The 57,313-nt window shown below is 54.5% G+C and carries 59 protein-coding genes and 1 pseudogene (2 of these 60 only partly in view); 17 read left to right on the top strand and 43 right to left on the bottom strand.

Annotation, left to right across the window (positions count from 1 at the left end; all coding sequences use genetic code 11):
- A protein-coding gene (locus H6F58_RS11535) for a DUF1990 family protein (RefSeq protein WP_146275388.1) crosses the window boundary here: on the top strand, positions 1-465 show its 3' portion. Its footprint begins 24 nt before the window's first position; only the last 465 of its 489 coding nucleotides appear in the window; the start codon falls outside the window, past its left edge; the stop codon is at positions 463-465.
- 33 nt (positions 466-498) lie between these two features.
- On the opposite strand, the gene H6F58_RS11530 is transcribed toward H6F58_RS11535, so the two are convergent.
- Complete coding sequence (locus H6F58_RS11530) at positions 499-855, bottom strand: hypothetical protein (protein WP_171920393.1); 357 nt, start codon at positions 853-855, stop codon at positions 499-501.
- A 324-nt stretch (positions 856-1,179) separates the two neighbouring features.
- Between H6F58_RS11530 and H6F58_RS11525 the strand changes: the two genes are divergently transcribed.
- Positions 1,180-1,743, top strand: coding sequence for a hypothetical protein (locus tag H6F58_RS11525; protein WP_195181818.1), 564 nt, complete (start codon positions 1,180-1,182; stop codon positions 1,741-1,743).
- A gap of 1,076 nt (positions 1,744-2,819) precedes the next feature.
- Here the strand turns inward: H6F58_RS11525 and H6F58_RS11520 are convergent.
- Positions 2,820-3,002 carry a helix-turn-helix domain-containing protein gene (locus H6F58_RS11520; RefSeq protein WP_195181817.1) on the bottom strand — a complete coding sequence of 61 codons (183 nt, stop codon included), beginning with the start codon at positions 3,000-3,002 and terminating at the stop codon, positions 2,820-2,822.
- A gap of 319 nt (positions 3,003-3,321) precedes the next feature.
- Here H6F58_RS11520 and H6F58_RS11515 point away from each other — a divergent pair, with 319 nt between their 5' ends.
- The 4 genes from H6F58_RS11515 (at position 3,322) to H6F58_RS17980 (ending at position 5,279) form a co-directional block, all read left to right on the top strand.
- Positions 3,322-3,582: a GlsB/YeaQ/YmgE family stress response membrane protein gene (locus H6F58_RS11515; RefSeq protein ID WP_195181816.1), complete on the top strand. Its 261-nt coding sequence runs from the start codon at positions 3,322-3,324 to the stop codon at positions 3,580-3,582.
- A 469-nt stretch (positions 3,583-4,051) separates the two neighbouring features.
- Positions 4,052-4,516, top strand: a complete 465-nt coding sequence (locus H6F58_RS11510; protein ID WP_195181815.1) for a hypothetical protein — start codon at positions 4,052-4,054, stop codon at positions 4,514-4,516.
- Between the two features lie 7 nt (positions 4,517-4,523).
- Positions 4,524-4,889: a hypothetical protein gene (locus H6F58_RS11505; RefSeq protein WP_195181814.1), complete on the top strand. Its 366-nt coding sequence runs from the start codon at positions 4,524-4,526 to the stop codon at positions 4,887-4,889.
- 210 nt (positions 4,890-5,099) lie between these two features.
- Positions 5,100-5,279: a hypothetical protein gene (locus tag H6F58_RS17980; protein ID WP_206693638.1), complete on the top strand. Its 180-nt coding sequence runs from the start codon at positions 5,100-5,102 to the stop codon at positions 5,277-5,279.
- Between the two features lie 481 nt (positions 5,280-5,760).
- Here H6F58_RS17980 and H6F58_RS11500 read toward each other — a convergent pair whose 3' ends face one another.
- The 5 genes from H6F58_RS11500 to H6F58_RS11480 all read right to left on the bottom strand — a co-directional run bounded on the left by H6F58_RS11500 (position 5,761) and on the right by H6F58_RS11480 (position 10,247).
- A complete protein-coding gene (locus tag H6F58_RS11500) occupies positions 5,761-6,621 on the bottom strand; it encodes a hypothetical protein (protein WP_195181813.1) in 861 nt (286 codons plus the stop codon).
- 173 nt (positions 6,622-6,794) lie between these two features.
- The gene (locus H6F58_RS11495) at positions 6,795-7,802 is read right to left on the bottom strand and encodes a hypothetical protein (RefSeq protein ID WP_195181812.1); all 1,008 of its coding nucleotides are present in this window, start codon (positions 7,800-7,802) and stop codon (positions 6,795-6,797) included.
- A gap of 10 nt (positions 7,803-7,812) precedes the next feature.
- A complete protein-coding gene (locus H6F58_RS11490; RefSeq protein ID WP_195181811.1) occupies positions 7,813-8,334 on the bottom strand; it encodes an ImmA/IrrE family metallo-endopeptidase in 522 nt (173 codons plus the stop codon).
- A 596-nt stretch (positions 8,335-8,930) separates the two neighbouring features.
- On the bottom strand, positions 8,931-9,230 hold the full coding sequence (locus H6F58_RS11485) for a hypothetical protein (protein WP_195181810.1): 300 nt from the start codon (positions 9,228-9,230) through the stop codon (positions 8,931-8,933).
- Entirely contained in the window at positions 9,231-10,247 is a 1,017-nt protein-coding gene (locus H6F58_RS11480; RefSeq protein ID WP_195181809.1) for a peptidoglycan recognition family protein, read from the bottom strand.
- A 118-nt stretch (positions 10,248-10,365) separates the two neighbouring features.
- Between H6F58_RS11480 and H6F58_RS11475 the strand changes: the two genes are divergently transcribed.
- The gene (locus H6F58_RS11475; RefSeq protein ID WP_195181808.1) at positions 10,366-10,968 is read left to right on the top strand and encodes a hypothetical protein; all 603 of its coding nucleotides are present in this window, start codon (positions 10,366-10,368) and stop codon (positions 10,966-10,968) included.
- Between the two features lie 226 nt (positions 10,969-11,194).
- On the opposite strand, the gene H6F58_RS11470 is transcribed toward H6F58_RS11475, so the two are convergent.
- Complete coding sequence (locus H6F58_RS11470) at positions 11,195-11,497, bottom strand: hypothetical protein (protein WP_195181807.1); 303 nt, start codon at positions 11,495-11,497, stop codon at positions 11,195-11,197.
- Between the two features lie 196 nt (positions 11,498-11,693).
- Positions 11,694-11,972, bottom strand: a complete 279-nt coding sequence (locus H6F58_RS11465; RefSeq protein WP_195181806.1) for a hypothetical protein — start codon at positions 11,970-11,972, stop codon at positions 11,694-11,696.
- A 172-nt stretch (positions 11,973-12,144) separates the two neighbouring features.
- Between H6F58_RS11465 and H6F58_RS11460 the strand changes: the two genes are divergently transcribed.
- Positions 12,145-12,900, top strand: a complete 756-nt coding sequence (locus H6F58_RS11460) for a hypothetical protein (protein ID WP_195181805.1) — start codon at positions 12,145-12,147, stop codon at positions 12,898-12,900.
- A 199-nt stretch (positions 12,901-13,099) separates the two neighbouring features.
- On the opposite strand, the gene H6F58_RS11455 is transcribed toward H6F58_RS11460, so the two are convergent.
- Genes H6F58_RS11455 through H6F58_RS11445 form a run of 3 tightly spaced genes read right to left on the bottom strand, consistent with a single transcriptional unit; the run spans position 13,100 to position 18,015 of the window.
- Positions 13,100-14,635, bottom strand: coding sequence for a pyocin knob domain-containing protein (locus H6F58_RS11455; protein ID WP_195181804.1), 1,536 nt, complete (start codon positions 14,633-14,635; stop codon positions 13,100-13,102).
- Complete coding sequence (locus H6F58_RS11450; RefSeq protein WP_206693637.1) at positions 14,632-17,466, bottom strand: hypothetical protein; 2,835 nt, start codon at positions 17,464-17,466, stop codon at positions 14,632-14,634. Before H6F58_RS11450 ends, H6F58_RS11455 begins: the two co-directional genes overlap by 4 nt.
- A 15-nt stretch (positions 17,467-17,481) precedes the next feature.
- Positions 17,482-18,015: a hypothetical protein gene (locus H6F58_RS11445; protein WP_195181802.1), complete on the bottom strand. Its 534-nt coding sequence runs from the start codon at positions 18,013-18,015 to the stop codon at positions 17,482-17,484.
- A gap of 298 nt (positions 18,016-18,313) precedes the next feature.
- Between H6F58_RS11445 and H6F58_RS11440 the strand changes: the two genes are divergently transcribed.
- Positions 18,314-18,565, top strand: a complete 252-nt coding sequence (locus H6F58_RS11440) for a hypothetical protein (protein ID WP_195181801.1) — start codon at positions 18,314-18,316, stop codon at positions 18,563-18,565.
- 13 nt (positions 18,566-18,578) lie between these two features.
- Here the strand turns inward: H6F58_RS11440 and H6F58_RS11435 are convergent, their stop codons facing one another.
- Positions 18,579-23,006, bottom strand: coding sequence for a phage tail tape measure protein (locus tag H6F58_RS11435; protein ID WP_195181800.1), 4,428 nt, complete (start codon positions 23,004-23,006; stop codon positions 18,579-18,581).
- Positions 23,007-23,052: 46 nt separating this feature from the next.
- On the opposite strand from H6F58_RS11435, the gene H6F58_RS11430 reads away from it, so the two are divergent.
- Positions 23,053-23,325 carry a hypothetical protein gene (locus H6F58_RS11430; RefSeq protein ID WP_195181799.1) on the top strand — a complete coding sequence of 91 codons (273 nt, stop codon included), beginning with the start codon at positions 23,053-23,055 and terminating at the stop codon, positions 23,323-23,325.
- Between the two features lie 295 nt (positions 23,326-23,620).
- On the opposite strand, the gene H6F58_RS11425 is transcribed toward H6F58_RS11430, so the two are convergent.
- From H6F58_RS11425 to H6F58_RS11320, 22 genes are all read right to left on the bottom strand, one after another.
- On the bottom strand, positions 23,621-24,175 hold the full coding sequence (locus H6F58_RS11425) for a hypothetical protein (RefSeq protein WP_195181798.1): 555 nt from the start codon (positions 24,173-24,175) through the stop codon (positions 23,621-23,623).
- A 92-nt stretch (positions 24,176-24,267) separates the two neighbouring features.
- Positions 24,268-24,780, bottom strand: a complete 513-nt coding sequence (locus H6F58_RS11420; protein WP_195181797.1) for a hypothetical protein — start codon at positions 24,778-24,780, stop codon at positions 24,268-24,270.
- Positions 24,781-24,981, bottom strand: coding sequence for a hypothetical protein (locus H6F58_RS11415; protein ID WP_195181796.1), 201 nt, complete (start codon positions 24,979-24,981; stop codon positions 24,781-24,783).
- Between the two features lie 75 nt (positions 24,982-25,056).
- Positions 25,057-25,461, bottom strand: coding sequence for a hypothetical protein (locus H6F58_RS11410; RefSeq protein WP_195181795.1), 405 nt, complete (start codon positions 25,459-25,461; stop codon positions 25,057-25,059).
- Positions 25,454-25,840, bottom strand: coding sequence for an HK97 gp10 family phage protein (locus H6F58_RS11405; RefSeq protein WP_195181794.1), 387 nt, complete (start codon positions 25,838-25,840; stop codon positions 25,454-25,456). Before H6F58_RS11405 ends, H6F58_RS11410 begins: the two co-directional genes overlap by 8 nt.
- On the bottom strand, positions 25,837-26,232 hold the full coding sequence (locus H6F58_RS11400; RefSeq protein ID WP_195181793.1) for a DUF6093 family protein: 396 nt from the start codon (positions 26,230-26,232) through the stop codon (positions 25,837-25,839). Before H6F58_RS11400 ends, H6F58_RS11405 begins: the two co-directional genes overlap by 4 nt.
- Complete coding sequence (locus H6F58_RS11395; protein ID WP_195181792.1) at positions 26,229-26,663, bottom strand: Gp19/Gp15/Gp42 family protein; 435 nt, start codon at positions 26,661-26,663, stop codon at positions 26,229-26,231. Before H6F58_RS11395 ends, H6F58_RS11400 begins: the two co-directional genes overlap by 4 nt.
- Positions 26,664-26,677: 14 nt before the next feature.
- Positions 26,678-26,830, bottom strand: a complete 153-nt coding sequence (locus tag H6F58_RS11390; protein ID WP_206693636.1) for a hypothetical protein — start codon at positions 26,828-26,830, stop codon at positions 26,678-26,680.
- Between the two features lie 8 nt (positions 26,831-26,838).
- Complete coding sequence (locus tag H6F58_RS11385; RefSeq protein ID WP_195181790.1) at positions 26,839-27,741, bottom strand: phage major capsid protein; 903 nt, start codon at positions 27,739-27,741, stop codon at positions 26,839-26,841.
- Positions 27,742-27,755: 14 nt separating this feature from the next.
- The gene (locus H6F58_RS11380; protein WP_195181789.1) at positions 27,756-28,262 is read right to left on the bottom strand and encodes a hypothetical protein; all 507 of its coding nucleotides are present in this window, start codon (positions 28,260-28,262) and stop codon (positions 27,756-27,758) included.
- An 80-nt stretch (positions 28,263-28,342) separates the two neighbouring features.
- Positions 28,343-29,578 (bottom strand): hypothetical protein, encoded by a 1,236-nt coding sequence (locus H6F58_RS11375; RefSeq protein ID WP_195181788.1) that lies wholly within the window; start codon positions 29,576-29,578, stop codon positions 28,343-28,345.
- The gene (locus tag H6F58_RS11370) at positions 29,578-30,918 is read right to left on the bottom strand and encodes a phage portal protein (protein WP_195181787.1); all 1,341 of its coding nucleotides are present in this window, start codon (positions 30,916-30,918) and stop codon (positions 29,578-29,580) included. The genes H6F58_RS11375 and H6F58_RS11370 overlap by 1 nt, the downstream gene beginning before the upstream one ends.
- 9 nt (positions 30,919-30,927) lie before the next feature.
- Positions 30,928-31,545: a terminase gene (locus H6F58_RS11365; protein ID WP_195181786.1), complete on the bottom strand. Its 618-nt coding sequence runs from the start codon at positions 31,543-31,545 to the stop codon at positions 30,928-30,930.
- Positions 31,505-32,572, bottom strand: a complete 1,068-nt coding sequence (locus H6F58_RS11360) for a terminase (RefSeq protein WP_195181785.1) — start codon at positions 32,570-32,572, stop codon at positions 31,505-31,507. The genes H6F58_RS11365 and H6F58_RS11360 overlap by 41 nt, the downstream gene beginning before the upstream one ends.
- A gap of 1,773 nt (positions 32,573-34,345) precedes the next feature.
- Positions 34,346-34,627: a DUF6221 family protein gene (locus H6F58_RS11355; protein WP_195181784.1), complete on the bottom strand. Its 282-nt coding sequence runs from the start codon at positions 34,625-34,627 to the stop codon at positions 34,346-34,348.
- Positions 34,624-35,214 carry a hypothetical protein gene (locus tag H6F58_RS11350; protein WP_195181783.1) on the bottom strand — a complete coding sequence of 197 codons (591 nt, stop codon included), beginning with the start codon at positions 35,212-35,214 and terminating at the stop codon, positions 34,624-34,626. Before H6F58_RS11350 ends, H6F58_RS11355 begins: the two co-directional genes overlap by 4 nt.
- Before the next feature lie 111 nt (positions 35,215-35,325).
- Positions 35,326-36,582 (bottom strand): DnaB-like helicase C-terminal domain-containing protein, encoded by a 1,257-nt coding sequence (locus H6F58_RS11345; RefSeq protein ID WP_195181782.1) that lies wholly within the window; start codon positions 36,580-36,582, stop codon positions 35,326-35,328.
- On the bottom strand, positions 36,579-36,986 hold the full coding sequence (locus tag H6F58_RS11340) for a hypothetical protein (RefSeq protein ID WP_195181781.1): 408 nt from the start codon (positions 36,984-36,986) through the stop codon (positions 36,579-36,581). Before H6F58_RS11340 ends, H6F58_RS11345 begins: the two co-directional genes overlap by 4 nt.
- On the bottom strand, positions 36,983-37,786 hold the full coding sequence (locus tag H6F58_RS11335) for a helix-turn-helix domain-containing protein (RefSeq protein WP_195181780.1): 804 nt from the start codon (positions 37,784-37,786) through the stop codon (positions 36,983-36,985). Before H6F58_RS11335 ends, H6F58_RS11340 begins: the two co-directional genes overlap by 4 nt.
- A gap of 300 nt (positions 37,787-38,086) precedes the next feature.
- Complete coding sequence (locus H6F58_RS11330) at positions 38,087-38,731, bottom strand: hypothetical protein (protein WP_195181779.1); 645 nt, start codon at positions 38,729-38,731, stop codon at positions 38,087-38,089.
- Positions 38,728-39,519 carry a phage antirepressor N-terminal domain-containing protein gene (locus tag H6F58_RS11325; RefSeq protein ID WP_195181778.1) on the bottom strand — a complete coding sequence of 264 codons (792 nt, stop codon included), beginning with the start codon at positions 39,517-39,519 and terminating at the stop codon, positions 38,728-38,730. Before H6F58_RS11325 ends, H6F58_RS11330 begins: the two co-directional genes overlap by 4 nt.
- Positions 39,520-39,887: 368 nt before the next feature.
- Entirely contained in the window at positions 39,888-40,085 is a 198-nt protein-coding gene (locus H6F58_RS11320) for a helix-turn-helix domain-containing protein (RefSeq protein WP_195181777.1), read from the bottom strand.
- 94 nt (positions 40,086-40,179) lie between these two features.
- Between H6F58_RS11320 and H6F58_RS11315 the strand changes: the two genes are divergently transcribed.
- Positions 40,180-40,728 carry a helix-turn-helix transcriptional regulator gene (locus H6F58_RS11315; RefSeq protein ID WP_206693635.1) on the top strand — a complete coding sequence of 183 codons (549 nt, stop codon included), beginning with the start codon at positions 40,180-40,182 and terminating at the stop codon, positions 40,726-40,728.
- A 9-nt stretch (positions 40,729-40,737) separates the two neighbouring features.
- Complete coding sequence (locus tag H6F58_RS11310; RefSeq protein WP_195181775.1) at positions 40,738-41,859, top strand: site-specific integrase; 1,122 nt, start codon at positions 40,738-40,740, stop codon at positions 41,857-41,859.
- Between the two features lie 14 nt (positions 41,860-41,873).
- Here H6F58_RS11310 and glnA read toward each other — a convergent pair whose 3' ends face one another.
- Positions 41,874-43,298 carry a type I glutamate--ammonia ligase gene (gene glnA, locus H6F58_RS11305; RefSeq protein ID WP_146275384.1) on the bottom strand — a complete coding sequence of 475 codons (1,425 nt, stop codon included), beginning with the start codon at positions 43,296-43,298 and terminating at the stop codon, positions 41,874-41,876.
- Positions 43,299-43,715: 417 nt separating this feature from the next.
- On the opposite strand from glnA, the gene H6F58_RS11300 reads away from it, so the two are divergent.
- Complete coding sequence (locus tag H6F58_RS11300) at positions 43,716-44,018, top strand: RDD family protein (protein ID WP_206693634.1); 303 nt, start codon at positions 43,716-43,718, stop codon at positions 44,016-44,018.
- A 71-nt stretch (positions 44,019-44,089) separates the two neighbouring features.
- Here H6F58_RS11300 and H6F58_RS11295 read toward each other — a convergent pair whose 3' ends face one another.
- The 3 genes and pseudogenes from H6F58_RS11295 to lipB form a co-directional block, all read right to left on the bottom strand.
- Positions 44,090-44,842 (bottom strand): DUF4191 domain-containing protein, encoded by a 753-nt coding sequence (locus H6F58_RS11295; RefSeq protein ID WP_146275382.1) that lies wholly within the window; start codon positions 44,840-44,842, stop codon positions 44,090-44,092.
- Positions 44,843-45,010: 168 nt separating this feature from the next.
- The gene (gene lipA, locus H6F58_RS11290; RefSeq protein WP_060701957.1) at positions 45,011-46,009 is read right to left on the bottom strand and encodes a lipoyl synthase; all 999 of its coding nucleotides are present in this window, start codon (positions 46,007-46,009) and stop codon (positions 45,011-45,013) included.
- Positions 46,010-46,041: 32 nt separating this feature from the next.
- A pseudogene (gene lipB, locus H6F58_RS11285) lies at positions 46,042-46,692 on the bottom strand (lipoyl(octanoyl) transferase LipB); the annotation flags it as partial.
- 225 nt (positions 46,693-46,917) lie between these two features.
- Here lipB and H6F58_RS11280 point away from each other — a divergent pair.
- Complete coding sequence (locus tag H6F58_RS11280) at positions 46,918-48,303, top strand: protein kinase (protein ID WP_171919864.1); 1,386 nt, start codon at positions 46,918-46,920, stop codon at positions 48,301-48,303.
- A 71-nt stretch (positions 48,304-48,374) separates the two neighbouring features.
- Here H6F58_RS11280 and H6F58_RS11275 read toward each other — a convergent pair whose 3' ends face one another.
- The 4 genes from H6F58_RS11275 to H6F58_RS11260 all read right to left on the bottom strand — a co-directional run bounded on the left by H6F58_RS11275 (position 48,375) and on the right by H6F58_RS11260 (position 53,846).
- Positions 48,375-48,725, bottom strand: coding sequence for a hypothetical protein (locus H6F58_RS11275; protein WP_060701954.1), 351 nt, complete (start codon positions 48,723-48,725; stop codon positions 48,375-48,377).
- A gap of 107 nt (positions 48,726-48,832) precedes the next feature.
- Complete coding sequence (gene sucB / locus H6F58_RS11270; protein ID WP_171919865.1) at positions 48,833-50,554, bottom strand: 2-oxoglutarate dehydrogenase, E2 component, dihydrolipoamide succinyltransferase; 1,722 nt, start codon at positions 50,552-50,554, stop codon at positions 48,833-48,835.
- A gap of 116 nt (positions 50,555-50,670) precedes the next feature.
- Positions 50,671-52,050 (bottom strand): dihydrolipoyl dehydrogenase, encoded by a 1,380-nt coding sequence (lpdA, locus tag H6F58_RS11265; RefSeq protein ID WP_060701952.1) that lies wholly within the window; start codon positions 52,048-52,050, stop codon positions 50,671-50,673.
- 284 nt (positions 52,051-52,334) lie between these two features.
- Positions 52,335-53,846 carry a leucyl aminopeptidase gene (locus H6F58_RS11260; protein ID WP_195181774.1) on the bottom strand — a complete coding sequence of 504 codons (1,512 nt, stop codon included), beginning with the start codon at positions 53,844-53,846 and terminating at the stop codon, positions 52,335-52,337.
- A gap of 278 nt (positions 53,847-54,124) precedes the next feature.
- Here H6F58_RS11260 and H6F58_RS11255 point away from each other — a divergent pair, with 278 nt between their 5' ends.
- The 3 genes from H6F58_RS11255 to H6F58_RS11245 all read left to right on the top strand — a co-directional run.
- Positions 54,125-55,069 carry a PAC2 family protein gene (locus H6F58_RS11255; protein WP_244652553.1) on the top strand — a complete coding sequence of 315 codons (945 nt, stop codon included), beginning with the start codon at positions 54,125-54,127 and terminating at the stop codon, positions 55,067-55,069.
- Positions 55,066-56,328 (top strand): MFS transporter, encoded by a 1,263-nt coding sequence (locus tag H6F58_RS11250; protein ID WP_146275377.1) that lies wholly within the window; start codon positions 55,066-55,068, stop codon positions 56,326-56,328. The genes H6F58_RS11255 and H6F58_RS11250 overlap by 4 nt, the downstream gene beginning before the upstream one ends.
- An 82-nt stretch (positions 56,329-56,410) precedes the next feature.
- A protein-coding gene (locus tag H6F58_RS11245; RefSeq protein ID WP_171920103.1) for a DUF4192 domain-containing protein crosses the window boundary here: on the top strand, positions 56,411-57,313 show its 5' portion. 201 nt of this gene lie beyond the right edge of the window; the window shows 903 of its 1,104 coding nt (coding positions 1-903); the start codon lies at positions 56,411-56,413; its stop codon lies beyond the right edge, outside the window.

The raw sequence follows: 57,313 nt of genomic DNA, 5'->3' as shown, positions 1-57,313 counted from the left end.
GAACATTGGGCCCCGACAACCACCACCCACCGGGTTTGGCAACGGCGGCACTACCTGGGCTCTGGTGACTTGGTGTGGAGCGAAGCTGCCGAGTCGCTCATGCGCTGGGAAATAAAAACCCGCAGCGGGTTCGTCGTGCAACCGCAAGAACCGGTGCGAATGGGCGCACGACCCCAGCTCCGTGCTGTGCTCGGGCCCATAGCCATCGACGAACCCATTGAAGTGGTGGATACAGTACACAGCGCTGATCGCGTGGGATTCGCCTATAGGACCCGCCCTGGGCACCCCGTCAGCGGCGAGGAAGCTTTTATTCTCACGCGTAGCGCTGCGCACGTCTTCCTGGAGATCCGTTCGTTGACCGCGCCTTCTGATCTTCTCGGGTGGCGGGTCGTATTTCCATTGCTATTGGTGGCGCAAAAATTCACGCGGTGGCGGTATGGCAGGGCGCTCACCCTCAAGCGTTGAAACGTGGCCGCCGAGTCATTCGTCGCTTGAATTTCATATTCTGGCGCGTGACGCAGCAGGTTTCAGCCGTTGCTGCACATCGAGTCCGTCCATGTGGATCCGCTCGGCTGGTTTCAGCGCCTTAGTGCGCAGCGCATTGGCCACAATGATCCCTTGGGTGGAAAGTTCTAGGATCGCCAGCTCGCTGGTTGCGTCGCCGAAGTCCCTGTTGAGCGTCCACAGCTGCATTAGCTCCTTGATTCCACGTTCTTGCAAGAGCCCGTCGCTGTCCGCATATTCGCGGTCATTGGAAATGGCGTGGCCTGGGACATTGCGGGGCAGGACCCTGCTGTAGTCCTCAGCCACTGGTTCAAGATAGCCGGCTATTTCTCCGTCGTCGCGTCGATCCACTGGGAAATGTCCATGGCCTACAGGCTAGCGAAAGCAAAAAGCTGGGCCCCACCAAAGGGTGGGGCCCAGCTTTTGACCAACTAATCCGCGACTAGCGCAGGATCGGAATTAGCAACCGTAGTACAGCTCGTTCTAAAACACCCTTTACGGTGGGTGTTGGCAAGTGGTGGTTTCCGCTGGATTTCGGGGCTTGTACGGTTGTAAATTAATAGCCGAATATGGGGTTGATTGAACCTTCTGCGGACTGTCTGCGGACTGAGCACTACTGAACGTCTGATTAAAAACCCTCGACGCGAAGTGCCATTCTGAGGTAGTTTCGAGCCTATGGAAATTTCGAACCATGCGGCCGATGACGTACTGGAATTGTTGAAGTCTCATACGAAGCATTGGGAAACAGATGATGAGCTGAATCTTAGGGAGACCATTTTTGGCAAGGCCGTCGGGCGTCTACAAGACGAAATAGGCCTCGAAGAAGCTCAGCTCGCAGTCGGGCTCGCGAATCACAACGTGGACGTCCCTGAAGACCCGGACGGTTTCAAGCAAGGCTCTGGGGATATCGGCGATGGCGCCATCAACATGTACTCAATTCTGATTGTGACGCCCCGTGTAATTATTGATGCCCACGGTCATATTCACAGAGATCCAAATGGTATTGAGCCGGAACCTACCGTGCTGTGGAAACGCAACCGGATCAGTCGGATAACCATGGACTTAGGAAAAGGCGACAGAAGAGCAACCGGAGCCGTTGCCAGCCACCCGGAACTAACATTGCACTTCGAAGACGGGCGCCACTTTCCGCTCCCCGGCTACGAGGACGAACTTAGTCTTAAAGGGATCGCGGCATTGGAAGATGTCATATTGGAAATCAAAAAAGAAGTGTTCAACTAACCAAGCGAAGTAGGAGATTTTCGTGTCGAGTTCCAGTGAGAGCTGTTGCCCTTGCCACGACCCAAAGAAGGCCTACACGATTCAGGAAGCGGCAGAGGCATACGGTGTCGGCGTAGACAGCCTTCGCGCTCATATCAAGCTCGGCAATCTTGTTGCTAGATATCCGAGCAGCCGGCCAGTGATCGCAGCTGAAGAACTGAGAGAAGGGTTCAATTTATTGCCTAAGGAACGAGGACAGTGTCAATGAGCGAAGAATTCTTTACGCCCCAAGAAGTAGCAGAACGTCTCAAGATTTCGAAAACAACAGTCTTGACCAACATTCGCAGTGGACGTTGGGAATGTCTCCAGATATCGGATCGAATCTACCGTTTTACAGAGGAACAGTTCGACCTAATTACGTCTACGCCCGCGGTCGATCAGCGGCCACGCAAGAGGCAAGGCGGGAGACGCAAATATGACTCTGACCTACACAGAGCCTTACGAAGAATTTCGTAAACACTGAAAATTAGTAGTCAGCGTAACCTTGGCGAGATTAGGGGGGGGAGAAGGTCGAACTATCGCAGCGGCCCTTTACCCTTGCATTTGCCATGACCAGAGGAACGGAGCTGAGCGATGCATCTTTGGGATAATTGTTCCGTCAGTTTTAACATTGAAACTAACATTCCGTGGAGCCACATTCGGTTCACCCCGACACCCAGAATCTAATCCTGTGGTTCAACGCGGACACTAATGAAAACCTGGGACGAATTAGATGAATCCGACTAAAGAGAATCGTGATCACCCTGGTGACGAACCAATACAAAAGTTGGCATACAACCTAACTGAAGCAGCGTTTCAAACGGGCTATAGCGTCCGCACTCTCCAACGCCACATTCAAGCAGGCAAATTGATCGCACGGTATGCCAACACTAAGTGCGTGATCCAACACCAGGATCTCGTCGCTTGGCTAGAAGGTCTGCCGACGGAGTCGCCAAGAGACTGAATGGCCGATCTTGGCACTAATGGTCAGGGCGCGGGCGGCGCTATAATCGTCCAAGCCGGTTGCACCTTTACGAAGCGTTGTTCATCGCAATTCGTCATGAAGGCTCAGACGGTAAGTTATCCACCCATTCTTCGAGTGCCTTGTGGCTGATGATTGGTTTACTGTTCGCGTAGCCGGCGATGAGGTCGCCGTTTTTGATTGCGTACCTTATGGTTCGTACGCTGTAGCCGACTTGTTCGGCTGCTTCTTCGAGGTTATAGGCAATTTTCCTACCCATCTGACAACCTTTCTATTTGAATAGGCAGGGACGACAAAATCTCCCTATCTATGCCACGAATATCACTTTAGACGGAAAGGCGCTGATCGGATTCGACAATCCTAGGCGTCCGGAGTGTTCCTGACTCAATTTCCGACCTGGATTCTAACCATCGATTTTAAGCAGGAGGAAAGTGGGATGTCTAAACACCTGTCGAGACCAGCCGCAGTCCCGCTGTGACTTGTGTGTACAGCAACCTACTCCTGAGTACTGTAGTGTTCACTAAGTGCATCTCAGTCCAGATGCTGAACGAAGTTACTCGATCCTTGAGGAGGAAGTTATGGGTTTCATTGGTTGGATTGTTTTAGGCCTTATTGCTGGCGCGATCGCCAAGGCGATCAAGCCTGGTGAGCAGGGAGGCGGCTGGCTCGCTACCCTCGTGCTCGGCGTTGTTGGTGCCATTGTTGGTGGCTGGCTTGGATCCGCGATCTTCGGAGTCGGAGTGAACGAGTTCTGGTCGCTTTCAACTTGGTTGCTGGCCATCGGTGGCTCGCTGGTGGTCCTCATTATCTGGGGACTGATCACACGCAAGAAGGCGTAGTTTGCGCAACGGGACGGGGTCTCACTCTTCGGGGTGAGGCCCCGTGCCTTATCCTTGCTCAAGTAACCAGCGCTTGACCACAAAACGATACGTCTGTGAATTAACCGGTAGATGGTTTCTTGATCAGCCTGATTCAACGGTTTAAGTCTATTGCGGTGGAGACGACTTCATCGTTCCAAAGTGGAAAACTTCTAGCCTCAGAAAGATCCACCGGACAGCGTCGACCGAATGCGATACGTTCGTCTAGTTACAGTCCAATACTTCTTTAGCATCTGTGTCATAGACCCTTCTCTTTCGACGCCCAAGCGCGGGCCTATACATATTATGACTAGCGATAGCATAAAACGCTGGCTATGAGGCATCTTCTATGCCTATATTTGCCTTTAGGTGGTTGAAATGTCGATAGCGGGAAATAACCGTAAGATCATAGACTGACCTGACAGCATAATTCGGATGGAAGGATTCGATAATGAAGCTAACGAAGTTTTTGGTGACAGTGTCGCTAGCGGCGGGATTGTTGATTCCGACAACTGCAAACGCATCCCCTACCGCTGTCGCAACAGATACGGTTGCAACAACCCAAACAGTTTCCAGAGACGTCGCCAATCCCGCAGTTAGCGGCAGGTTTTGCGCTCCCAACCATTTTGGTTTCTCCAATTGGAGTGGCCTGCAATCATGGTTGAACAAGAAGTACCCTTACCGAGCCAAAACTCAGGTATGGCAAGCACCGAATGACACCTCAGTATGGAACACCTACTGCGTGTTGACCTCCAGCAAAGCCTACACCGTGGACAATGCGGTCTACCCGAAAAGCATCACTCAAAAAGACGGAACCAGGATCAGTCTTCGACTCGGTAGTAAAAGCGGCGGGTATACGATTGACATCAAACGTCCTGGCGTTACCAAACTGTACAAAGTGCATGTAGCTAAGTAGGACATGAATGCCTAGAACACTGAGTGATGTTGAGCTGGAAATCATTGAAAACGGAGAAGACGATTGGGTTCTCCTTGCCCACGTCATGGGGATCGTTGCAGAAGCCAGTCAGCAGCCTCTGAATGACTCTGAGGCGTTGGAGAGTGCATCTTCCGTTTGCCTTGAACTATGCGCTTCAGGCTTCGCGCAATTGGGGCGGTACACGGACCAGGAGCATTTCGTCCCCTGGCCTGAACGTGGTGCGGAGCTACAGGAACGATTGGGAAACGAACTTAGAACTCCGCCACCGGGAATTGACATCGAACTGAATCGCATGCGAATCATGTTGGATATTCTTCCCGAGGGTCTAGCAGCATGGAAGCGTCAAACCTAATGTGCTGGTAAATGGGCTCCTTGATGGGGCAGTACTTCTTATAGGAGTGCTGCCCCTTGGTTTTTGCTCGGACTCACTATCGCTTGGTGGCACTAATTGTTGACCGGCCTCAGGCCACAAAGTAAATCAGCGCCTAAACTCAAAATCCGCTCTACCCTGTGTATAATACCGGTGCTATGATCCCGATACGTCACTTGCTTGGGAGAATAAATGAACGCGAAAAATGCAGGACTTGTCGGCCTAGCCTTGGTAGGCATACTAGTCACGATTATCGGTCTATATATCGGTTATTTATGGATTGGGTCTGGTTCTATTTTGATGTTATTGGGTGCTCTGGTCTTGCTCGTACTAGGCGTTACTATGACCGTTATTGGATTCAGCGCAGATTAGGTTGGAGACGCAGAAGACCTTCCTGCCCTCGCCTGTGTGGGACAGTTCTATTCATCGTCTATCTAGATCAAACTGGCAGCACGGGTCGCGGGGTCCCGGAGAGGCGCGACGGGGCTACCGCGTCACATTACGGAATACTAGTGTTGGCTTGAGGACCGGCCGGCATGGTGGTTTAGATCCACACCCGCACCTCAAGGAACTCATCAGGAGATGTAATGCTTTCGGACGTCTGGGTGTCCGAATATAACGACATGGGAAATATAACTCCCACTTCACGGCTAAACGACGCTCAAATTTTAGCATCTTCATTCGACGAAGTGGTCAAGCTTTTAACCCTCAATCCAGAAATAGGGCCATGGATTCAATGGAATAAAGAAATTGGTTTCTGAACCATGTGTGTATTGCGCCTCTTCCCAGACGAAGCATCAGCCAGAACTGTATTCGGGTACTGAACGCGATTTCAGTGCCCTAGAATCACGCTTCAAAGTGTCATCAGTTTCGATGAATTAGGAACTGGCGCCACAACTTTGTGAATATCAGCGCGTACTTGATGTTCATCAATGAGTGTGAAGGTCCCAAGACTCGCTTTATTGATCTGAAGGTATGCCTTCGCAACCTCGGGCCGAAAACACACGTTGTAGCCGGTACCACTCGGTGCGGCCACTGATCCGTATCCCCACGCCTGTGCGATTTCCACCGGCCAATCATAATAGCTTTTGACAACAATCTCCGGAGCCACATAGACATGGCTTTCCTCCGGATGGGTTCTTTGCGTAAATATATCTTTCAAGAATCCGAGAATAAGATCTAATTTTCTTCGCTCTGCCACGCTAAGGTAATCATTTTTTGGGTACTCACCTATCAGCGCATACTTCAAATCAATCTTTGACTCGTATTCAATCAACGCGAATTGATCCCCCGGCTTCATCCGCACCTCGTACGCTGCAGTCGAAGGAGAGTCAATGCTGGTATAAATCAAAGGTTCTCGAGGAATGTTGAGCCGTCCAGCACCTACGCTGACCGACGGAGCTTGCCAAAGGTGTTTTATCTCAGAAACATCGGCGTCACTTTCGATTCCACGGATACGGAATAGCCTTGCGCCACCGGGAAGTGTGCGAGTTATGCACGGAAGCTTTGCCCAACCAACGCCGCCGCTATCGGCGCGAATAACGTCATAAATATCCTTCGCTATCTCTTGCCGAGACCTAATTTTCCTGGCTAATTGCTCGTACTTTGCAATCTTCCTAGATAAAATCGATGGGTCCAACAACGCTAGATACGACCGTAGAGCCTGCGCTTCCGCAGCAAGGTCAGCATTAGAATGCTTCAACTTTCCTCCCAAGTTTTCCTTCCTTGGGAATCTGTCATTAATTTTCGGAATATCAAAATACCGAACTGTATTTAACGCAGAAACCGGCCCACCCTCGGTTGAGGTGGGCGGTTTTCTGTAGTGCGGCTTTCCGGGTTAGCACCTATTGCGGTTAAGTACGGTTCGTCCTGCACTTCGGGAACGACTCATCCGCCACCCAAGGGGGCGTTGTTTGGTAGAGGACTACCATCGTTCGTGTCGCGGTCGTCATTCAGTGCACTTTCAGCACCATCATGCGTTGACTCACGTTCCATGAGTTCTCGCATAGCGTCTTCAGGCTCTTTCTTGAAATGTTCACTGTGTGAATCAGGGAGGTAGATTGCTCCCCTCCAGCCCTCGTCTTGATGGCATGCCGAACAAACGTTCAAGACCACACCGGCATCGATGCCGTTTGACTCAAGCTGTTTCACCGCTTTGTTTAAGGGGTCGTCGAACTGTCGATCGATTGCAAAGATCGGGTATTCGCGGCCACCCCAAACACCTTTTAGTTGGAAAAGACCCAGGAAGTTGAAGTCGTCGAGATGATGCACTTTATTTTCAGTTTCCGGTGCGGCACTGGCAGTATGTGCAGCCGAGGCAATCGCCCAAGCAACTTCCACCGTAAGAGTGAAGTACCTTTGCGATGCATGACCAACAATTCTAAACCCTGTGTCGATGCTCGGGCCGAAATAGTCGTACAAGTATTTCTTATGAGCTCGTCGCCCGCCCAATGCCTGGGCGTTCAGAAGTACGACTGGGTCATCGGAAGTTTCCGACTCAGGATTGCGCGGGATTGTAGACTCACTATCCGGACCTGGAAAAGTCGCAATAAATGCGCCGCCCTTCAGTGACAGCGTAGCGTCTGCTAATACCTCTTTCTCATAGTCGCGTAGAGCCTGAAGCCAAATTCGAGTAGCAACACTGACTTCATTCTCATCATGGACCTGTATTTCGAATATCAGCTCATCGCCGATAGCTTTCCACAAATTAAACTTTAGACGATCACTGCTGGCAATCCCTGTCACCGAGTTTCTGGCCGACTGCACGTACTGTGGGAATTCTCGGTAGAAACTGAGAAATATCTTCTGCCAACCAGGAACACTCTGTTTGTAATTGGTAGAACCTACCAAGTCCGCTGAAACGAACAGTTTTGATTTCGATTGATTAGTCGACAATATTACAAGCTCACTTTAGACCGAGAGATTGTGCGCGCACGTTCACAGCCTGCGGAGAAACTCCGAAAGCGTCGGCAATCGCCCAATCGTCTCCGGAGTATTCGATATACGCGTCACGGAATTTAGATTCCGGCATCAACAAGGAAGCTGCAAAGTAGTTCGCCTGCGTTTCAGCGCGGTTCCGGCGACCCCTGCCAAACCGAAATTTACCATCCAAACTTGGCTGTAAGTAGTGCAAAAAATAATGTCCGAGCTCATGAGCAATCGTAAAGCGATCCCTACGCTCGGAAGTTAGAGGAGGAAGATGGATGGTGAAATCACTGGCACTGTTGACCGTCAGTGATTCATCACCGAGGAGCTTCGATGAAACGTCAATTGTTCCTCCGAGTTTCAAAACCAGGGCATGCAAATCCGCTTGATAACCTTCACCGAACAAATCATGATGCTCGGCTATTTTCTCGGCGTATTGCCGGATAGCCGTAGTAGAGAGTGGAGACTCCTGAACTGGCAGAAGGTCGTTATGGGCACTCATGAGTGCACCTCCTTTTTCATCCCTCGTCTCCATATCGTAGCAAGGACATGCCACGTTTCGGGTACATCGTGACCATGAACATCAGTGTCCTATATCGTGACGAATCGTGATCCTACAAGGTTATCCCTCCAAGACTTCGCCATCGAAGTTGCAGCACCTTCAAGAATAGATTGTTTGCACATTATTTAATGACGCCTCAGGTAGTTTATGGCCGTCCGGGGGAGGCTACTTCCGATTGTCCAGCGTGCGATAGTCATGTAGCTGTCTAATCGGATACGTGCTTGCAGGGGTTATCGACAGAGTAAGAATTGGGCGACTTCGCGTTGCCTGGTAATTGCGTAGTCGATGATTTTGGTGGGGTACTGGATGAATATTTGCCCGGGTATCCAGCCGATGACTCGTGCATGGTATTTGCCGAGGTCTGGGCCGGTCACTTGCACGTAGGGTTGTCGGTTTGTTTCGTAGTGGCGCATGTGGTCGAAACGTGGATCCCGTTCAGTCATGAACCAATTGTGCCTTAACGCAGAAAAGACCCCGCTCGGTGTGAGCGGGGTCGATTCTTAGAAAATGATAGTAAGAATCAGGCTTACTATCACTTACTCAGCAACATGCTTGCCTTCGTACTCGGCCTGCACTTCTTTGATGCGTTCGTCTAATAGAGAAGCATCCAGATTGACGGTACGCACGGTGGTGTCGGTATTACCTGCTGCGACGAAGCCGAACGCTGCACCGATGACACCGAGGACAGCGCCACCACCTACAGCCCACACGGGGGCAGGAGACTGCACAGCGGCACTGTAGGCAAGGATGGATGACTGCGCCAATGAGAGCACGCCGAACCCCACGTAGAGGGCTGAACGGATACGGGCAGGGATAAGGGAAGTCCAGTTAGACATTTACTTCACTCCTCGGTTTGCTTTGAGATTTAGATATTCGATTTCGGCGTTCACGGTGCGCGCTAGTCGCCTGCCATCTGCTTTGCCGAAGTAAAGGTGTGCGGGTTTTCCACCGTCACCCCTGGTGTCAAACAGTTTGCGTTGAAGTGCTTTCACGCCTTCTGGGCCCATGACACCGTCGTTGACCCATTTGGTCAGGTCGTAGTAGCCCTTGCCGGTGCGTGGGTCTTCGAGGTTGGACAACCATGCGAGTAGGTTCTTGCCTAGGTCTTTGTCTTTGTAGCCGATGGCCGCTAGTAGTTCTCGCCATGCCGCATCTGATTGGGCGGTGTGCTTGTCGGTGACCTTGAGTGGCTTCTCGGGCCATGCGCCAGACTTGTCCTTGGCGGGGGCTGGCTTGGGCTTCGGTTTGGATGGCTTGCCTACTGGCTTCACTTCGCCAATGTCACCATTGGCGCGTTCCCAGATGCCGGGAATTTGAAGGATCTTAGCGTCTCCGGGGCAGATCTTCCCGCGAGCCGAGGAGTACTTGATCCCTCCCGGCTTGTAGGAAGTTGCCAGGATGCCCGGTCGCCCAGCGAAGTTGCCTTCTACTCCGAGTCGGTGCCACGATAGTCCAGCAGAGTTCTCATTGGTCTGCGTGTTCTTGGCGACTTGGTTTTTGATGCCGTGGGTGTCGCGAGCCCATGCCCAGAGCTTTGCCAATGCTTCAACCTGCGCTTCAGTCCATGGCTCGCCGTCGGGGTTTGTCACACCGCCGGCAGTCTCTACCGAGATAGTGGAGTCGTTGCCGTTCATGTCCGACGCGGAACGGTAAGCAGTATTGATGTACTGCTCTACTGTGCCATTTTTGGCCACGTAGAAGTGGCTGCAAGCGGAGTTGGAATTGCTGAACATGGAAAACAGGCTGTCGCCGTTATGAACCGCTACATGCAGGTTCATTCGACGGTGGCGGGTAATCTTCACCTTGTTCCACTTAGGGATAAGACGCTTTTTGGCGCCAGGATAGATAGCCACTATGGCCTCCTTTGAAATGGGAAATCCCCATCACGGTGCGTGTCGGGGCATAGAAAAAGCCACCTGAGATGGCATGTGGTAATTCTGTTTTGATGGAATTAATGATCAGATGTGCACTATGGTTATCGCTTCAGTTTGCCCAGAACACGGCCCGTTTGGATCCGCGATGTATGTGATTGAGAACTCGACCAATGTCACGCTGGATGCAAATGGGGATAAATGTCCAGTTCCCGGCTGCACGTCACATGCCAAAGTTATGGACGGCAACTATTCGTTTGGCGAAAACGAGGTCATAATCCATCAGGCCCCCGAATGGTCGGTGCGAGCCTTAGCCTCCGTCACGTCGGCCCTGGGCCACGCTATTCGCGTAGCGGCGAACCCGGAATCGAGCGATGCCAACGTTGCTGCCGCATTCGAGCAAGCGGCCTTGCTCACCAGAATGAATTTGAGTAGTGCACCGGCTCCTTTCCGCGAGCAAATCGCGAACATCCTGCCAATTAAATTCGGGAAAGGAACGAGGGGATCAAGGAAAGCTGTCATTATCGCGCTCAGCACTGTCGTATTTCTGCTCACAAATTATTCGTCAGTCAAAGACAACGTGGCGGAAATGATCGCAGATGGCCAGGCCGTTAAGGAGACAGTCATCGAGGTCATAGACGATCTTTCTGATCAAGTAATAGCCCAATTGCATGAAGCCTTTGCTGATACCGAATCCGAGTGAGGGCCTCTCCGGACCATAAATAGGAGATTGCCCCTGGCAGACCCAACCCTGTCTCGTGGATGTCTACGACTATTAAAACGACGTCAAAGCCTGCAATGACAGCACATACGATTCGGAGCACTCGCCACATATAGATCACGCTCGTGTATCTCACATGTGCTCCTTCTGCTCTTGACCTTTGCCAGCCACACACCGTGGCGGGTCATAAAAATGGACTAGCCGGCGACTAGTCCTTGTTGTGTCGTTGTTGTTCGCGGAAGATTGTGTAGCCGAGCCAGCCAAGTACACCTATGAGTAGGGTGTAGAGGCTGATGTAGACCCATGGTCTGCCGGGGAATGTTGGGGCGAAGCTTGAGAATGAGGCGAGGGTGAGGATTGCTGCCATGACAGCGAGTAACCCCATGAGTACCCTGCCTGCTGGAAACTTAGTCCATGTGCCACCAGTTAGGCCGTGCCAGCCGATCATGACGATCACGGTTTCGAGTAGGGCTACGGACATGAGGATCCCGGTGAGTGGTTGAATCGTCATGCTGGCTTGCTCCTAAACGACCGTGAGAGGCCTTCACTGAAGTGGTTTTGCTTGTTGATTTCTCGGAGCTGTTCCGACTGTTTAGCGACCTCACGGCGTGTAGCGCGAACGGCGGCAAGTTCAATGTCTGCTTCGATCTTCGCCGCCAACGCTTCTTCCACGTCTTTGCCTGCTCGCTTGTGTCGTTTCCAGAAGCTCATGACCCATCACCAGCTTTGTTCGCTTCTTGCACTGCTGACATGACTTTGGCGACGGTTTCGGAGATGACAGCCTGATCCCGGATTGTCTCGGCTTGCACCTGGATGATCTCTTGCTTTTTCGCTGCCGTGTCTCGCCACTGGTCGCCACGGGTTGTTTCCCGGTCCAGCGTTGCTTTAGGTACGAGCTTGCCTGAAAGGATCAGCCAGATCGTCACCATCAGCAACCCATTCGGTGTGAGCGCACCTATCGCCGCCCAAGGGATTTGATCAACCATGCCGAACCGAGCCCATATCGTCGGACAGTTCATAAGCGTATGAGCGCATTGGGCCCACCTCCTAGAATTAGATCTGGTCAAGTCAGTGGAATCCTAAAGTTGCACCGTGTTGATAAACTTTTGAGGATGCACTCAGGCATCGCACTCTCAACCCAGTTAGAGCAGGTCACACATGAAGTTCCTCGTCGTCGGTGATTCTCATACGGAGTATTTCGGTATAACTAACCAACTCCGGACAATCAACAAATCCCTTCGAGGCGTTACCTGCTACAACAAAGTGATTCATGGAGCGACCGTAACGGGCGTGGGAAAACTGACTTCCACATTGAATGTTGGGTCGGACATCCCAAAGTGGATAGAGAACGCGACCCCTGATTTCTTGGTGCTCAATCTTGGTCAGGTGGATATCGAACTTGGTGTGCCGTTTCGCCAGTACGTCCAGGGCGACACCCGACCTGTTGGCGAGCTGGTCGATTACTTCGTAGCTTCCTACCTCAGCTACATTGAGACCCTTGAAATGCCCGCGTCTCGGATCATAATCAAGGGAATCAATCTCCCAACTCTTTGCTACGACCGCGATAAGGCGATCAAGTACATCACCCGGATCGTGACTGAACGGTTTACGGACAGCACCGAAGATGCACTGAAACGCGATGACGTGGTGAAGAAGCTAAAGAATACTTACGCTTCGGATATTCTGCGTACGAAGTTAGCGAATAAGTTCAACGAAACCCTGCGGTTAGCGTGCGAGGAACTCGGGTACGGGTACTTCGATATCAATCAGCATCTGGCAGGCGACGATGATGGGATGATCTCACCCCGCTTCGTTCCAACAGGGTTTGATCATCACATCATTGATTCTCTGGAAGTCCGCGACTTGCACTGGCGTGAACTCTTGAATGTGGCAACCGACCGGCTCTGGGGCTAGGTCAGAACCCCAGACTGAAATCAGTCTGGGGTTCTTCGCTATGCGGCTTGCGCGTAATAACCGCTGCCAATCAGCCAAGGGGCAATCAGGTTGTTCACAATTGCTGTTGCTGCTGCGTCAGTGTAGTGCGTATAGGGAATTGTTCCACCGGGATCCTCCTGAAAACGAATCGGAGAACATCGCAGAAAACTTGAGCGCGTTAGATCCAGCCCTTTGCCAGCTCCCATGGACCGATCAGCTTCTCCCAGGTCATATCCGCTGCCGCAGCCGTCGGGTGCGTAATGTCAGCCATCACCGATGGCGGCGGGCAATCATTCGCCATGTTCTCCAAGTCCCGGGCAGTGGGAGTAATGCCCAGATCATAGATCACCTGATCGATGATGTACCGACGCCACGGAAGATAAGAGCCCGGCTGGTTAGACTTCAACCACGCCTCAAGCTGTAGAACACGAGTATGGTTCTCATGCCCAATAGGCTCATTGGTGCGGTTCAGTGTTCCAAGGAAACAGATACGCTTCCGATCCGCCTTAGCCCAAGCTGCTAGCTCTTGGTAGTTGGCTTGGATGTGCGTCACGGTGTCAGCATCGGCCCCCACAGCGTCCAGTGACAGGTCATTTCGCCCCATGGTGTTAATTAGCGTCATGAACTGCACCTGGGCAGTCCAACGTGGCTCGAAAAGCACCTTACCGCTGGACGGAACAACCGACCCAGCAGTGTCCCGCGTGAATACGAATGACCCGTCTGTGGGGTTCCAATCGATCCTTCCCGCGATCCCGTTCAGGTGCCCGGTGTAGAACGACGCGGAAGCGGTCAGATCCAAGTTCATGTCAGTAGTGACAGCAACACCACCGCTGGCAGGGATCGAACCACCGGTAACTTTCCACACCGTGCGCTTAGCACCGATGCGCATGTTGATGCCATCACTCGTCTCGCCATTCCAACCACGACCACTTACACCGATGCCAGGCATGTTGTCGCCAACATTGCTCGCTAGAAGGTTTCCCAACGAGTCGCCGATAACTACTTGTGTCGTGTTGGATATTGCTGGCTGTCCGACAATCGCCCAGTTTGACCACACTGGTTCTGGAAGTGACGTGTTCACACCTTGGCGTTGCCACACAACGTTCTGTTCGCGAGCGATAAGGGTATGGGTGACGGTGAACTTAGTGGCTCCATCAACTTCGAGCGTCCCCTTGCCGTAGAAACCTGGGGGAAGGTTGGTCGCTCCGCCGTTGTAGGTGATTTCGTGGACGCCGAAGTCAATCAACTCGAACATGGTGTTCAGGTCGCGGCCATCAGCAGGAGGCTTAGCGCCTGTATCAGACTTCCATGGGCTCCATACCTTGGGAATCGCTGTTGGTTGCAAGCATGTTCGCTGCCAAGTCATATTGGAGTCTCGGGCGGTAAGCGTATGAGTAGTGTCGTAAAGGTCGGTGCCGTGCACAATCAATTCGAGCCGGCTCAACGCCCCTATTGGAAGCGGAGGCATGCCATTGCCGGATCCGATTGTGTAAAGCCCGAAGTATGCTTGCCCGACATAGTTGTCCAGATTCGCTACGTCAGCAGTCCCGCGAATACGAATTGACGCATTATCCCGACCGGTAATAGCGGATTGCGTTGATGTTGCCTGTTGTTCCAGGAGCTTGGTCAGGTTTTCTGACGAAGTGGTATCCGCAATCTTTGACCCCGGTAATGGGTACGGGATGTTGTCTGGGGATGTGTAGCTGTAGGTCAATTGGTTCCCCTTAGCGGATCGTTATTGAAGTCGGCATAGGTTGAAATGGAGTCCCATGCCGCTAGGAAGTTCGAGTAAGTCGCTGAGTTGCCCCATGCGTTCACGAACTGTTGATATGTGGTGTAACTGGTGGTTGCGCTGATGACTCGAACTGTCAAAGACTGCTCGTACCCGCTATTCCCGGCGCTGTTGCTGATGCCGACGATCAAGCACCGAAGTTCAACACCCATGAAATTCCGTGACGAAACAATGATCACGTCACCCAACTGGCGGCGCGGATCATACCCAACACGCATCCCAGTGATCGTCGGAGCCGGGCTCGTCACCTGGGTAGCGATGAAGCTCGACAGCGCGTCGATAGCCGACAGGTCAGCACTTCCGCTTGTCAGCCATGGACCGCAGTCATGCTCAAGAACCGAACCCTTAACTCCGGCTATCGTCGGCGTGCGCTCGATTGTTGTCCATGTGACAACGGCATAGGCTGTCCAGCGAGGCATCTCCTTGCCCCACCAATAAGGCCAGAGAGCTGTGGCACCAGAGAAGTCCTCTGAAACGGTGCGCAGTTCAACTTGGTACCCTGCTGGCAAAGTGCCTGCCTTATGGGTTACCAAGAACTTGGAAGGACCAAGTTGCGTAGAGGTAATCGTCAACGGTGCAGGTGATCCTTGGGTGGCCCAAGACTCGTTGACACCATCCGTGAGGACACCAGTGGCGACACTCGTGGCACCCTTGTTGATATTCGTGATTCCGCCAATGCCAATGATTTCTAGTCCTGCATCTGGCATGATCCAGTCTTCATCGCTGGCAGGCTCAATGAAGGTCTCTTGAGTTTCACCCGACTGAAGCACAACAGACCCGCTTTGCGACCATGCCTCCACCGAAGGTGTGGTGCGCGAGTTGATCGTTGGCTGACGATATGACGTTCGAACTTCGGAACGCACCGAAAGCAGGCTGCGTTCCCACGACAATTCGCGAATGTCATCAAGAGTGGTGATCGCCTGTACTGGCGACCTCTCATACAAGCTATCGGCAGAAAGACTTGTGGCGATCCCAGTTTCACTAATCCACATGGGGCGCAAGGTCTTCTCCCCAATATCCTGCAACAGCTCCTTGGCGGTGATGCCGTTGACAGCGGGAAGAACCAGAGCACCAGTATTGGCCGCACCAGTCGTGACAATCGCAGTCGGAACGTGCCCAAGGGATGCGAATTCGTGAGCCGTCGTTGTTGGGTGCGAAACCTGAACTCCGGCAATTCTCGCATTCACGTCACCGGCTGTCACGATGCTTGTCACGTTTCCTGTAGCACCAACAGCCTGTGTGACGCTTACAGTCTGCCCTTGAGAAGTCTTGAGAGTGAGTACACCGTTCTTGTGGAGCAATTGGCATATCGTGTCCCCTGAGCAGGGCACCGAAGTGACCGTAGCGTTATTGACACGAATAAATGCGCCGCTTGCGTTGACATGCAGTTCAATTGACTTGGACGCAGAACCGTACTCGACTCGCACGTATCCGAAAGCGCTGCTACCCAGCCCATGATTTGCTGTGCGCATGATGGTCAACTGGACAGGCGAAGTGAACGGTTGCGCAACTGAAGGCTCATACCTTGCGGTAAAGTCGCCAATCGCAGTACCCCACGAAGCGCCATAAGAGTCTGGTGCTTGTGCGGTATCAGACCGCTTAGAGCAGGTGATGACTTTCCCGCGCAGTGGCCACATGGATGACTGCATCGGTACATCCAGTACGCAACCCCACTCCGGTTTCGGGGTGGAGTAGAACCCGGACATTCGCAGTGCCGTGTTCTGGTGGAAGCGTGAGGAAACACCTACGCGCCGCCAAGCTCCGCCCTCGGTCAGTGGGGGCATGCCGGTCATCAGAGCAGGGATATCGACTATCGCTGACAACTTGTCAATGTCATCAACCAAGGACGACTGTATTCCGCCTCCGATGGATCCGTTGGTCTTGTCGATGAGTCCAGTGAACTGCTTCCACTCTGCGAGTCCGTCACCTACAAAAATATCGACACGGTCACCCTCGGCAGGTATCCAACCTGTAGATGGGTTCCATGGGTTCAGTGCACCTGATTCAACATCTTTGGAAGCCCATTCGATAGTTCCCGTAGCTTGGGATACTCCCGAACCTCCAACTACCTGCGCTGGAAGGTCATTCGTGATTTCCCGATCAACAGACCAAGACAAGATCTCCCGCTGTACTCCGTTCACAAGCACGCGAGTCTTCAAATCCAGAACATCAGAATTTGCGGGCACCCGGCGTAATGATGCCGAGTTGTTGACTGTCCCGGCCCATTCTAAGTTGTACAAAGGGTTGTTCGCCGTTGCACCGCTGAAGAATGGCACATCCTTGTTCTTGCTGATGATCATGTTGCGGAACAAGAAACCCTGACCAACAGGAATACCGGACTGTTGCGGGCGGATGCGGTAGTCAAAATATGATCCAGCGGGCGCAGCGGTAATGACAGACTTCGCGTAATGACGCACCCATCCATCTGCTGGAACCTGTGGGGTTAGGGCTGCGGTGGTGTCTTCGTTGCCGCCAGCGTAGAAGCTCACCGTGGCTTGCACAGTCATCGGTGTGGTTACGTACACTTCTGCTGACCAGTAGACAGTGTCCCCGACGCGGAATCCTTCAACGTCTGAGTAGTAGCGTTTGTCGATGACCATTTCAAGTACATTCGCGGTGGTCGCGGTGGCTTTGATCGCCGTCACACCACCAACGGTGGCCATGCCCAGGGAACCGGTTGAACGGTACAACGCCGGGTTGGTTGACAGCGGGTCAAGGGCGAGGTTGGTCGCATCAACAGTGCCCTGATTCAAAACGCCAGCCTGCAATTACCCCACCTCCGTCACAGCGAAAGACAGGTTCCCGTAAACGGAACCAAGAGTTGCCATGGTCAGATCCTTTGATGCCGCGTGCACGACAGCGCTTGCGCATCCTTCGCCGACAGCCCACGGCTGAACAGTGTTCGTCCATGTCAAGGCTGGGCGTGTGGCACCGACCGAGGACGTGACACCAACGCGGGCACCAACGGCCCCAGCGGGTACGGTCGCGGTGATCACTGCGCGGGTGTACGCCAAGGCTGTCCCGCTGGATACCGGGCCAGTGACGGTCAGGAAGTTCCCGTTCGCGTCGTAGAAATAGATGCGCGCCGATGCACCCAAACCCTTCACCCACGCCGAACCGGTGATCACCTGTCCCGGTGTTACCGGGGACATCTGGTAATTGAAGTTCACCGAACCCGTGCCGTCTGAAGCCCAAGATGCTGAAGCCCACGAACCGTCATCCAACATCACGGGACCGCCCGGATAAACCGTCGTTGCGCCTGGGAAGGGGTCTTGGCACAGGGAATCTGCTGGGGTGAGCATGTTGACTAGCGGTGCATCAGCGGAAACGAAAACGAACGGCCCAGCACCCCAGGCACCCTGAACGAACGCAAGCAGTTTCGCATGGTCTGCCGGTGTGTTTGCTTCCGACAGCGAGCCTTGCCAGACGCGACGGCCAACAGGGCGCGCTTGCGCTTTGACCCTTCCCTCCAACGTTGTTTCAGTGGAGTACCGGTCTTCAAAGCTGACCTGCTGGGAAGCAGGGCACTTGATCCCAACCATGCGCCCCAACGTTCCGAGATAAATCAAAGTGTCGCCCTCCTAAGGCATAATTCGAGTCATGATCAAGTACCGCGTAGAAATTGTTGCTATACCTGAAACTCGCGAGGAAGCTATGGGGCTGTATGACCAACTCAAAGAGCATGGGGAACTACTTACCGTCTCGTCCGCATCAATCGAGCATCAAGATTCGTGGCAAGTCCGGTTTGAAACTGATCTTGGTGAAGATGACCGCACCATCGAACAAGTGCAAGAGTTCGTTGACAAAATCAAACACGCCAGCGAGGCGGTGGGGTCACTGGAAGCCGAGTAACCCCACCGCTGCATCACTTCTGTGCGAAGAATGGCGCCGCTGGCCTTCCGCGAGTCGCAGCCTTCTGGATGTCCGCGATTCCCTGTCCAAGCTTTGTCTTGTCCAAGTAGATCGGGACTTCAACGGGTGTGGCTCGCGCCGCCGCGATGACCATATTCGTTAGGCGCTCATAGTCAATCGGTGCGGCCTGTGCTTGCGCGTACCGTGACACCTCATACGACGGCGGGACGGTCAGCGATGGTGGGGTCATGAGTTGTTCTGCCGCTGATTGAACATCGCCAACCTTCGACAAAATACCCAACTCTGCACCCTCGCCAGTGTTCACGCCAGCGCCGAACATGACCTTCGAAGGCGAATGGATTCCCAAAGACTTCTTGAATGCTTTCTCCGCGTTCTTGCCAAGCTTGTAGAACGCGTCCTCAACATCCTCAGTCTTACCTTCCAATCCACGTACCAGCCCCTCAGCTGCGTCGATGCCACCGCGCTCCATAGAACGGGTAACCTCTACGCCAGCCTTCCCAGACCAGTAATCCATGGACTTGTACGCATTGTTGAGCTGGTCGCGTTCCTTGCCAGTAGCACCAAGCAAAGCGTTGCCGACCTGCGTGCCCTCAGTGGTGCCAAGATCAGCGATTTCTTGGATGATCGCTTCGTTGTAGCCCTTTTTACGGAGCTTCGAAAGCATCACGCCGAAACGCTTAATCTGTGCTGCCTTGCCCTGCGCTGACTTCACGAATGACCCAGCCGACAATGGGCCCTTCTGATCGCCTGAAAGCAGATTAGAAAGCACCCCGCCGAGCGAGTATTCACCACGCAAACCGGACGCAACCGACTTGCTAACTTCTAGCAGTCGGTCACGGGCCTCGGTAGCTTTCTCCAGCTTGGTTTTCAGCGACTCAGAACGCTTCTCCAACGAGAGCAACTGCGACTCGATGCCATACGCAGTAGACCGCAACGAAGAACGCTTACCCTTGGACAAGTCCTTGTTGCTCGACTGCTCAAACAACCGGTCAACAACCGACATGCCCGAACCTGAAGTGAAGCTGTCGGTAATCTCGCCACGCTTCAAATCACGGCGCAAATCGAATCGCGCCTCAGACAAACGCGACTGACGCTCACGCTCCGCCTTACGCGCCTCATCAGCTTTCTTCTTAGCTTCCTTAGCTGACTTCTCAGCCGCCTTCACAGAAGCCTTGGCCGCCGCTAGCTCCTTCTTCGCAGCGTCCAGATCATCCTTCAAATCCAGCTTGCGATTCCGGTTAGCCTTAGAACCTGACATGCGCGAATACTGACGCTGCAACCGGTCAACCTTGTCCTGCGCACGACCAACAACACCACCAGAAGCAAAGCCTGGAAGCTCGATAGTCGCACCATTGTTGATCGCCTGAAGAAGCGGCAGGTTCTTGCGTGTAGCCTTCTCGTTGACGACCATCTCGCCAGACCGCAAACCAAACGGCTTACCATTGACCATCGCCAGCACGTTATCGCCCTGCGAGTTCAACGGAATCTGACCCGGCACAAGCCCACCATTAGCGCGACCCTGAATCAGCCGGCCAACAAGACCACCCGTGTAACCTCCACGAGTAGCAAGAGCGTTCAAAGCAGCACCAGCAGGACCGCCAATGACCGCAGCAGTAATGTAAGCGGTACGATTACGAGCCACGCTCGCCAGTGCGCTTTCAGCACCACCGGTAGCAGCCGTGGCAGTGATCGTTACGTCTTTGCCCTTGATGCCGTTGATCTCGCCCTGAGTGCCGTAGACCGTGCCGTCGTCACCGACATAAACAGGAACGTCCTTGCCGTTGATGTTCGCGATACCGGTCTGAACATTCTTTACAGTGCCGTCATCATCAACAAAGATGTACTCAGTCTTACCAGTGACAGAATTAATCCGCGACTGAACCTGACCAACAGTGCCATCCTCAGAAACAGCAACCGAAACCTTTGTATAACCAGGAATCAACTCAATAGCATTAGCAGTAGCCTCAGCCATCGCCTTAGCACTGTCATCCATCCAAGTCTGAACATCAACACCATCAGGCACACCAATAAGCTCAGCAGCAAGCGCCTTCGCCTTATCACCAGTAATACCAAACTGACCCGCAGCACTAATCAACGAATCATAAGTACCCTGCATCGAAGCCTGAAGCTCCTTCTCAGAAGCACCAGACTGCGCCAAAGACTCCGTATACGCCTGACCAGAAGCAGCCAAACCATCCAACGCCGCCTGATTATTACGACCCTTCTCAGTCGTAATATCAAGCGTCTTGCCGTTCTCAGCAATAGACGACGTGACACCGTCAATCGCGGCCTCAAAATCAGCCTCAGCCGAACGAACATCACGAGTCAAAACACCTAGCTCAAACAACGAAGCAATGATGTTATCCAGCGAAGCTGCGGTTTCCTCAGCCTCGCCGCCAACACCAGCAAGCGCACCTTCAAGCTCACCCGTACCACCAGCAGCGCCAATGGCAGCCGGTGCGATGCCAGTCATAGCCCACTCAAGAAGTTGCTGATCGTTCAGCACAACCTCAGATTCTGAGGCCAAACTCCGCAGGTGATCCAGATATCGCGGGAACGATTCGGCAACCACATCAATGCCAAGACCTTGAGCTTCAGCCGCAGCCGCAGCATCACGGAAGGCCGACGCGGCAGCATCAGTATTACCGCTCGATGCCAGACCAGCCGCCGCCGTATCATACTGGCCAATAGCTTCTTCAACCGCGTTGATAGAGGACTTGTAGCCAGACAGATTGAAAACAGCGTCATTGACCCAATCGCCAAACCCGCCGCCCTTAACACGAATATCCCGGATCTGCGCGAACGCATCCTCAAGGCTCTTAACAGCATCAGATCCAACGAAGTCGATGTTAAAGAAGTCCTCATTGAACGGAGACTCACCGCTACTCGCATCCTTGGCGCGGAGGACCGCTTGCGTGTACTCATCGACAGACTTTGCCGTGTCCTGGAACGATGCAAGGAAGCCTGCCGTAGCCAGTGCAGCACCAACACCACCAATAGCACGGCCAACCATCTTGCCAGCAGTCGCAGCACGACGCATGTTCTTATCAGTACGAGACATGGCGGCATCAATGGTGAGTAGCTTAGGCGCGGTAGTTCCAGCCTGCTTACCAACACCGCGGAGCACATCGCCAGCCCGAGTGCCAGCCGGAATCATATCCTTGAGGGCACCATGGGTATCCCTAATTTTTGGGATCACGTTGATAGCGGCACCACCAAGCAGGGCAGCCCCACCGGCAACACCAGCTAGCACGGTACCAATCCCAAGCACTGGTGCCGGGATATTTCCGATAGCATCCACAAGGCTCTCTGCGCTCTGCACAAGCCCACGCAGAGCCTCGTTTGCAGTTCCACCAGCCTGAATGAATACAGTGTCGAACGCCCCGCCCAGCTTTTCAATATCGCCTGCCAAGTTGTCCTGCATAATGGATGCGGTCTCAGCCGCGAATCCGGCATCGTTGACTTGGTCAATCCACGACTGGATACCCTTAGCGCCCTGCTCGTAGAGAACATTCGATGCACGAACAGCGTCAGAGCCGAACATCACCGACATGGCCGCGTTGCGGGCCTCTGGGGTAAGCTCAGCCATCTTCGTCTGCAACTGGCCAGCAAAGTCAGTCAGACCAACAAAATTGCCCTGAGCGTCATAAGCGGAAATACCAAGCTCATCAAACTTCTGCTGAGCTTCCTTTGACTGCGGGGTGAGTCGCTGAAGCATCGTCTTGAACGACGTGCCAGCATCCGAACCTGTCAACCCAGCAGAAGCGAAAGCAGCAAGACCGCCCGTGGTCTCCTCAATCGTCAAACCAGTAGCGGAAGCCACAAGACCAGCCTGATTCAACGCTTCACCAAGATCATGAACAGAACCCTGAGCCTTACCAGCACCAGCAGCGAGCAAGTCAGCCAAATGCGGGATCTGATCACCAGACAACTTGAACTGAGTCATCGCCGATGCTGAGATTTCGGCAGCGTCACTCACATTTAGGGCACCAGCCGCAGCCAAATCCAAGGCACCATTCAGCCCGCCCGAAAGAACATCCTTGGTGGAAACGCCGGCTTTAGCCAGCTCCTCGATACCCTGGGCTGCCTCGGCGGCCGAGAAAGCGGTATCAGCGCCAGCATCAATAGCCGCCTCACGCAGAAGTTCCATGTTCTCCGCAGACTCATGCGAAGCGGCCCTGACCGAACTCATGGCCTTGTCGAAGTCCGCGAAACTCTTCACAGCAACGGCCACACCAGCGGCGGCAACAACACCAAACGCTGTCATGCCCTGACCGACGGTATTTAGCGAATCCTCATGAGCCTGCGTCCACTTATCGAACTCACGAGCAGAATCCTGAGTAGCTTTCTGAGCCGTCTTCAGACCATTAACGAGACCTGTGACCTTGGCATCAATCTCTAGCTTTACCGTACGAGCCATAAAGGGGATCTCCTTAAATGAAGAAACCCCCGATAAGATCAGGGGCATGGGAAAAAACATTAATGTTCAAGAAACAGCAACCGATCGCGTAATCAAAAGCGGAGACGCAATGATCGGCATCGGAGCCGTACTGGCGATCATTTTCTTGGCGCTAGGGTTGATCATTGGCGCCAGCGGCGGAAATGCCGTCGTTCTTGGCCTTGCCCCGTTAGGTCTGCTACTCATGATCACGGGCTACCTAAAGAAGTTGGCGCAAGTAAACTCAGCTCTGCTAATACTCGCTGAAGAAGAGAGAGCCGACCGTATCGCACGTGGCTAAAGATGCGTGTGGACAAGTAAAGCCTGACTGTATTCGCGCTTATCCCACTGCCCGTCACCATTCATATACCGAAGTTGCGTCGTGGTCTTATGGCAACGCGTAGGAGGATCAACCTTGAAGCGCATCTCGTTATCAGGGTCCAGGCATTCCGATTTCGGCCCACCACACAAAGGGCATAACATCGTGTCCTCATACAGCTTGAGGGCGAACATCTTATCTTGTTCGCCCTCAGACCACTCTGAACCATCGCCATCCCAGCCGAGAAACCGCCTATGCGAGATCCCTAACTGCCGGGCTACTTCGACTTCGCGGCGGAAGCCTGGATCTTCTTGTATCCGGCTGACGAAAAAGGGACAAGCTGCCGACCAGCATTTAGCTCAACTAGAGCCTGAGCAAAGTCACCCCACTGTCCATCAGTCAGTTCAGAGGCAATTTCAGCCCAATCCTCGGCGGTGAATTCCACTGGCTCATCAAGCTGAGTTACTTCGTCAATGGTTCCCTCAGCCAGCATTACCGACTCAAACAAGGTGGAAGTGTTGAAGCCGTACTGCTCATCAACTTCGTGACCGTTACGCGCAGGGTGGGCAGTTTTCAGCTCATCCCACTTGTGGCGGGGGAGTCCACGAAGCTTGAAAACAATGGTCTGCTCCTGCTGGGCCGCATACAAATCAGCGTGCCGCTCCTCAAGGGCCCGAACTGGCGAACCATTCAATCGCTGATCGGCCTTAGCGGCGCGAAGAGCCTCAGTTAACTTGTCCTTGACCGTCTCGAACTCGGCGGTCAGATCTCCATTCAGACAAACAGAAACAAGCCGGGTAGGACGCTTCACTTCAAACTTCTTCTCAGCCAAAACAGGCTCCTAAAAAACTATTGGGACAGGTAACAAGGGTTTAGAACCTGCCCCGCGTCACACCCTGTCAAGATGACGCGGGACAGGAAGAACTAAGCGACTACAGTGCCACCAACAACGACATCGCCAGTGATAAACAGCTTGGAAGTCGAACGAGTCACCGAGTTAGCCTCAGCGGGAACCTCACGCATCGCACCAGTGCGGAACGGGTAAGCGTTGTACTTCTGACCAGTCGCAAACACATCCTCAAACGGCAGGTTGCGACGAGTCACCAGAACTCCAGTGGTGCCAGGAGCCAAAGCCTCAACAGCTTCGTTGTACTCGGTCTCGTAAGGGCCGTTGGTGTTGTCAATGAACGTGGTTTCTACGCCGTACTGGACACGACCCGGCTGCTCGAATGTCTGACGCGAGCACAGGCGCTCATCGGTGATGACCTGCTCATCAACCGTGATGGCCAAACCGTCACCAGTGAAGTAGCAGGACAAGTCAGTTGCGGTCGCACCATTCAGAACGGCAGCACTCAATGCGGTCAGGTCAGCTTGGTCAGCAATGATGACAGCCTTGTAATTGCCATCAATCGGCTGTGCGGGAACCTTGTAGGCCATTTAGGACTCCTTCGTTTCTGCCGCTGTAGACGGCTTCTTAGCCACGCCCTTGGATTCGACGTGGTACTTGGACGGACGCGGCAAACGCGAGTCCGGGTATTCCTTCTTGTTGACAGGCTTGAACACGTCACCGATACGCTTGTCGGTGGACAGCACATCGATTTCGTTGCCGGTCACGGTGTCTTTCACACGCGTGTACATGTGGACTCCTTCAGGTTTTGGGCATAGAAAAAGGAGCCATACGAAAACGCATGACTCCTTATTGGAAATATTTAGTTAGTGCATGACTTGCCACTCAGTGACAACAAAAAACGGTGACTGACCAGACGCAAGCTTCACATCCAAGTCCTCATCGATAGGAACACCCGTAGGTACTTCCTCGACCCGTTGAAGATTGATCCTGGCACCCTCAAGCACCTTACGAACCTGCGCATCAACAATAGACACCGAAGCATGGGACAAGCCCACAACAGTGAGCCGCCAACGAGTGGCCTCAGCGTGCACAGTACGATTCAACGAACGCTCAGACACGCGAGGCGTAAACCCACGCACCAGAACATAAGGGAACCGGAGAACCGGCTTAGGCGGCTGATCGCCCTCATTCGGGACACGCTCCGGATAAACCGCAGCACCACTAGGCAACGTCGCCAACAAGCCAAGGAAATCAGACTGATTACTCAAGCTGACCACCCCACCTATCAACCAACTTACCCAACTCACGCTCAAGATTCGGAGTCTCACGATCCAACGGACCATCAAGATCACCAGTGCCACCGCCACGGCTAGTGCCGAAGTAGTAGATATTGCCCAAAGGCCCGCCCGGCCTGGATTTGTCCGGCCCGATCTCATACTTCGCATGACCAATGCCATACATCGAGTCATAAGAAATCGATCTTGCCAAGTTAGCGCCAAGCGTTCGAGAACGCTCAGCCTCCGACACCAGATCATCCTTGATATTCTGAGCGCCCCGTTTCAGAACCGAATCAACATCAGGCAACGCCTTAGACGCGATCTTCCCCAAATCAGCAGCAAAAGCACGAAGCTCGTCAGCGCCACTCATCCGGTCACCAACTCGACGTTCCAACGGTCCGCAGTACGGTAAGTGCCACGCGCCAACTCGGTAAGCCGGAACGTCGCACCAACCAGATCAGGATCCATCGTTGCGGTAACAATCGTCACCCGATCATCAAGCCGCGACTGAGCACTAACCGGCAGGTGAATCATTAGCTGTTCAACCGTGAAAACATGCCCACCAGCCACAGGAGACGAAGCCTGAGCCTGCCTACCCTGCACCTTGCAAACACCCTCATACACCGTTTCCCAACCGTCAGTGACAACACCAGTCACCGGGTCAGTAACCTCACCAGTGGCCCGCTCAACACGACAGGTGTCGATCATCAGCGCCTCCGCAGCCAACCGACCACGCAACGTCACAGCCTCAGCACTAATCATGGGTACGGAACCCACTGATCAGGATGAACCCACCAACCCGACAAACGATCAGGCGCACCATACGAACGAATACTGAACGCATCCCCAGTAGCACCAGGAATAATCAACGCCCACTCATCATCTGACAAGTACAACAACCCAGCAGAACTAGACGAATCAATCGTTTCAGTCACCGAATAGTCATCAATCGACTCGGTACGTTGCCGCAAACCGCCCGGATTCCTAAGAACCCTAATGATCGCCGAGCAAAACACCGACTTCACAACCGCCGCCGAAATCTCCCCAGCATCAATCCGCGACTGAAGATCCGGGACCCGCTGCAAAACAACAGCTTCCAAATCCTCAATCCACGCCTCAACCTGAGCAGCCTCAGTGACAGTCAGGGAGCGCCCCATACGCGCCTCAACATCAGACACCACGACAAACGCCACGGCGCACCCCCTAACTACTCAGCAGACTTGCGAGGACGGCCCTTGCGAGCCGGGGCAGAACCCTTGGGCTCCACCACTTCTGATTCCTGCTTCTTGAAACCAGCACCGAGAAGCTGATCAACATGCTCTTTAGGAGCATCAACCAGCTTCCCGGTAAACGGATTCACCAACAGCATTAGTCAGCCGAAGTAGCGCCGGTCAGCTTCACGAAGTGAGCACCGTTGCGGACAATGAAGCCGACTTCAACCTCAGCGCGGATCGCAAACATGTTGCGCTGCCAGAGGTTGATCTGGGTTCCGCCCTTGTTCACGGTGGCCTGGTTGCTGATGTCAACCTTGATGCCCTCAACCGAACCCCAGATAGCGGAGTTGGCGAAGTCGCCGGCGAAACCAACAGTGTCCGGTGCTGGGTCAGTCGGGTTATCGTAGACAGCAGCCGACTTCAGCACGTCGCGACCGTAAATGGAGCCGATAGCTCCACGGTCAGTGCGTGCATCACGCAGGAACGCGTAATTGCCGGTACCGTCCTTGGCGGTCATCACAGTGCCCTCAGCCTGTGGCGAGATCAGCCAGTGCGACAGGTCGCCACCAGCAGCGCCAACGGTAGTCAGCGCGGTTGCCAGATCACCAATAGTGTCGGTGCCATCCAACGCAACAGCGGTCGAGCCGGTCAGAACATCGAAGTTCGAACCTGGCGCAGTGCCATGCAGAATAGTCGAGTCGAACTTGCGACCCAGTGCCGACGGAAGTCGGCGAGCCAGCTCAGCGTACAGTCCCGGCAGGTCACGGCGGAACTCATCAGAGAACAGCTCAATGACAGCCAGCTTGTAGGGGGTGATCGACTTATTACCGACAGTCGCCTGAGATACAGGCTTCTCATCGGTCTCATTCACCCAGTCAGCCTCAGCATCGCCGGTGATAATCGGGATAGTGACGCCCGACCCTGGAAGGTTGATGCGGCGTGCAGCCTGCATGATCACCGAATCGTTGACAGCGTTGCTCCAAATCTCCTGCGAGATTTCCTTTGGAAGTAGCGCCGCAACGTTGGTGGATGTACGGTTCAGGTCAATACCTGCCATAGCTTTTCAGCTCCTTATTTTGCGAGATTGCTATTGAAGAAGTCCTCGAACTGCTGACCAGTCGAAGCTTTCTTGTCCGAACCCTTCGCACCTTGCGAAAGGTCTGGCTTCGGGGTTGATGCCACACCTGCCTTGGCGATGCGTTCCGCAGTGCGTTCGCGAGTCGCCTCATCAGGGATAGCTAGAAGAATTTCCATGTCAGCTTCATCGGTGATGCCGAGCTTCGCGGCCAGCTTGTAGGTAGACAGCTCACTCGCTGCCTTGACACTGGCCTCCAAAGCGTCCTTAGCCTCAGCCTGAGCGCGTTCAACCTCAGACAAGTTAGCCTTCGCAGCTTCTTTTTCCTTGGCTTCAAACTCAGCTAGTCGCGCTTCAGCAGCTTTGCGTGCTTCGCGCTCAGCCTTCAGCGCTTTCTCACCGTTCTCACCAAGTGGCTTATCATCTTGCGACTGCACCTGTTCAGTGGCCGCAGTAGCAGCATCAGTGTTTTCGCTGGCTTCAGTGTTCACAGCATCAGACATGGATTACTCCTTATTGGTAGCCGCATCGCACGGCAAATAACCCCGGCGCATCGCACGCAAGGGAAGAACAAAAAACTTGATTAGAAAACCTGGCCGCCCGTGGCCAACCAGCGCCGGAAGTCTTTCTCAACTTTCGCGGCAATTTCAGGGGTTAGAGGCTTCTTCGAGCTGTATGGGTTACGTCCTTCGCGGACTGCATCCCAACGCAACTGAGCATCGAACAAGCGGCGTTCAGCCTCGGTCATGTTGTAGCGGTCATTCGGCTTACGTTCACCCGTCCTGCGCGCATCCAGTACAGCCTCACGAGCACCAACACGAGTACCACCACGGCCCAACGCGCCAAAGCCCTCGCGTTGACCGCGAATCGAACCCAAAGGATCTTGGCCACCCGGCAGGATGTACCCGTTACGCTCAAGAGCTTTCAGAGTGTCAGCGCGAGAAAGGTTCTGCGCGTAGATACCTTCGGGGGTCAAACGTGGACCGTTACCCCGCCCAAAGTTGCCACGGCGACTAGTACCCTCAGTGGTAACCAGCCCGCCCGGCTTCATTCCACGGCGCGAGTTCACCACTTGGAACAAGTCAGCGCCATCGCGAATCGCCTGCGCCCCAGCCTTCGTATAAAGGCGATCCTGCTCAGCCTCAGACAAGCTCTTGAAGTATTCGTAAGGGTCATGAATCAGCCCCTCGGACTCACCACCATGCACAGCCTTCTCAGTCGAAGCGACATGCACACAGTCACAACCAGGATGCCGGCGAAAGCCAGCATTCCAACGGTAGAACTTGCCCGCCAACACCGAACATCGAGAGCACGACGGTGGATTCAACATGCGCACATAACCAACACCACGACGAGAAGCAATATCCACGCCAGCAGCACCACGCCCAGCATCAGCAACAGTAGTCTTCGCCAACATCTGCACATGCTTAGCACCAGCACCCATAGCCGTCGCAACGTCCATACCGCCACCGATAAGCGACTTCACATAAGGAGCCGTCGAATACAACAGCCCCTCAAGTGAACGCCCATCAGCAGCGATGCCAGCAAACCCGGCAGGATTGACGAACGCTTCAGGAGGCTCATACAAGCCCTGCTGAGCCAACGCATCAGCCGAATAGCTTGCACCCGCCGTAGCGTTCGCCAACTGCCCAGCAGACACCGCAGTAATCAATCCCGAAGCCCTGAGAATCGATTCCCATGACTCTGAGATCGACGCCGGCTGAACCTGACCCCAAGCCCTGCGAGCCGCGAGAGCCGCCTGAGACTGCAAACGCTGACTAGCCTTGTACTGAGAAACAACCGCAGCAGGAACCGACATTAGAGCTCCTGTTCAACGTCCTTCTCCAACATGCCCAGGCTCATGCGCGACTCACGCTCACGACGTTCCCACTCACGCTTCTTCTGAGCCTCAGACCAGCCCAACGAATCCCAAGCAGACTCCAACGACAACAGCCCATTGCCGCCGGCATACATCTTCGTCACCGCATCGGCTGTCTGTGCCTGAGTCGGCGTAGCCGGGTTGTACCACTCCGTAGCGATCCGGTTACCGTTGACCCACTCGCCGGTACGGAAACGCTCATACAAGCCCATAACCCAGCCCCACGAGTCGCCATCCTCAGCGTTCTTAGCTTCAACATTCTGGATCAAACGCGACTCATCAGCGATCAACGCACCCTCAGCAGGCGGATTAGCCGTATTCTGCCCGAAATAACGGACCGGCAAACCAGTAATACCCGAAATGAGCTGCATGTAATGGTTCGTCGTCTCGTGGAAGTTCTTCAGATCAGACGCCGCGAATTGGCCAACCTTCGCGTCCTTGTTCGCGTTCGCCCAAATCGCATTGAAGTATGCCTCCCACGCCGGGATCGGCTTCCCATCCTTATCCACAAAATCGCCCTTAGACATGCCAAGAACATACTTCTGAGGCACAGAATGAGTCTCACCAGCCAACTGCAAGTTAGTCAGCGTACGAGCGACCGCATCAACCAGCGGGATAACGTCTGCCATCTCCGAAACACCGTTCCAGCGCCCCAGACGACGACGATTCAAGAACATCACCAACGGCACGCGGCCAAGCTTGTGATCATCCCGATCAACGACGTTCCAGCCACCAGTGCCACGCTCCAACCAGAGCGTCTGATTCGGCAGATACAACGTCGCAAACTCAGCCCGCCCAGGCTCCACGGAATCGCCGTAGAAACGTGCAGCAGCATTCATCCGACGATGACGCACATCCACATCAACAGCGATCTCACGCGGCGACTCAACACGAATCAAAGGATGATCAGGATCCTCCTCATTCGTGCCAACAGACACAAACCCGCGACCAAGGATCAACTTCTCCTTGCTGAGCAACTGCGACTCAGAATCAAGATTGTTCGCATCCCAACCATCACGCAACTCAGCCGAAGCCTCATCAGAATCAGGAAGATAGAACGTCTTCAACTTCTGACGATGCGCCACCGAATCAACCGTGATACGACACGCATTAGCCGAAGTCTCAAAACGCCGAAGCTCAGGCGGCACAGCCAACCCAATATGCTCCAAACGCTGAGCGCCCTCGTAATACCTGTCATTCAGCAAATCCTTGCCAGACAAAGCCGAAAGCTTATCCTCAAGACCCTGGACAAGAGAGGTCATCTCATTGGTCAACGCCAAAACGGCCCCCTATCCAAAACACCACATACGGTTATCGGTTTCCTCGCCCCAACCAGCAGTGTGAGCGTCCGCCGCAGCGGTATGAGCAAGAATGGAAGACATCGCAACATCGATCTTTTGATGCTGCGTAGGCTTCCCAAGAATGTATTTCTGACCCGGTTTGGCGATCTTCCGTGCGTTAGCAAACGCCATCGCCGCATACGGGCAACCATCATGAGTCATGCGTTTCTCACGCAAATCTGTTTGAAATCGCACAATTTCCTCGAACATGCGAGAAATACGGGAGCAATTCCATTCAAAAACAACGTCATCGCCATACGTGACCGACCAGTTGCCGATCTCCGTATACCAGCCGTGAGGGTCGCAATACATGCGTTTCACCTTGAACCGGGTCATCAGCTCATCAACACAAGCGTCAACCTCGCCACGCGGGATCTCCCCACCCCACTCGGCAGGATTCCACACGGCAGGACGCTTATCAGGCCCATAACGCGGAGTGAACTGATGACCGTCAATGGTCTCGCCACGGATGGCCGTCCAGTCGTCGTTCTCGGAACCATCGAGCCCAAGCGTTATCTGAGTGCCATCAGGCGGACTCGGCAACCAAGTTACCTGCGTAAGCTGCATCCCACAGACCGTCCTTCAACCAAGCACCAGAACCAGACACCAAACGATTCCCGAAGAACCGTTCGGCCTGCGCCGGGTCCGTTTCAAGCAGTTCGACAGCCTCAGCCTCAATGTCATCCAAATTCACCCAAGGCGACCCGTCATAAACATGCGCATGAATCCGCTTGCGCTCACGCTTATTCCGATACGACAAATCAGCAGGCGGCTGACGATAAAACTTGAAAATATCCGGCGCCTGAGACTCAAAAGTCTGCTGAGCCAACGAAGCCTCAGCAGGATCCCAAGCATTCGTAGTCTCAATCGAACGACCACCCATACCAGCAAGACCACGACGCTGAGTCTGAGCAACCCGAATCAGCTTGTTCGTCTTCGTATAAGTACCCGTCTCATCCTGCAAAGCAAACGAGATCGGGTTACCCAGGCGAGAAGCAGCAGACGACGAAACAGCTTCGATCTTGTCGAAATCCTCGCCACCCTCACCGCCAAGAATGCGAATGAACCCCTCGCGGACTTTCATCAACGAACCAAGCGGACCCAAAAGGATCATCGCCTTCAACGGCCCATAAACGTTATCCACCTGATCCTCAGAAGTAGCAAGCATCTGAATCAACGGCGACGGCTGGCGAATACCCATAGGCTCACCAGGCTCATACTCCCAATACCAGCCACAAGGACAACCAAAGTCCTCGCAACGGTACACGTCGCCCTTCTCAGCCCAACCACCAAAAAACGTAGGCCCAACAGCCTCAGCCGCAACAATCGACGCTGACCAAGGCCCCTTGCCTGTCTTCTGCGGGGCAACAATCTGAGAACGACGATAATGGAACGCCTGAGCACGCAACGGCTTCACAGGATCCCACTGCGCAGTGTCCTTCACCCGATAGTGATTCGCCGTACACCAAAACTGCCAATCAGACTCCACAAACGAAGCACCACGATCAAAACCATTCGGAACCTTGCAATGCTGAGCAATCCAAGCATCAACAACGTCCCCCAAGGTCGGAAAATCAACCTTGAAATCAGACACAAGATCACCCCCTCAAACGACGCTGGGGGCGCTCCTGCTCCGTTTCGTCAATAACTGACAAGCTAGGCTTCTCAGAACGCTTCATATCAACCTCGCTACGAGCAATCGCCCAACCGTTCTCCTTTAGACCAGCAGGAGTAAGTCCAAGCTGATCACCAAAACGATGCAACGAAGCCTTATCAGCAGCCTTAGCCTCAGGGCCAGCACAAACAAGGAACGTACGGACATAGAGGGCAACGATGTTCCAACGCCATCTGTCTAGTTCCCAGGCGCAAGCCTGCGGATAAGTCCAAACCTCATCCCAGAGGGAAAGCTCAGCCTGACGACGATCCTCAGTAGCGCCCTCATCAAGCTCACGAGAAGGCTTACCATTCACAATTACGTCAATGTAGACAGCCGGCGAACCCAACGGCCACGCCAAAGGAGGCTCACCAGAACGGCCCTCATTAGGCAAAGCGTCAAGCTTTATCCCACGAGAATCAGACCGACCAGACGAAGGATCAGGCTGCGGCCCCGAACGATTACGAGAACCACCAGAACCCATGCGATCACCACCTCATAAAGTGCCTAGTCAGAAAATCTTGAACCCTCCGCGCATCAGAGCCACCTCACCGGCGGTCAGGTCAGAGGGGGTTTGAGGTGCCCCCGGGTGGGGGTTGTGCACAGGTTTTCCACAGGCTTAGGCTTGGTTGGTTCTGCCTTTGCGTCCACCGTTTGAGCGGTTGCAGTGCACGTGCTCAGCGCCTTTGTATGCGGTTCGGTCGTCGGTGTGCCCGAGGTCGAACGGTGCTTGCGGGTGGATTGGTAGCCCGCATGATGCGCAGCTAACTCCGCCTCGATCAATACGTTCACGCCATTGCTTACGTAGTGTTTGATGTTTGGAGTCGTATCCGCGTTGGGTGCTGTTGCCTCGTGCGCGTTCGTACTCTCGCTCATGCTCAGCGCAATAGCGTTTAGTTGCGGGTTGTGGGCATCCTGGCTTGGGGCAGATGCGTTTGGCTCGTGCCACAGTGTCACCACCTCATCATTGCTACCCGCGTTGGTTGTCCGGGGCTCTGCACGCCCGGCGTTGTGTCGGTCCAGTCGCCGTCACGCGACCCCATCATGGGCTGTGTAAGTGTTGCCGGGCAGGTCATGGTCGGGCCTTTATACACGCCGTCTTGCCATGCCTTCAAGCTTGGGCTTGTTGACCCGTCGTGGGAGTAGCAGGGATTGCACCTGTCGCAGTTGGGTAACGTCTTACCCTTGCTAGTCCTCTAGGAACTCCCGCAGTGCGCCCGTGCTGTTGAGTCAGACTCTCTGGCACGAGCACACGCAAGGCGGATATCTTTCGATACCTGCATGCCGCAGTTAGCCAGCCATACGGTGACACCCTCGAACCAGTCCATGCGTTTCCGTTTAGGACTCGATAGCTTGCAACGTGGTAGCTTTTCCCGTTCTTTGCGACGGGTGATACGTGCACGCATCCGGCAATCCATCACTTGCAAGTCGTGCGCTGCCGGGGACTCGAACCCCGGTAATCACGATGGATCACTCCGGTCAGCGCTCCCAGTCTCGTGCGACTGGGCTATTCAATTATTCAGCCCACGCAACATCAGTTGGTCTGGGCTTTGTGTGAGGGGTTGTGTTACCGGTTCGCCCCTCAGCCGGTGTGGTACCACTTTTGGGTACAAAAAAAGAGCCACCCAAGTGGGAAGCTCCTGTGCGAAGGTACGACGAATCGCCCTTCTTGAGTCACTTTACATGATTCTTTCCGGGATTAAAAGCTGAATTTCACAGTGTCCATTCGTCTTTGTAGTCGGGATGGTCAGAGTATATGGCGGCGAGGGCGCGGAGAGTATCGCAGGAAATGGACTTCATTTGTTCGTCATGCGCATCGCATGGATCGATTGGTGAGTGCAGGTCAACGATAGCCAGCTTGACTTTGCATTCTCCGAGCATCCGCGTCCATCGCCGCTTGCTCACGTCTTCGCCGCGCTCATATTGGGCGAGGCAGGCTTTGGCTTCTTGCTCATCTTCAGCGATTCGGACTTCGAGGAATTCAATGATGTTCATTGGTTTCTCGTTTCTTTGTGGGCTTGCACGACTTCGTGTGGCCAGTAGGTTGGTTGTGGTTCGCGTTCTACTGGGTGGAGTTTTCCGCGTGATGCCCAGTTTCGGATGTCTTTGGCTTTGATTGTTAGTTTAGCGTTTGTTCGTAGCCAGGGCACGAGTTGTCGTGTGGGCATTGGTGGTGCGATTTCTTTGACTCGTTCGCGTATTGCTTCGTGGTCTGGTTGTGGTTCGTCTTCGGGTAGGTCGATGGCGTGTTCTGCTCGTTTGAGGATCTTCGCGAGTAGGTTGATGAATCCGCCCGCGTATTGGTCGTGTGCGAGTTGTTCGGCGTTTTGGTTTTCCCAGATGCGGAGTGATGTTCTGAGGTCTAGTAGGTGGTCGTTGACTGGTTCGCGTGGGTCTGTGCTTGTGCCGTTGCCTCCTTCGTTGCGTGTTGGTCGCATGTTGTCGAGGTTGCCCATGGTGATGAGTAGTTCTTGCATCATGTCTGGGACTTTGTTGATCCATGCTTGGAGGTCGTTGATGCATTGGTTGCAGATGTAGAGGTTTGCTTCCATCCCGCAGTCGGGTGTGGTGCAAGTGGTCACTGATCCTCCTGGATGGTGATTGGGGTGTCCAGTCTTTCTGGCGGGTAGTCACCGATGAAGTGCCGGTCAATGCTGCTTACGTCTTGGGCTCCTTTTTCGACGGATTTTGGATTAGTTGGTTAGTGCATCGTGGATGTTTGAGTAGTGGCCTTGGAAAACCATTTCGGTGTCGCCGGCTCGTCCTCGGCGGTTCTTCTCTACGTTCATGAACATGCGATAGGACTCGTCGCCTTTTAGTTCTCGGTGCAGGAGGATGATCACGTCTGCGTCTTGCTCGATTGATCCGGAACCTCGCAGGTCTGATGAGCGTGGAACTTTGTCTTCTCGGTTAGCGCTGCCACGGTTCAACTGGGACAACAGGACAATCGGAATGTTCATTTGCAAGGCCATGAGCTTCAACTGCCGAGTTACTTCTGATAGGAACTCTTGATCAGTCATGCGCTCGCCGGATTGATTGATCAACTGCAGATAGTCGATCACCACACCTGAAAGCTTCTCGGTCCGATCTACGTCGCTGATGAATCTACGAATGGCCGGCATTGTCGCCGTGTGAGGTTCTGACACGTAGATGCGCCGTTTCTCCACTGTGGGCAGCCATTCGGCCATGCGGCGCCAGTCCTCGGACGTGAGGTTCCCATCCGTGAATCGTTGATAGGGAATTTTCTTCTCGTTGGATATGAGGCGATCCATGAGGTCGCCTTCGAGCATCTCCAAACTAATGAAAGCCACTGAACCGTGAGCTTCCAATGACTGGGCAAGTTGTAGCCCTACCGCTGACTTGCCTACGGACGGTCTTGCGCCGACCACGTAGAGGGCGCCTGGCATGAGTCCGCCGATAAGGTCGTTGATTTGATGCCATGGTGTTTTGTAGTAGACGCGCTCCTTTTCCAAATTGTCCACGTAGGTCTCAATATCTGAACCGATGGGTGCAATCTTTTGAAGGCCGATGCTGCCGCGAGCATTTTCGAGTGTTGCTTTCGCCTGCTCGATGACATGTTCGGGGTCCACTCCACGTTTGGCTTGAGACTTGATCCAGTCGGCGGTTGCGGTGAGGTTTCGCCCCGCGTGAGCATCGGCAACGATTTTCGCATAGTAAGCCACTGTGGAAGCTGTAGGAGTGACGGACATGGCTTGGTGTAGCAGTGTCGCATCGACTCGCTGCGCATTGGTGAGAGCGTATTTTGGCAGGGTTAGTACGTTGATTGGTTCACCGCAGGCCTTCATGCCAAGCATGAGCCGGTGGATATCCTCTAGTCGTTTGTCTTGGTAGCTCGATGGATTGAGGTCAATCTCGTCGAGGGCTTTGCCTTCAGTGAGAAGGATTGAGCCAATGATGGATAGCTCCGCGTGTTCGAGTGGTTCACTCATTTCGTAATCGCTTTCGGCATGTTCGGTAGAGCGAAGGTTCCAGCGTGGTATGCGTGGTACTGCTCGGGTGTGAGAGCGCCGGAGGCTACGAGGTTATAGAGGTGCTTTTTGCGGGCTACGGAGAGTTTGATGTTGTCGTAGTCTTCGTCTTCCTCTCGGATGCGGATGTCTGTGCGGATCTCCCCGATGCGTGCCTCGCGGATCTTTTTCACGCCATAACGAATATCGGAGGGCATGATCCATTCTTTGGATTCGCGGAAGTAGTCACTTACGGCGCTTAGCGAGTCCGTCAGGTCTAGGTCTCCAATGGTGTCGTGCCATGCCTGGATTGCTGGTTGGTCGAAGGTGCGGTTGTTGAATGCCTGGATCTTGGCGAGAACCATGGCGGTATCGGTGATGTTCATTGGGTGATTGCTCCCTGGTTGCGTTGTTCTAGTTCTTGGGCGAGCAGTAGCGTCTGTTGCATGCGGTGCGAAGTGGATTGCAGCGACACGTTAGCTTTGCTGTTATAGCCGTCGATGAGCTGACCGAGTGTTGTCTTGATGATTGGTTTTCCAGCTCGGTAAGTGTCAACGATTGCTTGCACTGCTTGTGGTTCGGTGAGGTGTCTATCTCGCAGCATCCATTCGGCCAGCTTCATTACGGCGACGTAGTTGAATGCTTTTCCGACTGCTTCGTAAGCCTCGGTGGTTACTCGCTGGGCTGGGCTGATTTTCGAGGGTTTCGACTCGTCGAAACGGTTCTTTGGGATAGTACTTTGGGATAGAAAGGATATGGGGGTGTCGCTGTGACCGGTAGGGTTTTCGTTATCCACAGGGTCGCTTCCCATATCTGGCGCGGATTTTGGTTCCTTTTCGGACGGTTTTCCCCTACCCGTCACTCTGACCGGTTGGGGGGTGTCACTGTGACCGGTAAGCCCACCCTTATCCCTATCGGTCACGTTGACCGGTAGGACGTATCGATCTGAGGTGCGCGAGCCGTTTTCCCGGGTCCTTCGCTCGCGAATGATCAGCCCTTCATCCTCCAGAGTCTTTAATGCACGGCGCACACTGGATTCTGATGATCCGACGGTCTCAGCAATGTGCTTCTGCCCCGGAAAGCAAGAGTGACGCTCGTCTGCGTAGTCTCCTAAGACAACGAGCACGAATTTGGGGATTGTGGGGAGCTTTTGATCGAATGCCCACTTGAGAGCTCTGATGCTCACTTGATCTCCTATCAAGCGCACGGCGGCAGGAAACAGTAATTGTTTCCTGCCGCCGAATATCTACTTGTATCGTTCTTGATTGCTTACCTTCGGGCGAGCATCAACGTGTAACGCAACATGCAATCAGGACAGGTATAAGACGTTCCAGAGCCGGCCTCGTGGGTGCCACCGCTAGCTGGAACGGCTGCTTCTCCGCAGAGTGCCACAGTGAAGCGACCAGCATCGATATCAGCTTGAGGCCAATAATGCAGCACTATCGGGGCAACAGATTGAATGGAGCCAGTTGGGGCTGTCATTGGACTAGGCATTGTTGATGCCCCGCTTGTTGTAGATGTCCATGTAAGCCTGGAAGGTCTGAGGAGTGTCGAGATTGTTTTCGTGGGCGAGCCGCGCCAGCTCTTGAACGGTTACGGCCTCCTGAAAGTGCTCCGGGTGCCTTTCAAAGAACTGCTTAGCTGCCTCGTAGTCGATCTTGCTGAGAACCTGCTCAATCATTTGCGGAAGGCGCTTCAATTGTTCGCGGGTCCACGTCTTTTCGACGTATGGGGCATCATCTGCGTCACTGGTGTACCCGTGGTTTGAGACTAGAAACCTGATCCCGTCACTAGCGCTCCAGGAACTGTTCACTTGACATCCACTCGCATCGCCTAGGTGAACACCGGGGCCAACGTAGCTGTGGCCAATGGTTTCGCATTCTGGCTCCATGGGGTCGTTTGGTGGGCATTCAGCTCCACAGCTGCAAAAGTATTCGAGCTTGAATCCGGCTGGCGGTTGGGGAAAGTTGGTAACATTGCTCATAACTGGTTCCTTTTCTGGGTAATTGGTTGGGGCTGCGACGTTGACTTTGGCGAGTGCGTCGCGGCCTTTCTCTATTGTTGGGGCGTCAATGGATCGCTGTCCGTTGGTATCCCTTTTTTGTTGGTGAGCACTGAATGTCAGGTTCATGAGAGTTCGTCCATCAGGCTAGGCTCGAATAGTTCCGCGTAGTGATCGTCCCAAACCTGATCGAACAATCCCCGGTCACGGTTTGTGTAGGCGTTGATCTTTCGAATTGAGCCGTTCACTTCGTTCGTTGCTTTCTTTGGTGCTTTGCCATGTAGCTCTCGGTAGGCCTTAGCCATACGCCGGCCAAACATGGAACGCTCAGACTTGATCTCCGATGCCTTCAAGCCCTTACTGGTCAAGTAATCGTCCGCGTGCAACGGTAGGTCCAGCGGGTCAATCTCCGGTTCCTCACCAAGTGCACGCGCAACAAGCAACTTCGCCTTGGATTCCAGGAACTTGGGAGACAAGAACGGCGACAAGGCCTGTAACGCTTCGCCCTGCGCCTTGACTGTCAGGGCGATCCGGTCCAACTGGGATGCAGTCGCGTTTGGGTTGATCGCACCACCCTCATGGAAATATGAGTCCAGAGCGTCGGCTGCCTCGTTCTGGAAGGCTTCGAGTCGCTGGCGAACCTCCACGTCCTTGATTCGAGAAGTTTCCACTGTTGCGAGCCAGATCGTCATTACACGACGGTCGATCATGGTCATCTGATAGTTTTTGCCGTCAGATCCAGTCGCGGTCATCATGACCGCACGTCCCCAAGCGCTTCTATTGATTCGCTTGCGCTGGCTTTCAACGTCCAAGCCGATTGATTCGCACATGTGACGAAGGCTCACGAGTGGCTTGCCGTCTTCGCTGGTGACGTACAGCGCAGTGTTCTTGAATGGAATTTCAACCAAAGTGGTCATCTGATTCTCCGTTTCACATAGAAAAAGCCAGCCGCGTCGGGCTGACTCTGAGCGTGGTGTTTTGCCGCGATAGATTGCGAATTGCTGTTACGGCTGTCGGGTCCTGATGGTTGAAGAGGATGTAGAAATCATCTGGACCCATTGACATTAGGTACCTGAGATTCCGTTCAAACCAAGATTTTGATTTGTGTGGGAACTCAGCCCTGAGAAGAGAAACCGCATCCTTTTTGGAAAGATTCTGCAACGCCATCTGAAGCGATTCGATATTCGCCTGTTGGCATGCGATACGAAACTCATTGATTAGGTCATTCGCGATCTCAACCTCCGACCGTGGGCCAGTAGGTGTGCTATTTCCAACCTGTTCGGGCTTACTTTGCATCGCTTGCCTCGAACTGTTCATTGATCCAGTCGATTACGTCTTGTTCGCGGTACATGATGCGCGACCCAAGAAGGGCTGAGCGCGGACCTTTGGTTCCCAAGTGCCGGTAGTACCGGAGTGTGTTTACAGGGATACCGGTCATTTCGGATACCTCGGCCATTGTCTTGAGAACGGCGATTGCTACCATTTCGCGATTCCTATTCATTCTCGTATGGGTGCTTCGTTAATGAATATACACGATTTTGTTGGGGGTGCAACAGCCATGTGTGACAATTGACGGTATGGGAGAGCAAAACGACAAGGGGTTACCGAAGATATTCGGTGACAATCAGAAGCACCTAAGGTTACAAAAAGGCTGGTCACAGTCGGAATTGGCGCGTCATATGCAAGCCGTTCCAGGATGGGAAAAATATAACCAAGTTGCCGTGTCGAGAACTGAAGAAGGGGAGCGTGTGGTGCGCCTCGATGAGGCTATCGCTCTATCCCACGTACTTGAAACGACGGTTAACTACCTAATTTCCCCTCCTGATAGTTACGTGACTTGGATCCAAGAACTGGACATCCAGTCCAAGAAGGTCGTTGATTCTGCGAAAAATCTCAATGATGCAGCTCGTTCGTATGAGAACGCTCGAAGTGACGCGCTGTTGGCCGCTGGGGCGATTTCGAAAAGGCGTGAAACGCGGAAGGCTACTAAATCCCTGAAGGAGAAATTAGACAAGAAGATTGGGCAGATTGAGAGTCTAGCGAACCTGAATACTTTCCAGCTTCTGGATTGGATCGAGGATGAGCAGGACCGGTTAGATGATGAGAAATTCAATGACGAGATCTAGCAGGTAATCATGGCCTCGAATAAACCCAAACGTACTCCAGGTACGACTAATTCGCGTCGACGTCCTCCGTCTGCGCGCTTTCCTAAGGGTGGCTGGCTTGGAACTTATGTTGATCCTGAGGGCAAGGAAAAGAGTAAGACTTTCGCCCGTAAGATCGATGCTCAGAACTGGGCTGAGGGTGAAGCGGTTAAGATCCGCACTGGCGCTTACATCAGCCCAACCGATGCGGCGACAACAATGCTTGTCTGGTCGGCGCATTGGCTGAAAGGCTACGAAGTCAACCGTCCTGGCTCAGTAAAGCAAGCGAAGACGCACGTGAAGCGGATCAATGCAGTGTTCGGTGATATTCCACTAAAGGACATCCGCCCTACGGCGATCAAGAATTGGTTGGCTGCGCTCAAAAAAGAGGGTTTGGCCGATTCTACGATTCATGCACTCTACCGCCGATTGGCTCATTTGCTCTCTGACGCGGTAGAAGATGGTCTACTGTTGCGCACGCCCATAAGTCGGAAAAATGCGCCTCCCACGGGCAAGCAACGCCCCTACGTGGCTACTGAGCAACAGGTCTGGGCGCTGTATGATGTGATGCCTGAAGGAATGAAGAATGTCATCCTGTTGGGTGCTTTTGCGGGGCTGCGCGTGGCAGAAATTTCGGCGTTGCGAGTTCAGGATGTGGATTCGTTGCGGGGATTCATCACGCCGGCTATTCAGTATCCAGGCGTACCACTGAAAACTGAGGAGTCTAAGAATCCAATCCCGATTCCGCGTGATCTGGCTTTCGAGCTGAATAAGAATCCTGCGCGGTGGGGGAGTGAAACTTTCGTGACTCTGGAGAATGGCAGACCTGCTGCGCCGTACACGATCGAAGCCAGGTTCAGGACTGCACGTGCCACGGTGGAGGGTTTGCCTGAAAATTTCCGGATCCACGATCTGCGGCATTTCTTCGCGTCGTTCCTGATCGCATCCGGTGAAGATATCAAGAAGGTTCAATCCGCGATGCGTCACGCCAGCGCTAAGACAACTCTCGATGTATATGGGCATCTCATGGAAGATGCAAAAGAGTCCACACGTGCTGCCGTGAGCAATGCTCTGGCAACTCGTGCGGACTCTCTGCGGACTAAACGGGCTTGATTCCCGTCAGCTAGCTAGCAACCGTAGTACAGCTCGAACTCGTATGGGTTCGGGCGCAGGCTCAGTGGCTTGATTTCGTTTTCACGCTTGTACTCGATCCAAGTCTGGACCAGGTCCTCGGTGAAGACGCCGCCTTCGAGCAGGAAGTCGTGGTCGGCTTCCAGTGCCTTCAGGGCATCTTCAAGGCTCTCCGGAGCGCGCTGGATGTCCTTGGCTTCCTCGGCAGGAAGCTCGTAGAGGTCCTTGTCGATTGGCTCTGCTGGTTCGATGCGGTTCTTGATGCCGTCCAGGCCAGCCATCAGCTGGGCTGCGAAAGCCAGGTAAGGGTTGGAAGAAGCATCCGGTGCACGGAATTCGATGCGCTTCGCCTTGGGGTTCGAACCGGTGATTGGGATACGGATACCTGCCGAACGGTTACCCTGCGAGTAAACCATGTTCACTGGAGCCTCGAAGCCCTTGACCAGTCGACGGTAGGAGTTCACGGTTGGGTTGGTGAATGCAAGCACTGCGTCAGCGTGCTTCAGCAGGCCACCGATGTACCAGCGAGCGACGTCGGACAGGCCGGCGTAGCCCTTTTCGTCGTAGAACAGCGGGTCGCCGTTGGACCACAGCGACTGGTGCACGTGCATGCCCGAACCGTTGTCGCCGAAGACTGGCTTTGGCATGAAGGTAGCGGACTTGCCCCAGGCGTCTGCCACGTTCTTGACTACGTACTTGAAGAGCATCAGCTCGTCAGCGGCGTGAACCATGGTGTTGAACTTGTAGTTGATTTCGGCCTGGCCAGCAGCGCCAACTTCGTGGTGGCTGCGCTCGACCTCAAGGCCAGCCTTGTCCAGCTCAACGCAGATAGCGTCACGCAGGTCAGCCTGCTTGTCGGTTGGTGCAACTGGGAAGTAGCCGCCCTTGAAAGCGGTCTTGTAACCCTGGTTGCCGCCTTCTTCCTTGCGGCCGGTGTTCCATGGAGCTTCATCGGAATCGATCGAGTAGAAAGCGCCTTCTGGCTTCGACTCGTAGCGAACGTCTTCGAAGATGAAGAATTCTGCTTCTGGAGCGAAGAATGCGGTATCGGCGATTCCGGTGGACTCGAGGTAAGCTTCGGCACGCTCTGCAACGCCACGCGGATCGCGGTGGTAAGGCTCACCGGTACGTGGGTTGATGATCGAGAAGTTGAATGCCAAGGTCTTTTCGATGCGGAATGGATCGATGAAACCGGTGGTGACATCTGGGATCAACTGCATGTCTGATTCAGAGATGCCAGCGAAGCCGCGGATGGACGAACCATCGAAGAGCTGGCCGTTGACGAAGAAGTCGGCATCTACAGACTTTGCTGGCACGTTGAAGTGCTGCTGTACGCCTGGAAGATCGGTGAAACGGATATCGACGAACTTGATGTCCTCATCGGCAATATATGCCAAGACTTCTTCTGGACTGGTAAACATGTGCAGGTGACTCCCTGGTGAGATATGAGAATTGGTAAACAGAACGATCAGACAGAATGAGCTGGCTGGTTCCCTTGCTTACGTATAGAGCTTACCCACAATCCATTTCTGAATGGTGTCTCTATTGTTTCCAGCCTGTTACAAGGGTGAGGCTCGGGCGTATCGTATTGCGCTGATTTGGGACGATGCAGTTCGTAACAAACTGACTTGGAGCCTTGGCGGGCTCAGGCAGGGCAAATTGAGCCCGAACTGATGCACAGAATCCCTCGATAGACTGTAGCGGTGGAAAGAAAAGACTTCAGTTCGTGGCTTGAAGGCCCGCCACAACATAACTCGCAGGAGTGGCCTGGACAGGATCTAGGCCGACCGGACAAGGGCCCCGGGTCAATCGGAAGATTCCCTCGCAGGATTGGAGCATTGTGCATCGACTGGGGACTGTCGATGCTGCTGAGCTGGTGGCTCTTCAACTTCAATGACCTTGCAACCCTGTTGCTGTTTTGCGTCGGGCAGATTATTGGCGTCGGATTCACCGGTCATACTATTGGCCATCGGACCTTTGGCCTTCAAGTGCAGTCAATGGACGGCAGTGCGGTGAAGCCCCTGCAGGGGTTGATTCGCTCGCTGCTGCTTTGCCTGGCCATCCCGGTCTTTGTTACCGATAAGGATCAGCGGGGATTGCACGATCGGCTACCGAAGACCATCTTGGTCAACATCAGATAATTCAATTGGCCCAGGACAACGAAGAAGCCGCAACAGGGAATCCTGTTGCGGCTTCTTATATATTGAGGTTTCTAGCGACCGCGGGTTGCGCGGCGGTTAGGCCGAACGCGGGTGGGGTCTACGCCCTTGGGGATCGGCAGGCGATTTGCAGTCAGGGTGCTTAGTCGCTTGTCGATGGCACTGACCTCGAGCTTGGTGATGGACTTGGGAAGCTTCTTCATTTCTTTGCTGACATCAACCAAGCTGGTCTGGTCCGCGTCCTGTCCTGCATGGATCACGTGAACTGGCACGTTCGGCAGTACACGGGCAATGCGCTTGCGTTCCGAGGCGACGAGTTCGCGAACTCGCGACTTAGGCCCTTCAGTGACCAGGACGATGCCTGGGCGGCCAATGGCGAGGAAGACCAAATCCTGGTGACGGTTATAGGCGACTGGTTCCTGCTTGAGGATCCATCCGCGACGCAGCACGCTCATGGCTGCACCTGCAGCACCTGGGCGTCCTTCTAGCTGGGAGAAGGCAGCTTTTTCAGCCCGGCGGGACATGATGAACATCGCCGCAAGAAGAGCCAACGGAATGGAAATGATCAACATGGTGATCCAGTTGTTGATCAAGATACCGATAACCAAGCAGACTGCGATTACAGCCAAGGCAGCCAGTGCCATCCACCAAACGACCATGGGGTCGTTGCGGCGCGTCATCTGGAAGACTTGGCCGATTTGCTTCAGCCGGCCTGGTTCTTTGTTCTTTTTCTCAGCTTTTGGTTTACGCGAAAACAAACCGCGCTTTGGTTGCGCGGCAGCGTCGTTGTCGGAGTTTTTGGCCATAGTGCCTCAATTCTACGCGATGTTGACGATAGTTCTAAGTCGCGCTGGATCACGAGCGAAATTTTTTGGTGCATATGTCGCTAGCAAGATGGCAGACAACCCCGCAGCCATGGCGTGTGAGATGCCAGGGGCTGCGGGGTCGTGGTCTGCGGAACGTTCAAGCGATCATTATTTGATCAGGGATGCTGCTTCCTGACGCGTGTTCCCGGAAGACTCGATGTGGGAGAGTGCCTCTGGAATTTCGCGGCCCTTCTTGCGCATCGCTCCGGCCCACAACCGTCCTGCACGGTAGGAAGAGCGGACCAGCGGACCAGACATGACGCCGGCAAATCCGATTTCTTCTGCCTCTTGCTGCAGTTCAATGAATTCTTGTGGGGTGACCCAGCGGTCCACTGGAAGGTGGAGATCGGTGGGGCGAAGGTACTGGGTCAGGGTCAACAGGTCGCAACCGGCTTCGTGCAGGTCGCGCATGGCCTCGGAGATTTCTTCGCGGGTTTCGCCCATACCGAGGATCAGGTTCGACTTGGTGATCAGTCCACGCTTGCGCCCGTGCGAAATGACGTCCATGGAACGGTCATAGCGGAAAGCGGGACGGATGCGCTTGAAAATACGAGGAACGGTCTCGACGTTGTGGGCGTAGACTTCCGGGGCCGAATCGCAGATGGCGTCCAGGTTCTCTGGTTTTCCGCTGAAGTCCGGGATCAGCAATTCGACACCGGTGGTTGGGTTCATCTTGTGGATCTGGCGAACCGTCTCCGCATACAGCCACACGCCCTCATCTTCGAGGTCATCGCGGGCCACACCAGTAACGGTCGCGTAGCGAAGATCCATCTTCTTCACGCTCATCGCAACCTTGAATGGTTCGGAGCGATCGATAGGTGATGGTTTACCGGTAGCGATTTGGCAGAAATCGCAGCGGCGGGTGCACTCGGAACCGCCGATGAGGAAAGACGCTTCACGGTCTTCCCAGCATTCAAAGATGTTTGGGCAGCCTGCTTCTTCGCAGACGGTGTGCAGTCCTTCGGACTGTACGAGATTCTTTAGGCCTACGTATTCGGGACCAATGTTTAGTTTGGCTTTGATCCACTCGGGCTTACGCTCCACTGGTACGGCAGCGTTGCGCTTTTCAACGCGAAGCATGCGGCGGCCTTCAGGTGCGACGCTCATTATCGGCTCTTTCTTTCGGAGGGAATGATTGTCTAGACGACTTGTGGGGTGAGGAGACGTTCGAGTTCGGTCTGGACTCGGTCGACAACGTCTTCCGGGGTGACGGTTCGGCCGAGCTCTTCCGAGATGGAAGTGACTCCTGCATCGGTGATACCGCAAGGAATGATTTGTTCGTAGGCTGCTAGCTCGTTGGAGCAGTTCAACGCAAAACCGTGCATGGTTACTCCGTGGCTGATACGAAGTCCGATAGCTGCGATTTTTCGGTCTTGTTCGCCGTTTTTGCCGGGAACCCAGACACCTGAGCGGCCCTTGATCTGCGCCGTGGCAATGCCCATGTCGCTCACGACATTGATCAGCGCTTCTTCGATGGTTTCCACATAAAGTCGAATCGCACTCATTTTGCGAAGTTTGACGATGGGGTAGCCAATAAGTTGTCCTGGCCCGTGCCAGGTGAGCTTGCCGCCTCGATCCACGTCTACGACAGGGGTTCCGTCTAACGGGAGGTCTTCGGGTTCAGTTCTTTTGCCTGCGGTGTATACCGCTTCATGCTCCAGGAACAGGACTCTCGGGGACTGTTCGTCCGCGGCTACCGCATCATGTAACTGGATTTGGTAGTCCCAGGCTTCCATGTAGGGCACAAATTTTGAGCCAAGTCCGACTCGTTCGAATTCGATCGCCATGAGGGTTACCCTACGCCGTTGTCCCGCTGGTCGCTAATTCGATAGATGACGGCAAACTTGTGGATAACGAACTTGTGTTTTCCGTTTTTGAACTACAACGGAGCTATGAATGAATCAACAAATGTCCTTGCATGGCCTTTGAGCTCTGGACATGTCACAGTTAGACCATTAAGTACCAAGTCACCATGTAAAGTTTGGCTAATCCGCAGGGAGAGTGACCAAACTTACATGGTGCTAAAACTTAGTTTGACTATGGAAGATGTCTCGTCCTTGAGGCAGAATTCGGTCACTCGGACGCGGAAATATGTCGTTGATTTTTACGGCACGCTCTCGACCCAGCTGGGTGATGGTTTGATCATGGAATATTGCCCGGGCGGAAGCATCGGCGACCTCGTGAACAGTCGAGGTGTTTTCAGCCTGGGCGAATGCATCACTGCGTTGGCTCCGGTGGCGCAGACGCTATCGATGATGCACGCAGAAGGTATCCGCCATGGGGACATATCACCGGCAAACGTTTTGCTGACTGCTAGCGGCATGCCAAAGATTATTGACTTTCAGGAGTCCGCCTCAGATGCCCAATCGTTGTCGGGCGCTGGCACGCCAGGATTTATGGCTCCAGAAATAGTTCCTGGCGGACGAGAACTATTGGTGGGGGAGCAGGACGTCTACTCCCTGGGCGCCTGCTTATGGTTCCTCTTGGCAGGCAAGCCACCGGATGCGCAAAACATTCGGCCACCGGTGCAGGTCAAGTTTCCAAGTATTCCGCAGATCATCCAAGAGCTATTGATTGATTGCCTCAACCCGGATCCACATGAACGACCAAGCGCCGAACAATTCGCGAGGACGCTGTTCTCCAGCGCCCAGGCTGAACCTATCAGGTGGGAAGGCCACGTTTCGCCGGAAGCTACCCATCTGATGGAAACCATTCATCCAGATATCCCGACGCATCATAGGGCAGGAGGACGGAGGGGGAGGAAACAAGCATCATTGACACCACAAGACCAGGGACAGCCTGAAAATTGGGCTGTTCATCCGCTGCGGCGGACCCCTGGAGCCATGAAAATTGTTGGTGCCGGCGTGCTGGGTATTGCGGTATTGGCCGGAAGCCTTGTGGGCGTCAACCATCTCCGCGCGGCGACAGCCTCTGATGCGGGATCTGCACCGTCGGCACCGGTTGAATCCTCGTGCCGCATCAATGATGTCGCCCAAGTTCCAGCGTGTGCTTTGAACCAGGACACCATTGTCTCGGCCTTCCTGAGCCTGACGCAACGGCGTGATCAGGCCATGAGCAAATTGGCGGCTGGAGACTTGAAAGCCATTTATGCACCTGGCTCTGAGCAGCTGCAGCGGGATCTGGAAACGATCAAAACGCTGCGGGAAATGGATCTGAGTTTTAAGGGGTTGGCGACGCAGCTTCGGAATGTTTCCGTTGTTGCTCGTGGCCAAGGGGATGCCGTGATTCTGGCTGCGGATTCAACCCAAGGCGAATACCATTATGTGGATCGCAAGGGAAAACAAATCCACACGGTCAAGGCTGCCCAGACTCAGCGGATCGAAATTGAACTGGTGCTTTCAGAGCACGGCTGGAAAATCGGCAAGGTTCTTCGCCATTAAATGCAGGAACCGCAATCCAATGCATGCTCAGTGCATAGGATTGCGGTTCCTGCAGCGGATCCCAATAAGGATTAGGACCAGAGGGTCGCCACCGCGATATTGATGAAGGCCATGCCTCCAACAGCGTGAGCAATGCCCGTCGATACTTCTTCGCCAGCCTTGATCTTCTTGCGGCCGATAAACGCAGCTACAGCGATCACGATGGCGATGACCAGCTTCACGCCAATCTTTGCGTGGTTGACTGGGTCAGTGCCGGCTTCAGCAATACCCACGAGTGCCAATCCGGTCACCAGCTGAACGAGGGCACCGTACCACTGCCAGACACTGACGGTAGGGGTCTTGAAGTTAGCTAGCCAGCCACCGAAAATCGCGGCTGCACCAAGTACATGCACAAATACCAAAATGAGTTTCAGGAATTCCATAGTCCTAGCCTAATCTAAATTCGACTGAACGTAGAAAAGCGACGATCGCCCCTGCTGATTCCTCAACAGGGGCGATCGTCGCTACGGCTAGAAGCCCTATTGGGAGCTTAGAGTCCCAAGTCTCCCTCGAAAGCGCCACCCTCAAGGCGAGCCTTGACGGTCTGCAGGAAGCGGCCTGCGTCAGCGCCGTCAACCAGGCGGTGATCGTAGGTCAGGCACAGGTACATCATGTGGCGGATGGCAATCGAATCGTTGCCATCTGCATCGGTGATGACCATTGGACGCTTGACGATCGCACCGGTGCCCAGGATAGCTACCTGCGGCTGGTTGATGATCGGGGTGTCGAACAGTGCGCCGACCGAACCGATGTTCGTGATCGAGAAGGTGCCGCCGGACAGCTCATCTGGACCGATCTTGTTGCTGCGGGTACGTGCAGCAACGTCGGCGATGCGCGAAGCCAGGCCAGCCAGGTTCAGGTCACCAGCGTTCGAAACCACTGGAACCAACAGGCCCTTGTCGGTATCGACTGCGAATGCCAGGTGCTCGGCATTGTGGTAGGTGATCTGCTGGGTCTCTTCGTTGTACTCAGCGTTCAGCTTCGGGTGAGCCTTCAGGCCTTCGGCAACAGCCTTGGCGATGAATGGCAGGTAGGTCAGGTTCACGCCGTTGGTGGCCTTGAAGCTGGCCTTGGCCGAACCGCGCAGCTTGACGATGCGGGTCATGTCGATCTCGTGGACCTGGGTCAGCTGAGTCGATACGTCCAGGGACTCGCGCATGCGACGGGCGATGACCTGACGGATGCGTGGAGCCTTCTCGGTGGTACCGCGCAGCGAGGAAACCTCAACCGCTGGCGCAGCTGGCTTTGCAGCAGCTGGTACGGCGGCAACAGGAGCGGCCGGCGCGGCTGCTTCCTTGGCGGCAACTGCGTCAAGCACGTCTTGCTTGCGGATGCGACCGCCAACGCCGGTGCCCTTGACCGAAGCGATGTCGATGTCGTGCTGGTTGGCAAGGCGGCGAACCAGCGGGGTTACATAACCCGACTCGTTGTTCGACTCGGCAGCTGGAGCAGCTGGAGCAGCTGGAGCAGCTGGAGCGGCCGGAGCCGGAGCAGCTGGTGCCGGCGCTGCAGGAGCGGCCGGGGCCTCTTCCTTTGCAGGCGCTGGAGCAGCAGCTGGTGCTTCTTCCTTGGCTGGGGCAGCAGCAGGTGCAGCGCCAGCGGCACCGATCACTGCGAGCACGGCGCCAACTTCAGCGGTCTCGTCTTCTGGAACGCGAATTTCCAGCAGAGTACCGGCTACTGGCGAAGGAACTTCGGTGTCAACCTTGTCGGTGGAAACTTCGAGCAGCGGCTCGTCAACGGCGACTTCCTCGCCAACTTCCTTCAACCAGCGGGTAACGGTACCTTCGGTCACCGATTCGCCCAGTGCAGGCAAAGTGACCTCGGTGCCGGAAGCGGAGCCGGCTGCAGCTGGTGCAGCAGGTGCTTCTTCCTTGGCTGGTGCTTCCTGTGCAGCTGGTGCAGCTGGAGCTTCTTCCTTGGCTGGTGCTGCTTCGGCAGCTGGTGCAGCTGGAGCGGATTCGCCCGAACCGGAACCATCGCCAATGCGGACCAGAGGCGCGCCAACTTCAGCGTCCTCGTCCTCTGCGACAAAAATTTCCTCGATGACGCCAGCTACTGGCGAAGGAACTTCAGTGTCTACCTTGTCGGTGGAAACTTCCACCAACGGCTCGTCTACCTCTACACGGTCGCCAACTTGCTTCAGCCAGCGGGTTACCGTACCTTCGGTAACGCTTTCACCCAGTGCGGGTAGGTTTACGGTTTCAGACATCGTCCCGTATCTCCTTGGTTTTTAAAACTTGAATTGTGGGTGGAGGCGGAGCCTCCGAGCTTTGCGGACTAGGCAGCGCGTTGCAAAAACGCGCTGCCTAGGTGAGCCAAAAGCTATTAGCCGTGCAGTGGAGCACCGGCGAGAGCCATTGCGGCTTCGCCAAGGGACTCGTTCTGAGTTGGGTGTGCGTGAATCAGCTGCGAAACATCCTCTGGGTAAGCTTCCCAGTTGACGATCAGCTGGGCTTCGCCGATCTGCTCGCCGATACGGCCGCCGATGCCGTGAACGCCCACGATTGGGCCGTTCTTGACGCGAACCATCTTGATCAGGCCGCTGGTGCCCAGGATCGAAGACTTGCCGTTGCCAGCCAGGTTGTATTCGGTGGTTTCGATCTGGTCGGCGCCGAACTTCTCCTTGGCCTTTGGCTCGGAGTAGCCGACCGAAGCGATCTCCGGCTCGCAGAAGGTCACCTTCGGGATGTTGATGTCCTCGATGATGGTTGGCTTCATGCCGTGGATTTCCTCGGCAACGAAGCGGCCATGCTGGTAGCCGCGGTGTGCCAGCTGTACGCCTGGGACGATGTCGCCAATTGCGTAGATGTTGCCGACGCCGGTGTGCAGGCGCTCGTCGGTGATCACGAAGCCGCGATCGATGGTGACGCCCTGCTCCTCGAAGCCCAAGCCTTCGGTGACTGGGCCACGGCCGACTGCAACCAGAACGATGTCTGCTTCCAGTACGTTGCCGTCAGCCAGCGAGACCTTGACGCCGTTGGCATCCTGCTCGACCTTTTCGAAGAAGACGCCGGTGTTGAACTTGATGCCGCGCTTCTTGAAAGCGCGCTCCAAGGTCTTGATGATGGCTGGGTCTTCGTTCGGCACGAGCGAAGGCAGGCCTTCAACGATGGTGACATCGACACCGAAGGAGTTCCATACCGATGCGAATTCAACGCCGATGACACCGCCACCGAGCACGATGGCGCTCTTTGGCAGGTCTTCCATGTTCAGCGCTTCGGTGCTGGTCAGCACGCGACCGCCGATTTCCAGACCGAAGGTCTTGGAGGTGGAGCCGGTAGCCAGGATGATGTACTTGCCCTTGTAAACGGTGCCATCAACGTCGATGGAATCCTGGGAGACAAGACGGCCGTTACCAGTGATAACGTTGACCTTCTTCATCTTGAGCAAACCCTGCAGGCCCTTGTGCTTTCCAGCAACAATGCCTTCCTTGTACTTGCGTACGCCAGCCAAGTCGATCGACTCCAGCGAGGTGTTGATGCCGTACTTGGCACCCTCGCGAGCGTTTTCAGCCAGCTCTGCAGCGTGCAGGTAGGCCTTGGTTGGGATGCAGCCGGTGTGCAGGCAGGTGCCGCCCAGCTTTTCTTTTTCAATCAATCCAACGGTGTAGCCCAGCTGGATGGCACGCAATGCTGCCGAGTATCCAGCGGATCCACCGCCGAGGATGAGGACATCAAATTCTTGCGTTGCTGCCGAATCGGCCACGTGAACGCTCCCTCGTATTCGCTAAGTGTGGCCGGCTTTGGCCGACCAGGGGATCGGTCGCAGATCATTGGGAGCATGACGCCTGTTAGCGCGCACCATTGATCCACGGTGATGTTTCAAAACTTACCTTAGTACCGCTAACCGGAAAGAGTCACCTTCGCGGGCGTAAAAGTCAGGCATGTCTCTTATTTTTAATCTGTTCCCGGCAGCAATCGCAGGTGCGCGTTGATGCCGGGAACACTTTTGTTTCAGCGCAGCCCAATCAGTGAGCTGTCAGGCGGTCATTAATTTGAGGCCAGCTGCTCTGCGTAGGCTACGAGAGTGCGCACCTGCGAGCCGGTGCCGTTCTTCGGCGTGTAGCCCCAGGCACTGCCTTCATTGAATGCAGGACCAGCGAAGTCAATGTGAGCCCACGGAATCTTCTTGCCGTCGACCTCGCCAACAAATTCTTCCAGGAATACGGCGGCGGTCATCATGCCACCCATGCGCTCACCAATATTTGCCAAGTCGGCTACCTGGGACTCAATGCTTGGACGCAGTTCCTCGGGCAGCGGCATGCCCCAGGCCAATTCGCCAACCTTGTCCGAAACGGACACGAGATCGTCCCGCACCTGCTCATTGCCCATGATTCCCGCGGTGCGCAGACCCAAAGCAAGCATCTGGGCGCCGGTCAGGGTAGCGATGTCGATCATGACATCCGGCTTTTCCAAGCTGGCGGCAGCCAACCCATCGGCCATGACCAGGCGACCTTCTGCGTCCGTATTCAATACCTCAACAGTCTTGCCGCCGAACATGGTCAGCACGTCCCCCGGACGGGTCGACGCGCCACCGGGCATATTCTCGGCCAGGCACAGCCATGCGGTGACTTTGACGTTCAACCCCAACTCCGAGATGGCAGCGACGGCCTGGAAAGCCGCAGCGGCGCCGGACATGTCCGACTTCATGGCGTGCATGCCGGCAGCTGGCTTCAGCGAGGTGCCACCGGTATCAAACGTGATGCCCTTGCCGATCAGCGCAATATGCTTAGCGGCCTTGGCGGGGGAGTACTCGACCTTGACCATGCGAGGCTGGCGCACCGAACCGCCGCCGACGCCAAGCAAACCGCCAAAGCCGTCCTTGGCCAAGCGCTTCTCATCGAAGACCGTGACCTTCAACGGCAGTGGCTTTGAGTAGTCCTTGACTGCGGTTGCGAAGGATTCCGGGTACAGCAAGTTTGCCGGGGCATTGATCAAGTCCCGCGTGCCGCGCACTGCGCGGCCGAGAATGGCAGCGCGCTTGAGCGCTGCGGGGACGTCCTTGGAAGTCGCGACGGCCGTGGCGATCTGCGCCTCGGCCAGCACCGGCTTGTCGCTCTTCTTCGAGCGCTGGTTCTCGTAGCGGTAGCTGCCCAGGGCAATGCCTTCGGCAATAGCCGCCACGCGCTCGACGCTTTCGGAAGGCAGCGCGAAGATGGCTGTTTTGGCATTGCTGAGCTGACGTGCAGCTGATCCGGCCGCACGGCGAAGCTGTTCATCGGTCAGGTCGGGCAATTTCGCGATGCCCAGGCCAATGAACAACAGGACCTTTGCCTTAGAACCCTCTACTCCTGGAAGCAGGGTAACTTCATCGGCTTTCCCTGACATCCCCAAGGCAGTCAGTGACTGCTCTAGCGACGATGTGGTTTCCGAGGTGAACGGTGAAGCTGCGATGGTTGCTTTTCCATCGTTCTTCAGCACGCCCAATACCAAGGTGTCGGCGCTCTTGCGTTTAATGTCAGTGCCAATGGCGCTCAAAGTGAGGTCACTTGAGTTGATCACAAAATCATTCCTTCTGTGCCTTTGTAGGGTCTAAGGTCAAGAATTCCGGAATGGTAATCCGGAAGGTAGTGCATGCTCGCGGGCAACGCATCTGCTATCTCCGATGTTATCCGAGGAATCAGTTCATCGTGCGTCACTTCACAGCGAGCGTAAGCGCAGAAGCGATAGTATGTAATATCGCTCTGAATATGGGGTGCCAAGCAGTGTCTAGTGGTGCTGAACTCGGGTTTTAGGGAGTTCGGCATCGAATCGAGGAGAAAATGTCCAAGGAATCGTTGATGACGATGGTCGCAAACGACTTGGATGATTCACGCCTCCAAGGACTTGGCATGTACGTCCTGCTCAAGAGCATGAGCGATGCCGGGCAGACGCATTCCCAGGTGACAAATGAACTTTTCGGGCGCCTCGATTCCAAGCTCTTTGCCACGTTCGACGCCGATGAATTGGTTGCCTACACCTCTCAGCGACCTCGGCTGACTTTCCTCGGTGACCACTTTGCCGGATACCAGGCACCTCGCATCGAGATCTACTTGATGACCGATGAGATGGACCGCAACTTCTGGTTCTTAACCGGAGTGGAACCTGACCTCAAATGGGAGCGGGTTATCGCCGAACTCCTGGGCTTCATCGAAGCCTTCAATGTCTCTCTCGTTGTTGGATCAGCATCGCTTCCAATGCCGGTTCCGCACACTCGGCCTGTGGGCGTGACCGCTCACGGAAACCGCAAGGATTTGATTGAGAACATTTCCACTTGGAGCCCCACGGTGGAATCGCCAGCCGGGATCACATCCCTGTTGGAGATCCGGATGACTGAAATTGGCAGAGACATCGTAGGATACTCACTTCATACGCCTCACTACCTTGCTGAATCCGAATATCCGGCAGTTGCCGTGGCAACTTTGGAATATGTTGGAGCAGCACTGAAACTCGCACTTCCAACGGACAAGCTTCGTGAAGCTGGCCGCCTGGTCGATCAGCAGCTGGCTGAGCAGCTCGAGGCAAATAATGACGTGCGCCAGATGGTCGACGGATTTGAAGAACGCTTTGATGCGCATGTTCAGGAACATGAGCCCCGTTCACTATTGCTTGACGAAGACAAGCAAATGCCGGACGCAGAAGAACTGGGAGCCAGCGCTGAGCACTTCCTGGCGGCCATCGAAAATACCGATGACTGGTTAAGAAACGGACAAGACGATTCGTCGTCAGGTGATCAAGACCAGTGAGCCAACCGCATTTGAATTCGACCAAAGCATGGTTGGTTTATGGCTTTGCCATCGTTGCCTACATATCTGCAATATCCCAGCGCACTAGTTTCGGCGTGGCAGGCATTGAAGCAACAGAACGTTTTCACGCCAGTGCTCAAATTCTCGCGACCTTCTCCGTCGTCCAGCTAGTCGTTTATGCGGGCGCGCAAGTGCCAGTCGGATTGCTTCTGGATAAATTCGGCCCGAGGATCCTGATCACCTGCGGTGCGTTGCTGATGGCTGCCGGGCAAGCTTTCCTTGCCATCTCAGTGAATGTCCCTATGGGATTGATCGGCCGCGTGATGGTAGGCATGGGCGACGCGATGGTCTTCGTCTCAGTCCTCAAGCTCCTGCCGCTATGGTTCTCTGGATCGAAAATTCCGGTCCTCACCCAGCTCACCGGAACATTTGGCCAGCTCGGCCAGCTGATCAGCATTTTCCCGTTCCACATGATGTTGCTGAACGCCGGATGGTCTACCTCATTCTCGGTCATGTCGGGTTTTGCTTTCGCCACATTTATTACCACGATCGCCTTCGTGCGCAACGGCAACGGCTGGGCTGGTCCTTCACACGGAACACACTCTTCCAGGTCGCGCATTGCGCAAGCGCTCAAGCAGCCTGGCACCCGACTTGGTTTCTGGACGCACTTCACCACCGCGTTCATGATTAACACGTTCATGATGACTTGGGGATACCCCTTCCTAGTTGAGGGCCAAGGCCTGGATAGCGCGCTAGCGTCGGGAATGATGTCGATCTTCGTCGTCGTAGCTGTTGTGCTAGGACCTGTACTTGGCGCCCTTACCGCGCGACGTGCCGAACACCGTTCGAACTATGCTCTGGGCATCATTGGGTTGATGCTCGCCATGTGGGCAGTAGTCCTGTGCTGGCCAGGACAGGCTCCGCTCTGGGTGCTCATCGTATTGATGATCAGCGTGGCAGCAGGCGGCCCCGCATCGGTCATCGGATTCGATTTCGCCCGAACTTTTAATCCCCCACGTGTATTGGGTACGGCAACAGGGCTAGTGAACACCGGCGGTTTCATTGGCGCATTCATCACTATTTATGTCATTGGATTCATCCTCGACATGCTGAACAAAGCCAATGGTTCTTCAGGTGTGCTGTACAACCTGGGGTCGTTCAGAATTGCGCTCTCGTTCCAGTTCGTCATGGCAGCGCTGGGCATAACCTTCATGCTGATCGAACGCCGGAAGGCACGGCGCTACCTGGCGGAGCAGTAAAACCTGTTTCAGGGCTTCGAAGTTCTCCACAAGTAGTGGCGGGAGCAGCACCTGATGATTCATGCTCGTGCACCGTGGATGCATGACAACTACTCCAGAACGCCAGCCAATTTCACTGTCCAGCTACAAGGACATCTTGGCCTATGTGCCGCATGCTTTGGGATTTCATCCACGCAATTCAGCGGTATTGCTGCTAATCGACGACGATCGTCTCGAAGCGACTCTCCGGGTCGATCTACCGCCTACGGAACATGCGCCCGATCTTGAAATCTGGATCGGCCAGGTCTGCCGTTTGCTGCACCGTATTCCGAACATCGATGATATCGCTGTAGTCATCTATGTTTCAGGCAATGCCGGTGGCTCGCAGGTTGTGCCGCTATCGAGTCTAGTTGCCAAACTAGAGACCGCTCTGACGCATCAATCGATTCGTTTGCGACATGCTTGGTGCCGGCAGGATTCCAGAATCTGGACCTACGGCACCGAGGACGGGCCAGATGTGCAAGATGTGCCGGCGCTCGATACAAATGAAACTAATCTGTCCATGGTCCTGGCAGGCTCGGCGCCGTTGGACCAGCCATGGGATGGCAGTGGCGTACCGGAATGGTCGAACGCTGACGACGTGCTCCAATTGGTGGGTAACCAAGACGCCAACATCATGGTGTCTCTCGATGCGTGGCACGAATCATTGTCACAGCCCGCCGCCATATCAACAGCCGAGCTTCATTCGGATCCGCAGCGGGCGGCCATTCACGTGGGATCGTTGCAAACAAAATTAGTCAGGGACCTGTTGCCGTTTTTGGCGGGTGAGGGTTTGGAAAGCGCGCTGGACATTATTTTCGGGATTTCAGTCGACGAGCGAGAAGGCGCAGTCGCCCCGTTGGCCGATTACCTATTGGGCCGCGGATGGTACGCGCCGGATTGGGAGAGAGTTGACCGGTTGTGGGAACTGTCGCGTGATCTATTGGGCGTAGCCCAAGATGAGCCA

It is taken from the genome of Glutamicibacter sp. FBE19, assembly GCF_015524875.1.
GTDB lineage: Bacteria > Actinomycetota > Actinomycetes > Actinomycetales > Micrococcaceae > Glutamicibacter > Glutamicibacter halophytocola.
The sequence above is the reverse complement of the archived record's forward strand: the minus strand, read 5'-3'. Positions and strand labels throughout refer to the sequence as shown.

Coding starts and splice junctions, on each gene's coding strand:
- H6F58_RS11525 (WP_195181818.1), top strand. CDS start 1,180: ATGGAAATTTCGAACCATGCGGCCGATGACGTACTGGAATTGTTGAAG.
- H6F58_RS11520 (WP_195181817.1), bottom strand. CDS start 3,002: ATGGGTAGGAAAATTGCCTATAACCTCGAAGAAGCAGCCGAACAAGTC.
- H6F58_RS11515 (WP_195181816.1), top strand. CDS start 3,322: ATGGGTTTCATTGGTTGGATTGTTTTAGGCCTTATTGCTGGCGCGATC.
- H6F58_RS11510 (WP_195181815.1), top strand. CDS start 4,052: ATGAAGCTAACGAAGTTTTTGGTGACAGTGTCGCTAGCGGCGGGATTG.
- H6F58_RS11505 (WP_195181814.1), top strand. CDS start 4,524: ATGCCTAGAACACTGAGTGATGTTGAGCTGGAAATCATTGAAAACGGA.
- H6F58_RS17980 (WP_206693638.1), top strand. CDS start 5,100: ATGAACGCGAAAAATGCAGGACTTGTCGGCCTAGCCTTGGTAGGCATA.
- H6F58_RS11490 (WP_195181811.1), bottom strand. CDS start 8,334: ATGAGTGCCCATAACGACCTTCTGCCAGTTCAGGAGTCTCCACTCTCT.
- H6F58_RS11485 (WP_195181810.1), bottom strand. CDS start 9,230: ATGTCTAACTGGACTTCCCTTATCCCTGCCCGTATCCGTTCAGCCCTC.
- H6F58_RS11475 (WP_195181808.1), top strand. CDS start 10,366: ATGGTTATCGCTTCAGTTTGCCCAGAACACGGCCCGTTTGGATCCGCG.
- H6F58_RS11470 (WP_195181807.1), bottom strand. CDS start 11,497: ATGACGATTCAACCACTCACCGGGATCCTCATGTCCGTAGCCCTACTC.
- H6F58_RS11465 (WP_195181806.1), bottom strand. CDS start 11,972: ATGGTTGATCAAATCCCTTGGGCGGCGATAGGTGCGCTCACACCGAAT.
- H6F58_RS11460 (WP_195181805.1), top strand. CDS start 12,145: ATGAAGTTCCTCGTCGTCGGTGATTCTCATACGGAGTATTTCGGTATA.
- H6F58_RS11445 (WP_195181802.1), bottom strand. CDS start 18,015: ATGCTCACCCCAGCAGATTCCCTGTGCCAAGACCCCTTCCCAGGCGCA.
- H6F58_RS11440 (WP_195181801.1), top strand. CDS start 18,314: ATGATCAAGTACCGCGTAGAAATTGTTGCTATACCTGAAACTCGCGAG.
- H6F58_RS11435 (WP_195181800.1), bottom strand. CDS start 23,006: ATGGCTCGTACGGTAAAGCTAGAGATTGATGCCAAGGTCACAGGTCTC.
- H6F58_RS11430 (WP_195181799.1), top strand. CDS start 23,053: ATGGGAAAAAACATTAATGTTCAAGAAACAGCAACCGATCGCGTAATC.
- H6F58_RS11420 (WP_195181797.1), bottom strand. CDS start 24,780: ATGGCCTACAAGGTTCCCGCACAGCCGATTGATGGCAATTACAAGGCT.
- H6F58_RS11415 (WP_195181796.1), bottom strand. CDS start 24,981: ATGTACACGCGTGTGAAAGACACCGTGACCGGCAACGAAATCGATGTG.
- H6F58_RS11405 (WP_195181794.1), bottom strand. CDS start 25,840: ATGAGTGGCGCTGACGAGCTTCGTGCTTTTGCTGCTGATTTGGGGAAG.
- H6F58_RS11400 (WP_195181793.1), bottom strand. CDS start 26,232: ATGATTAGTGCTGAGGCTGTGACGTTGCGTGGTCGGTTGGCTGCGGAG.
- H6F58_RS11385 (WP_195181790.1), bottom strand. CDS start 27,741: ATGGCAGGTATTGACCTGAACCGTACATCCACCAACGTTGCGGCGCTA.
- H6F58_RS11380 (WP_195181789.1), bottom strand. CDS start 28,262: ATGTCTGATGCTGTGAACACTGAAGCCAGCGAAAACACTGATGCTGCT.
- H6F58_RS11375 (WP_195181788.1), bottom strand. CDS start 29,578: ATGTCGGTTCCTGCTGCGGTTGTTTCTCAGTACAAGGCTAGTCAGCGT.
- H6F58_RS11365 (WP_195181786.1), bottom strand. CDS start 31,545: ATGCAGCTTACGCAGGTAACTTGGTTGCCGAGTCCGCCTGATGGCACT.
- H6F58_RS11355 (WP_195181784.1), bottom strand. CDS start 34,627: ATGAACATCATTGAATTCCTCGAAGTCCGAATCGCTGAAGATGAGCAA.
- H6F58_RS11345 (WP_195181782.1), bottom strand. CDS start 36,582: ATGAGTGAACCACTCGAACACGCGGAGCTATCCATCATTGGCTCAATC.
- H6F58_RS11340 (WP_195181781.1), bottom strand. CDS start 36,986: ATGAACATCACCGATACCGCCATGGTTCTCGCCAAGATCCAGGCATTC.
- H6F58_RS11330 (WP_195181779.1), bottom strand. CDS start 38,731: ATGAACCTGACATTCAGTGCTCACCAACAAAAAAGGGATACCAACGGA.
- H6F58_RS11325 (WP_195181778.1), bottom strand. CDS start 39,519: ATGACCACTTTGGTTGAAATTCCATTCAAGAACACTGCGCTGTACGTC.
- H6F58_RS11320 (WP_195181777.1), bottom strand. CDS start 40,085: ATGGTAGCAATCGCCGTTCTCAAGACAATGGCCGAGGTATCCGAAATG.
- H6F58_RS11315 (WP_206693635.1), top strand. CDS start 40,180: ATGGGAGAGCAAAACGACAAGGGGTTACCGAAGATATTCGGTGACAAT.
- H6F58_RS11310 (WP_195181775.1), top strand. CDS start 40,738: ATGGCCTCGAATAAACCCAAACGTACTCCAGGTACGACTAATTCGCGT.
- glnA (WP_146275384.1), bottom strand. CDS start 43,298: ATGTTTACCAGTCCAGAAGAAGTCTTGGCATATATTGCCGATGAGGAC.
- H6F58_RS11295 (WP_146275382.1), bottom strand. CDS start 44,842: ATGGCCAAAAACTCCGACAACGACGCTGCCGCGCAACCAAAGCGCGGT.
- lipA (WP_060701957.1), bottom strand. CDS start 46,009: ATGAGCGTCGCACCTGAAGGCCGCCGCATGCTTCGCGTTGAAAAGCGC.
- H6F58_RS11280 (WP_171919864.1), top strand. CDS start 46,918: ATGGTGCTAAAACTTAGTTTGACTATGGAAGATGTCTCGTCCTTGAGG.
- H6F58_RS11275 (WP_060701954.1), bottom strand. CDS start 48,725: ATGGAATTCCTGAAACTCATTTTGGTATTTGTGCATGTACTTGGTGCA.
- sucB (WP_171919865.1), bottom strand. CDS start 50,554: ATGTCTGAAACCGTAAACCTACCCGCACTGGGTGAAAGCGTTACCGAA.
- H6F58_RS11255 (WP_244652553.1), top strand. CDS start 54,125: ATGACGATGGTCGCAAACGACTTGGATGATTCACGCCTCCAAGGACTT.